Source organism: Staphylococcus sp. GDB9P120P, from assembly GCF_017893435.1.
GTDB classification, from domain to species: Bacteria; Bacillota; Bacilli; order Staphylococcales; family Staphylococcaceae; genus Staphylococcus; species Staphylococcus cohnii.
The window spans coordinates 961108-1018778 of record NZ_JAESNB010000008.1 but is presented as its reverse complement, the minus strand read 5'-3'; the positions used below and the strand labels follow the sequence as shown (position 1 = coordinate 1018778).

At 30.4% G+C, this 57671-nt stretch carries 68 protein-coding genes, 4 pseudogenes and 1 riboswitch (1 of these 73 running past the window's edge); of the genes and pseudogenes, 50 read left to right on the top strand and 22 right to left on the bottom strand.

Features of this window, described 5'->3' with window-relative positions; all coding sequences use genetic code 11:
- Positions 1-204: 204 nt before the first annotated feature.
- A complete protein-coding gene (locus tag KA856_RS10150; RefSeq protein WP_107386508.1) occupies positions 205-498 on the top strand; it encodes an antibiotic biosynthesis monooxygenase family protein in 294 nt (97 codons plus the stop codon).
- Between the two features lie 695 nt (positions 499-1193).
- Complete coding sequence (locus KA856_RS10145) at positions 1194-1472, top strand: YolD-like family protein (protein ID WP_245336600.1); 279 nt, start codon at positions 1194-1196, stop codon at positions 1470-1472.
- A gap of 55 nt (positions 1473-1527) precedes the next feature.
- Here KA856_RS10145 and KA856_RS10140 read toward each other — a convergent pair whose 3' ends face one another.
- Positions 1528-1896, bottom strand: coding sequence for a VOC family protein (locus tag KA856_RS10140; RefSeq protein ID WP_107386506.1), 369 nt, complete (start codon positions 1894-1896; stop codon positions 1528-1530).
- Between the two features lie 278 nt (positions 1897-2174).
- Between KA856_RS10140 and KA856_RS10135 the strand changes: the two genes are divergently transcribed.
- Positions 2175-2612 (top strand): GNAT family N-acetyltransferase, encoded by a 438-nt coding sequence (locus KA856_RS10135; RefSeq protein ID WP_107386505.1) that lies wholly within the window; start codon positions 2175-2177, stop codon positions 2610-2612.
- 85 nt (positions 2613-2697) lie between these two features.
- On the opposite strand, the gene KA856_RS10130 is transcribed toward KA856_RS10135, so the two are convergent.
- Positions 2698-3288 carry a hypothetical protein gene (locus KA856_RS10130; protein ID WP_107386504.1) on the bottom strand — a complete coding sequence of 197 codons (591 nt, stop codon included), beginning with the start codon at positions 3286-3288 and terminating at the stop codon, positions 2698-2700.
- A 329-nt stretch (positions 3289-3617) separates the two neighbouring features.
- On the opposite strand from KA856_RS10130, the gene KA856_RS10125 reads away from it, so the two are divergent.
- The 3 genes from KA856_RS10125 to KA856_RS10115 are packed head-to-tail and all read left to right on the top strand — an operon-like array spanning position 3618 to position 4805.
- A complete protein-coding gene (locus tag KA856_RS10125) occupies positions 3618-3899 on the top strand; it encodes a GNAT family N-acetyltransferase (protein WP_192945697.1) in 282 nt (93 codons plus the stop codon).
- A gap of 24 nt (positions 3900-3923) precedes the next feature.
- On the top strand, positions 3924-4343 hold the full coding sequence (gene fosB / locus KA856_RS10120) for a FosB/FosD family fosfomycin resistance bacillithiol transferase (protein ID WP_107386502.1): 420 nt from the start codon (positions 3924-3926) through the stop codon (positions 4341-4343).
- 12 nt (positions 4344-4355) lie between these two features.
- Complete coding sequence (locus tag KA856_RS10115) at positions 4356-4805, top strand: GNAT family N-acetyltransferase (protein WP_107386501.1); 450 nt, start codon at positions 4356-4358, stop codon at positions 4803-4805.
- A gap of 391 nt (positions 4806-5196) precedes the next feature.
- On the opposite strand, the gene KA856_RS10110 is transcribed toward KA856_RS10115, so the two are convergent.
- A complete protein-coding gene (locus KA856_RS10110; protein WP_107386500.1) occupies positions 5197-5748 on the bottom strand; it encodes an Ltp family lipoprotein in 552 nt (183 codons plus the stop codon).
- Between the two features lie 540 nt (positions 5749-6288).
- Between KA856_RS10110 and KA856_RS10105 the strand changes: the two genes are divergently transcribed.
- The 7 genes from KA856_RS10105 (at position 6289) to KA856_RS10075 (ending at position 13632) form a co-directional block, all read left to right on the top strand.
- On the top strand, positions 6289-6507 hold the full coding sequence (locus tag KA856_RS10105; protein ID WP_107385064.1) for a hypothetical protein: 219 nt from the start codon (positions 6289-6291) through the stop codon (positions 6505-6507).
- Positions 6508-7335: 828 nt separating this feature from the next.
- Complete coding sequence (locus KA856_RS10100; protein WP_107523733.1) at positions 7336-7740, top strand: phosphate-starvation-inducible PsiE family protein; 405 nt, start codon at positions 7336-7338, stop codon at positions 7738-7740.
- 510 nt (positions 7741-8250) lie between these two features.
- Positions 8251-8634 carry a YxeA family protein gene (locus KA856_RS10095; protein ID WP_107505350.1) on the top strand — a complete coding sequence of 128 codons (384 nt, stop codon included), beginning with the start codon at positions 8251-8253 and terminating at the stop codon, positions 8632-8634.
- A 312-nt stretch (positions 8635-8946) separates the two neighbouring features.
- Positions 8947-9426 carry an immunodominant staphylococcal antigen IsaB family protein gene (isaB, locus tag KA856_RS10090; RefSeq protein ID WP_107386585.1) on the top strand — a complete coding sequence of 160 codons (480 nt, stop codon included), beginning with the start codon at positions 8947-8949 and terminating at the stop codon, positions 9424-9426.
- Positions 9427-10370: 944 nt separating this feature from the next.
- Entirely contained in the window at positions 10371-10742 is a 372-nt protein-coding gene (locus KA856_RS10085; protein WP_107386583.1) for a VOC family protein, read from the top strand.
- Positions 10743-10923: 181 nt separating this feature from the next.
- A complete protein-coding gene (locus tag KA856_RS10080) occupies positions 10924-12990 on the top strand; it encodes a heavy metal translocating P-type ATPase (RefSeq protein WP_107523651.1) in 2067 nt (688 codons plus the stop codon).
- A gap of 159 nt (positions 12991-13149) precedes the next feature.
- Entirely contained in the window at positions 13150-13632 is a 483-nt protein-coding gene (locus KA856_RS10075; RefSeq protein ID WP_107385257.1) for a GNAT family N-acetyltransferase, read from the top strand.
- 344 nt (positions 13633-13976) lie between these two features.
- Here the strand turns inward: KA856_RS10075 and KA856_RS10070 are convergent.
- The 3 genes and pseudogenes from KA856_RS10070 to KA856_RS10060 form a co-directional block, all read right to left on the bottom strand.
- A pseudogene (locus KA856_RS10070) lies at positions 13977-15349 on the bottom strand (YfcC family protein).
- A 344-nt stretch (positions 15350-15693) separates the two neighbouring features.
- Positions 15694-15855 (bottom strand): hypothetical protein, encoded by a 162-nt coding sequence (locus KA856_RS10065; RefSeq protein ID WP_181187807.1) that lies wholly within the window; start codon positions 15853-15855, stop codon positions 15694-15696.
- A 197-nt stretch (positions 15856-16052) separates the two neighbouring features.
- Positions 16053-16325: a hypothetical protein gene (locus KA856_RS10060; protein WP_210129476.1), complete on the bottom strand. Its 273-nt coding sequence runs from the start codon at positions 16323-16325 to the stop codon at positions 16053-16055.
- Positions 16326-16507: 182 nt separating this feature from the next.
- On the opposite strand from KA856_RS10060, the gene KA856_RS10055 reads away from it, so the two are divergent.
- Both KA856_RS10055 and KA856_RS10050 read left to right on the top strand, forming a co-directional pair.
- Positions 16508-17314, top strand: a complete 807-nt coding sequence (locus KA856_RS10055; protein ID WP_107386689.1) for an alpha/beta hydrolase — start codon at positions 16508-16510, stop codon at positions 17312-17314.
- 136 nt (positions 17315-17450) lie between these two features.
- Entirely contained in the window at positions 17451-17633 is a 183-nt protein-coding gene (locus KA856_RS10050; protein ID WP_107505408.1) for a hypothetical protein, read from the top strand.
- A 250-nt stretch (positions 17634-17883) separates the two neighbouring features.
- On the opposite strand, the gene KA856_RS10045 is transcribed toward KA856_RS10050, so the two are convergent.
- On the bottom strand, positions 17884-18084 hold the full coding sequence (locus KA856_RS10045; protein WP_107385383.1) for a helix-turn-helix domain-containing protein: 201 nt from the start codon (positions 18082-18084) through the stop codon (positions 17884-17886).
- A 231-nt stretch (positions 18085-18315) separates the two neighbouring features.
- On the opposite strand from KA856_RS10045, the gene KA856_RS10040 reads away from it, so the two are divergent.
- Positions 18316-18702 (top strand): VOC family protein, encoded by a 387-nt coding sequence (locus KA856_RS10040; protein ID WP_107386663.1) that lies wholly within the window; start codon positions 18316-18318, stop codon positions 18700-18702.
- A 366-nt stretch (positions 18703-19068) separates the two neighbouring features.
- On the opposite strand, the gene vraX is transcribed toward KA856_RS10040, so the two are convergent.
- Entirely contained in the window at positions 19069-19233 is a 165-nt protein-coding gene (vraX, locus tag KA856_RS10035) for a C1q-binding complement inhibitor VraX (RefSeq protein WP_164996921.1), read from the bottom strand.
- A 419-nt stretch (positions 19234-19652) separates the two neighbouring features.
- Here vraX and KA856_RS10030 point away from each other — a divergent pair, with 419 nt between their 5' ends.
- Positions 19653-19883 (top strand): hypothetical protein, encoded by a 231-nt coding sequence (locus KA856_RS10030; RefSeq protein ID WP_026034740.1) that lies wholly within the window; start codon positions 19653-19655, stop codon positions 19881-19883.
- Positions 19884-19970: 87 nt separating this feature from the next.
- On the opposite strand, the gene KA856_RS10025 is transcribed toward KA856_RS10030, so the two are convergent.
- From KA856_RS10025 to tsaT, 5 genes are all read right to left on the bottom strand, one after another.
- Positions 19971-20159 (bottom strand): hypothetical protein, encoded by a 189-nt coding sequence (locus tag KA856_RS10025; protein WP_107386662.1) that lies wholly within the window; start codon positions 20157-20159, stop codon positions 19971-19973.
- A 162-nt stretch (positions 20160-20321) separates the two neighbouring features.
- Entirely contained in the window at positions 20322-21284 is a 963-nt protein-coding gene (locus tag KA856_RS10020; protein WP_107517999.1) for an arsenic resistance protein, read from the bottom strand.
- Between the two features lie 149 nt (positions 21285-21433).
- Entirely contained in the window at positions 21434-21568 is a 135-nt protein-coding gene (locus KA856_RS14015; RefSeq protein ID WP_258230502.1) for a hypothetical protein, read from the bottom strand.
- 127 nt (positions 21569-21695) lie between these two features.
- A complete protein-coding gene (locus tag KA856_RS10015) occupies positions 21696-21944 on the bottom strand; it encodes a hypothetical protein (protein WP_107385375.1) in 249 nt (82 codons plus the stop codon).
- A gap of 581 nt (positions 21945-22525) precedes the next feature.
- On the bottom strand, positions 22526-22708 hold the full coding sequence (gene tsaT, locus KA856_RS10010) for a type II toxin-antitoxin system toxin TsaT (protein ID WP_107385374.1): 183 nt from the start codon (positions 22706-22708) through the stop codon (positions 22526-22528).
- Positions 22709-22935: 227 nt separating this feature from the next.
- On the opposite strand from tsaT, the gene KA856_RS10005 reads away from it, so the two are divergent.
- From KA856_RS10005 to KA856_RS09990, 4 genes and pseudogenes are all read left to right on the top strand, one after another.
- Positions 22936-23424, top strand: coding sequence for a hypothetical protein (locus KA856_RS10005; protein ID WP_107386684.1), 489 nt, complete (start codon positions 22936-22938; stop codon positions 23422-23424).
- A 94-nt stretch (positions 23425-23518) separates the two neighbouring features.
- Positions 23519-23725, top strand: a complete 207-nt coding sequence (locus tag KA856_RS10000) for a TM2 domain-containing protein (RefSeq protein ID WP_107385367.1) — start codon at positions 23519-23521, stop codon at positions 23723-23725.
- 466 nt (positions 23726-24191) lie between these two features.
- Positions 24192-24572, top strand: a pseudogene (locus tag KA856_RS09995) (transposase); the annotation flags it as partial.
- Between the two features lie 250 nt (positions 24573-24822).
- Positions 24823-25038 carry a sterile alpha motif-like domain-containing protein gene (locus tag KA856_RS09990; protein WP_107384306.1) on the top strand — a complete coding sequence of 72 codons (216 nt, stop codon included), beginning with the start codon at positions 24823-24825 and terminating at the stop codon, positions 25036-25038.
- Positions 25039-25047: 9 nt separating this feature from the next.
- On the opposite strand, the gene KA856_RS09985 is transcribed toward KA856_RS09990, so the two are convergent.
- From KA856_RS09985 to KA856_RS09965, 5 genes and pseudogenes are all read right to left on the bottom strand, one after another.
- Complete coding sequence (locus tag KA856_RS09985; RefSeq protein WP_107384305.1) at positions 25048-25284, bottom strand: hypothetical protein; 237 nt, start codon at positions 25282-25284, stop codon at positions 25048-25050.
- Between the two features lie 391 nt (positions 25285-25675).
- Positions 25676-26970, bottom strand: a pseudogene (locus tag KA856_RS09980) (CitMHS family transporter).
- A gap of 201 nt (positions 26971-27171) precedes the next feature.
- The gene (locus KA856_RS09975) at positions 27172-27414 is read right to left on the bottom strand and encodes a hypothetical protein (RefSeq protein WP_210138657.1); all 243 of its coding nucleotides are present in this window, start codon (positions 27412-27414) and stop codon (positions 27172-27174) included.
- A 204-nt stretch (positions 27415-27618) separates the two neighbouring features.
- Positions 27619-28155, bottom strand: coding sequence for a GNAT family N-acetyltransferase (locus KA856_RS09970; RefSeq protein WP_107386610.1), 537 nt, complete (start codon positions 28153-28155; stop codon positions 27619-27621).
- 486 nt (positions 28156-28641) lie between these two features.
- Positions 28642-29067, bottom strand: coding sequence for an organic hydroperoxide resistance protein (locus KA856_RS09965; protein WP_040030180.1), 426 nt, complete (start codon positions 29065-29067; stop codon positions 28642-28644).
- A 176-nt stretch (positions 29068-29243) separates the two neighbouring features.
- Between KA856_RS09965 and aroD the strand changes: the two genes are divergently transcribed.
- On the top strand, positions 29244-29963 hold the full coding sequence (aroD, locus tag KA856_RS09960; RefSeq protein ID WP_107384301.1) for a type I 3-dehydroquinate dehydratase: 720 nt from the start codon (positions 29244-29246) through the stop codon (positions 29961-29963).
- A 66-nt stretch (positions 29964-30029) separates the two neighbouring features.
- Positions 30030-30575 carry a nitroreductase family protein gene (locus KA856_RS09955; protein WP_107384300.1) on the top strand — a complete coding sequence of 182 codons (546 nt, stop codon included), beginning with the start codon at positions 30030-30032 and terminating at the stop codon, positions 30573-30575.
- Here KA856_RS09955 and KA856_RS09950 read toward each other — a convergent pair.
- Both KA856_RS09950 and KA856_RS09945 read right to left on the bottom strand, forming a co-directional pair.
- Positions 30572-30996: pseudogene (locus tag KA856_RS09950) on the bottom strand (transposase); the annotation flags it as partial. The gene KA856_RS09955 and the pseudogene KA856_RS09950 sit on opposite strands and share 4 nt — an antisense overlap.
- A gap of 351 nt (positions 30997-31347) precedes the next feature.
- The gene (locus KA856_RS09945; protein WP_107386601.1) at positions 31348-31668 is read right to left on the bottom strand and encodes a thioredoxin family protein; all 321 of its coding nucleotides are present in this window, start codon (positions 31666-31668) and stop codon (positions 31348-31350) included.
- 143 nt (positions 31669-31811) lie between these two features.
- On the opposite strand from KA856_RS09945, the gene KA856_RS09940 reads away from it, so the two are divergent.
- The 7 genes from KA856_RS09940 to KA856_RS09910 all read left to right on the top strand — a co-directional run bounded on the left by KA856_RS09940 (position 31812) and on the right by KA856_RS09910 (position 36467).
- Positions 31812-32165, top strand: coding sequence for an arsenate reductase family protein (locus KA856_RS09940; protein ID WP_107384298.1), 354 nt, complete (start codon positions 31812-31814; stop codon positions 32163-32165).
- Positions 32166-32345: 180 nt separating this feature from the next.
- Complete coding sequence (gene gcvH / locus KA856_RS09935) at positions 32346-32726, top strand: glycine cleavage system protein GcvH (protein ID WP_019469771.1); 381 nt, start codon at positions 32346-32348, stop codon at positions 32724-32726.
- Between the two features lie 264 nt (positions 32727-32990).
- On the top strand, positions 32991-33383 hold the full coding sequence (locus tag KA856_RS09930) for a toprim domain-containing protein (protein WP_019469770.1): 393 nt from the start codon (positions 32991-32993) through the stop codon (positions 33381-33383).
- Positions 33380-33679, top strand: coding sequence for a thioredoxin family protein (locus tag KA856_RS09925; RefSeq protein WP_107517882.1), 300 nt, complete (start codon positions 33380-33382; stop codon positions 33677-33679). Before KA856_RS09930 ends, KA856_RS09925 begins: the two co-directional genes overlap by 4 nt.
- Before the next feature lie 53 nt (positions 33680-33732).
- Positions 33733-33838: riboswitch (SAM riboswitch) on the top strand.
- 81 nt (positions 33839-33919) lie between these two features.
- Positions 33920-34945: a methionine ABC transporter ATP-binding protein gene (locus tag KA856_RS09920; protein WP_107384296.1), complete on the top strand. Its 1026-nt coding sequence runs from the start codon at positions 33920-33922 to the stop codon at positions 34943-34945.
- Positions 34938-35633: a methionine ABC transporter permease gene (locus KA856_RS09915; RefSeq protein WP_107384295.1), complete on the top strand. Its 696-nt coding sequence runs from the start codon at positions 34938-34940 to the stop codon at positions 35631-35633. Before KA856_RS09920 ends, KA856_RS09915 begins: the two co-directional genes overlap by 8 nt.
- 18 nt (positions 35634-35651) lie before the next feature.
- The gene (locus tag KA856_RS09910) at positions 35652-36467 is read left to right on the top strand and encodes a MetQ/NlpA family ABC transporter substrate-binding protein (RefSeq protein ID WP_107384294.1); all 816 of its coding nucleotides are present in this window, start codon (positions 35652-35654) and stop codon (positions 36465-36467) included.
- 737 nt (positions 36468-37204) lie between these two features.
- On the opposite strand, the gene popT is transcribed toward KA856_RS09910, so the two are convergent.
- Positions 37205-38056 carry a polyprenyl-phosphate transporter PopT gene (gene popT, locus KA856_RS09905; protein WP_107504623.1) on the bottom strand — a complete coding sequence of 284 codons (852 nt, stop codon included), beginning with the start codon at positions 38054-38056 and terminating at the stop codon, positions 37205-37207.
- Between the two features lie 365 nt (positions 38057-38421).
- Here popT and sufC point away from each other — a divergent pair, with 365 nt between their 5' ends.
- From sufC to KA856_RS09845, 12 genes are all read left to right on the top strand, one after another.
- Positions 38422-39183, top strand: coding sequence for a Fe-S cluster assembly ATPase SufC (gene sufC, locus KA856_RS09900; RefSeq protein ID WP_019469764.1), 762 nt, complete (start codon positions 38422-38424; stop codon positions 39181-39183).
- A gap of 100 nt (positions 39184-39283) precedes the next feature.
- On the top strand, positions 39284-40591 hold the full coding sequence (gene sufD, locus KA856_RS09895) for a Fe-S cluster assembly protein SufD (RefSeq protein WP_107384292.1): 1308 nt from the start codon (positions 39284-39286) through the stop codon (positions 40589-40591).
- 171 nt (positions 40592-40762) lie between these two features.
- The gene (locus KA856_RS09890) at positions 40763-42001 is read left to right on the top strand and encodes a cysteine desulfurase (RefSeq protein WP_154409402.1); all 1239 of its coding nucleotides are present in this window, start codon (positions 40763-40765) and stop codon (positions 41999-42001) included.
- Positions 41991-42440: a Fe-S cluster assembly sulfur transfer protein SufU gene (sufU, locus tag KA856_RS09885; protein ID WP_107384290.1), complete on the top strand. Its 450-nt coding sequence runs from the start codon at positions 41991-41993 to the stop codon at positions 42438-42440. Before KA856_RS09890 ends, sufU begins: the two co-directional genes overlap by 11 nt.
- Before the next feature lie 138 nt (positions 42441-42578).
- Positions 42579-43976 (top strand): Fe-S cluster assembly protein SufB, encoded by a 1398-nt coding sequence (gene sufB, locus KA856_RS09880; protein ID WP_107386419.1) that lies wholly within the window; start codon positions 42579-42581, stop codon positions 43974-43976.
- 241 nt (positions 43977-44217) lie between these two features.
- A complete protein-coding gene (locus tag KA856_RS09875) occupies positions 44218-45237 on the top strand; it encodes a hemolysin family protein (protein ID WP_107386418.1) in 1020 nt (339 codons plus the stop codon).
- A gap of 53 nt (positions 45238-45290) precedes the next feature.
- Entirely contained in the window at positions 45291-46358 is a 1068-nt protein-coding gene (locus KA856_RS09870) for an NAD(P)H-dependent flavin oxidoreductase (protein WP_107386417.1), read from the top strand.
- A gap of 188 nt (positions 46359-46546) precedes the next feature.
- Positions 46547-47395 (top strand): DUF72 domain-containing protein, encoded by an 849-nt coding sequence (locus KA856_RS09865; protein WP_210138656.1) that lies wholly within the window; start codon positions 46547-46549, stop codon positions 47393-47395.
- A 12-nt stretch (positions 47396-47407) separates the two neighbouring features.
- Positions 47408-48232, top strand: coding sequence for a sulfite exporter TauE/SafE family protein (locus KA856_RS09860; RefSeq protein ID WP_107384286.1), 825 nt, complete (start codon positions 47408-47410; stop codon positions 48230-48232).
- A gap of 20 nt (positions 48233-48252) precedes the next feature.
- A complete protein-coding gene (locus tag KA856_RS09855; protein WP_107386416.1) occupies positions 48253-49572 on the top strand; it encodes a bifunctional metallophosphatase/5'-nucleotidase in 1320 nt (439 codons plus the stop codon).
- Between the two features lie 81 nt (positions 49573-49653).
- Positions 49654-50583, top strand: a complete 930-nt coding sequence (gene lipA / locus KA856_RS09850) for a lipoyl synthase (protein ID WP_107384284.1) — start codon at positions 49654-49656, stop codon at positions 50581-50583.
- 171 nt (positions 50584-50754) lie between these two features.
- Positions 50755-51141: a YutD family protein gene (locus tag KA856_RS09845; protein ID WP_107384283.1), complete on the top strand. Its 387-nt coding sequence runs from the start codon at positions 50755-50757 to the stop codon at positions 51139-51141.
- Between the two features lie 261 nt (positions 51142-51402).
- Here KA856_RS09845 and KA856_RS09840 read toward each other — a convergent pair whose 3' ends face one another.
- On the bottom strand, positions 51403-51669 hold the full coding sequence (locus tag KA856_RS09840; protein WP_107384282.1) for a DUF3055 domain-containing protein: 267 nt from the start codon (positions 51667-51669) through the stop codon (positions 51403-51405).
- A gap of 144 nt (positions 51670-51813) precedes the next feature.
- Here KA856_RS09840 and KA856_RS09835 point away from each other — a divergent pair, with 144 nt between their 5' ends.
- The 8 genes from KA856_RS09835 to dltD form a co-directional block, all read left to right on the top strand.
- The gene (locus KA856_RS09835) at positions 51814-52248 is read left to right on the top strand and encodes a DUF86 domain-containing protein (RefSeq protein WP_107384281.1); all 435 of its coding nucleotides are present in this window, start codon (positions 51814-51816) and stop codon (positions 52246-52248) included.
- Positions 52249-52254: 6 nt separating this feature from the next.
- Positions 52255-53034, top strand: coding sequence for a TIGR01457 family HAD-type hydrolase (locus KA856_RS09830; RefSeq protein ID WP_210138660.1), 780 nt, complete (start codon positions 52255-52257; stop codon positions 53032-53034).
- Between the two features lie 10 nt (positions 53035-53044).
- Positions 53045-54004, top strand: a complete 960-nt coding sequence (locus KA856_RS09825) for a 2-hydroxyacid dehydrogenase (RefSeq protein ID WP_210138655.1) — start codon at positions 53045-53047, stop codon at positions 54002-54004.
- Between the two features lie 444 nt (positions 54005-54448).
- Positions 54449-54595 (top strand): teichoic acid D-Ala incorporation-associated protein DltX, encoded by a 147-nt coding sequence (locus KA856_RS09820; protein WP_107386379.1) that lies wholly within the window; start codon positions 54449-54451, stop codon positions 54593-54595.
- A 14-nt stretch (positions 54596-54609) separates the two neighbouring features.
- Positions 54610-56073 (top strand): D-alanine--poly(phosphoribitol) ligase subunit DltA, encoded by a 1464-nt coding sequence (dltA, locus tag KA856_RS09815; protein ID WP_107386378.1) that lies wholly within the window; start codon positions 54610-54612, stop codon positions 56071-56073.
- A complete protein-coding gene (gene dltB / locus KA856_RS09810; protein WP_210138654.1) occupies positions 56070-57284 on the top strand; it encodes a D-alanyl-lipoteichoic acid biosynthesis protein DltB in 1215 nt (404 codons plus the stop codon). Before dltA ends, dltB begins: the two co-directional genes overlap by 4 nt.
- Before the next feature lie 17 nt (positions 57285-57301).
- Complete coding sequence (gene dltC, locus KA856_RS09805; RefSeq protein ID WP_107386376.1) at positions 57302-57538, top strand: D-alanine--poly(phosphoribitol) ligase subunit 2; 237 nt, start codon at positions 57302-57304, stop codon at positions 57536-57538.
- Positions 57535-57671 carry the beginning of a D-alanyl-lipoteichoic acid biosynthesis protein DltD gene (gene dltD, locus KA856_RS09800; RefSeq protein WP_107386375.1) on the top strand. The gene runs 1009 nt beyond the window's last position, so only the first 137 of its 1146 coding nucleotides appear in the window; it begins with the start codon at positions 57535-57537; the stop codon falls past the right edge of the window. The genes dltC and dltD overlap by 4 nt, the downstream gene beginning before the upstream one ends.

The following is a 57671-nucleotide window of genomic DNA, read 5'->3' as shown; positions in this document are numbered from 1 at the left end:
GATAGGGTGTAGGATAAAATAGTGGAAGGGTAAGCACTTATGTGTTTGCCCTATTTTTTATGTTATCATTTAAATAAATTATTCCGATGCTCAACGTCAATAAAGAAATTGGAATAAAGCAAAATAAATTAGTGATATAAAAGTGATTAATATAAAAAAATTGAATTACTTTTTTTCATAATATATCTAAAGGGGGATTTTGCATTGGTGCTTGAAGGAGCGATGTTACAAGTTAAAAAGAATATGGAAAATGAATTTGAGGAATCTTTTAGAGAAGCCTCTATTATTATTAGTTCGATGAAAGGTTATTTAAATCATTCGTTAAATAAGTGTTTTGAAGAAGAAGGTAAGTATTTGTTATTGGTTGAGTGGGAAACATTAGAAGATCATACAATAGGTTTTCGTGAGTCTGAAGAATATACAAAGTGGAAGACTTTATTGCATTGTTATTATGAACCTTTTCCTGTAGTTGAACATTTTTACAAAATAGAAGTTTAAGTGATTTAATTAGGTTATTTGTACAACAATTGTGATATATAAAATACAACAGATTATTAAATTGTAATGGTGGGACGTATATTTGAAGTATCAGATGAGAGAGTAAAACAAGTATTTGATAGGGTGTTGGATAAGGTAATGGATTGATTATCGAGTGTAAGCACTTATGTGCTTGCTTTATTTTTTATGTTAAAATAAAATTGTTTCGTGGCTCAACGTCAATAAAGCAATTATATTGAAATTTAAAGAATGGGTGATTTTTTGAATATTAATTCAGAATTAGACACAAATTTTTTTATATCTATTTGGTTAAATATTTTATTTTTGTTTGGTCTTATTTTTATTACACAATTAGAAAATTTGGTTGTATTAATACCTTATGTTCTTGTAATGGGTGTGAATTCAATATACTTAGTTATTAAAGCAATGAAAATTAGAAATAATCGCAGTTTATAAAAGTTTGGTATAGTGAAGTGAATATTTTTGTCTTTCTATTAAGCCACCCACACATGTCACTGGGTGGTTATTTTTTATTTCACATACACAAACGAATGTTCTATTATATTTATTAAGGTGATAATATGATGTCAGATAAATATAAAAACGAAACTGACTATCGTAAAATACCACGTGAATATCTTAATCCACGCATACCACAAGGACGTGGCATGGTTAAATAGCAGCCTATCAAGACAATGCCTGAACAGTATGAGAGGTTAGAACAATATGTTGAGGACCAAAACAAAATAGATAAACCTTTATTAAGTGATGACCCATTATATGAATTGAATGAAACTTTAATGTTCAAAATGCTCAATGATCCAGAAGTAATTATTAGTTATTATGAAGGTGGATTTATTAAAAATATAGAAGGTTACATTCGCAAAGTGGATGATTATGAACAAATGTTATATTTAGATGTAGGAACTAGATTAAGTAGAATTAGTTTAATGGATATTGTAGAGATAAAATAAGCCCACCTAAATGAATAGGTGGGATCCAAGGTTCAAAATCAATAAAGTAATTATGCTAAAGCCATTCTAAAAATTCTAATCTATTACCAAAAGGATCCTTTAGATAAAATCGTTCTGCACCTTCTAGATTGTCGTCTTCTGTAACATCTATTTTTTTATCTATTAACTTTGTCTTTAGATCATTTATGTTTTTAACTTCAAATGCTGGGTGTGCTTTTTTGGCAGATGTAAAATCATTTTCTACGCCTATATGCAGTTGATGATTACCTACTTGAAACCATACACCACCTCTTTTAGCTAAATTTTCAGGTTTTTGAACTTCATGGAATCCTAATTTATTAGAATAAAATTCTCTAGCTATATCTTCTTGATTAGGTGGAGCTGCAACTTGTACATGGTCGATACCTTGAAAAGAATAAGTCACTTTAAATCCCACTTTTTGTATTTTAAATATAGCATTTTGTTGTTGTAAATTGGAATATTGTAGAGAAAAAATACAATTCGAAAAAGTGATGAAAAGCAATTAGATTTTGTTTTTTCGTTGAAATGAGGTTCTTATTGAGTCAAATTATATGAAATTTGTTTGAACAAGTTATTCTCCTAAATAGGTGAATATTTTTTCTTCATTTATGTTAGAATATTCTGTGAATTATAAATTTTTATCAAGTATTCTGTCAGCTATAGAAAAACGGAGGGATAACTATGAACATTAGAAAAATTCATACTGATGATTATAAGAATTGTGCTAAAAATTTAGTTTTAGCATATGCTGGGGAACCATGGCATAACAAATGGACTGAAAATGAAGCATTACTTAGAATTAAAGCAACAATGAGTGGGTTTAATTCAAGGGGATACATTATAGAAGAAAAGGGAAAAATAATAGCCATGTGTTTAGGTAGAATAGATTATTATTTTAGTGGTTTAAATCAATTTTGTATTGATGAATTCAATGTAGTACCGAATCAACAAAGATTAGGTATTGGTAAAAAATTAATAAGTTTTGTCTCCGATGTAATGAAACGTGATAATATAAATAATATTTTTCTAGTTACAGGTGGAGAACTAGCAACAAAATTTTATGAAAAAAATGGATTCATAAAAACGAATGACGGAATTATGATGGAACTTGAATTGTGATATAGAAAGAATATAATATTATTGAAGTTAAGTATAAAGTAAAATAAATAGGGCAGTGATGACTGCCCGTAATTTTATTTAATAGTTATTCGTTTGTTTTATGTGGTATAGCATCATCCATAGGTAAACCGGTGTCTGGGTCTAATTGGTCGTCTGAGTAATATTCATCGGATGGTTCTAGTAATCCAACATCGCCGTTTGGTATACCAGTGTAACCATTTTGTTTAGCTACTTTTGCATTTGCTTCCATTTTTTCTTGGTCGGTTGGTTCTTGTTGTACTGGTGCTTGCTGTGTAGGTTGTTCCTCAACAACAGGTTGCTGTTCTTGTGATTGTACAGGTTGCTGTTCTTGTGATTGTACAGGTTGTTGTTCCTGTGATTGAACTTGTTGTTGAGAATCCACTGGTGCTTGTTGTTCTTGTGACTGTACATTTTCTTGAGCAGTAGGTTGTTCTTGTTTATTTTCGTTTTCTGCTACTTGCTTAGTATCTTCGTTAGATTTTTCATCGTCAGATTTATCTTCTTTAGTATCGTCAGACTTCTTATCATTTTTCTTCTTGTCGTCTTTTTCAGATGATTTAGTTTCCTTTTTATCATCCAATCGGCTTTCTTCTTTATTCCCGCATGCTGCTAAAACTAAGAAACTGGCTAATAATAAAAATAAGACTTTTTTCATTTATACATCCCCTTAAAAGTAATTAATAACTTAAGTGTACTATACTTACAAAATAAAAGTTATAACAAAAAGTTAAGGTTAAACCTATTTATTATGAATATACTTATATTACATTTCGATAAAAAGGTTACGTAACATTATCTATTTAAAGTAGAGATTATTTTTGTGTTTATATATGTTAGAATATTCTGTGAATTATAAAAAGGATGTGCATTTATCATTGAATTTAAATTAGTAGAATTTCATTTACGTTATTGGGAACAAATTAATGAGTTGAATAAACTTGAGGGATGGCCAGAGCTTGTTGAAAGTAAAGATAACTACAAGAAATCTTTAGAAAATTTCATAACAATTGTTGCCGTGATAATTGTTATAATGTTATTGGTTTTATTAGAGGTCTAACAGATGACTATACTACTTTGTTTATTTGTGAATTACTTATAATGGAACAAAAAAGAGGTATGGGTATTGGTAATTCTTTGATAAATCATTTATATAAGCAGTATCAAAATACAAGAATAGATTTATTAGCAACCAAGCGTTCAGCAAAATTTTACGAAAAACAAGATTTTAGAATTTTTCATGGCTATAGAAAAAATTTTATTAACTAAATTTCAAGTATAAGGTGGTACTATATGATTCAATCTATAAATCACTTAACCTATTCAGTATCAGATATTAAACAATCTATTGTTTTCTATAAAGATATTTTAAAAGCTAACATTCTAGTAGAGGGTAATAAGACAGCTTATTTTACTTTAGGTGGACTATGGCTGGCATTGAATGAAGAAAAGGATATACCGAGAAACGAAATTCAATATTCCTATACGCATATGGCATTTACAATTGATGAAAGTGAATTTGAAGAATGGTATCAATGGTTAAAAGATAGAAATGTGAACATATTGAAAGGACGTACAAGAGATATAAGAGATAAGAAATCAATATACTTCACTGATCCAGACGGACACAAGTTAGAACTACATACAGGTACATTACAAAACAGGTTAGACTATTATAAAGAAGAAAAGCCACATATGAAATTTTATATATAAGTAGGTTATATTATGAATGTAGAAACAAGATTATTTGATGAACGTGACTTAAATAAAATCGATGAATTATTAGTTTTATATGAAGATTTAGGTTATCCAACAATAGCAGAGGATTTATTCAATCGTTTGAACAAGATATACAATCATGAAGATTATTATTTATTACTTTTAATAAAAGATGACGTGATAATTGGTTTAAGTGGTATGTGCAAAATGTTGTTCTATGAAAAAAATGGTGAATATATGCGTTTACTAGCGTTCGTTATTAATTCTAGTTATAGAGGGAAAGGCTATGGAACACTTTTATTAAAAGAGTCAGAAATGTTAGCAATTCAATTAGGATGCAAAACAATCACTTTAAATAGTGGTAATAGATTAGATAGAGATAATGCACATAGTTTTTATAAAAATAATGGGTTTGTGAACAGATCATCTGGTTTTTCAAAAAGTCTAAATTGTTAAAACTAGACCTGATATGAAAAAAGACTGTAAAGAAAGAATAGCTTTCACGTTTTTGAAGTATATTTGGAATTATCATAAATATTGAAAACCATTTTTATTGGATAGGTTTAGAAAAGTAGAAATGGATAAAAATATATTTGTTTTGTATAACATAAAGGAAGTAAATAATTTTAAATTAAAAATAAGACATATGAAGAAGATGAATTAAGTTGAATTAGTTTAATGTATATTATGAAAACAAAATAACTCAGCTAAATGAATAGGTGAGTTATTTTACGTGACATTTTAGTAATCTTAAAGGTAAAAGGTAATTAAAATGTTAAATTAAGTTATATAGAATTTCTCCATAAAAAAAGTAAAAATATATAGGGCAGTGTTAACTGCCCGAAAATTAATCTTCTAAATGATCTACAGCAAATTGTGCTTGTTCTTCTGTAAATTTATCACCTGCATCAGATATTAGTTGGTCATAAATTGCATCTTTAGACATACTTTGGTCATCTTGATATGATTTTGCTGATTCTAATGCATTTTTCTTGTAGTCTACTTTCAAATGATCAACTGCATATTGAGCATCTTCTTCTGAAAATTGATCTCCAGCATCAGATGTTAGTTGTTCGTAAATTCCATCTTTAGACATGTGCATTGTATCTGCATACGTTTTAGCTGAGTTTAATGCTGCTTTTTGTCCTTTAGATGCATTGTCATCTTTTTCAACTTCAGAATTTCCATTATTCAATCCTTTATCAACTTCATTAACCATAGTTGCAGAACATGCAGCAAAGATAATACCCATAATAATTATAAATGCTAGACAACCACCGCAGCCCCAAAACCATTTTTTCTTCTTCTTTTTCTTTTCGAGTTCTTTATACTCTTCGAACTGTTGTTTTTGCCTTTCTAATAATTCCTCATTTGTTAATTCTTTTGCTTCCTTTGACATAAGTGAATCCTCCTAAAGTTATAATATATATGAACAACAAAAGTCGTTATTCTGAATTATGATATTCAAACACACGTAAGGGAGTAAAATGAATTAAATAACCATTATGTAGTGTTCTAAATAATTCTTAAGTTACCGTAAAAAATTTTGGTGATACAATTTTTAAATTGGTTTTAAAATAAATTATTAACTTAATTGTACTATACCTAAAAAATAAAAGTGATAACAAAAAGTTATGATGATTATTATTTTTTGTGAAAATACTTATAGTTATATGTAAATCAAATACGATTATTGTAGATCAAACGAATAGCTTATATGTTTATACATTTTTGGATGCAACACAGACGAATGTTAGGAACATATATACTCAATGGCAAAGGCTTACGCTAAGCGTTATATCATTTGGAATTATTGGATGAATGTAACGGAAAAATTTAGAATTTTATTCACGGAGAACATTATATAAAGTATCTAATTTGCAATGCTAAGTAATTAGTTGGATAATTAATTTATAATACTTACACAGGGTGAATATAGATGGACGAAATTTTTGTTTTTAAAATAAAAACGAACGATGGAAATATGTTTCGTGAATATGTAGAAAATATTTGGCAAATTAGTGAAGCAGTGGCTTTGAAAAGGTTTGAAAAAGCGATTAAAAAGCATGAATACTTTTACTTAAAAGATAGTGGTAGATATATTAATGTGAGTAAAATTATTTCAATCGACGTAGAACTTTTGAATGACAACGTTTAATTTATATATAGTAGCATAGTTTATTAATTATCGGTGTGAAATATAAGTTGAATTATAAAAATGATTGAGAAATTTTGAAGAAACAGTAAAGTAAACAATTCATGTATTTAAGGAATTGAATATATTATGAGTAAACGAGTTTAAGTTATTTTTTAAATTTAACTTCAACTCCAATAAAAAGCTTTCATCTATGATGGTTGAGAGCTTATTTTTGTTTCAGGTGTTCGAAACGAGTTTTTCTTATATTTATGTCTATTGATTGGAGGGCAAGTGCATATGTGCTTGCTCTGTTTTTATAGTAAAAAGGGAAGCTATAATATTACATGCGAATAACTTAAGTTTCAAAATTTTTTGTGAGTATTTAATTTGAACAAGTGTCAAAGTTTATGATATCTTACGGTCTCGTAAATAGTACGGCAATAGGGACGACAGCAAGTGATTCTTAGTTAACTAACATAAATTATTTGTTTTTTTAAAATGATTTTAGTATATTCACTAAACGCAATATATTCATTGATATTTATAGTATATTGTATCTACATCATCCAAGCATCACATTGGTTGGTGGTTAATTTACAAAAACTTATTATGAATCTTGCATTGAATTTACAAATTTAATTTAAAATGAATATAAGTTAGAAGGTGATCGTACTATGAAATATAAAATAAAAAAGCTAATAAAAAAATATGCTGAAAATGGGAAGATGGAAAAGTTACTTCATAAAGTGAATGACAGTATAATGAAGAAAACTGGCAAAGATTATTCGAAATATATTAATAAATTTATAATAGAACTAAAAAAGTAGTATTGTAGAAAGGATACTTTAATTGAATGAATTTAATGAAAAAGTAGTTGGTTATTTTACAAAGCTGTTATTTTTATTATTAAATCTTTGCATAGCGTTATTAGCAATAATTTTAATAGTATTTTTATTTAAAGAAATTATCGAAATGATTAATAGCTTTTTAATAAATAAAACAGTTAAATATAATTATGTAGTAGAAAAAATGTTGGTAGCATTTATGCATATTGAGTTTATAATATTGATTATTCAATATTTCAAAAGAAATTATCATTTTTCATTACAGTTTTTTATTTATGTCGGAATAACAGCAGTTATAAGGTTTATTATAGTGGAACACTATAATGCAATAGAGACAATGATTTTATCTTTAACAATCGTTGTGTTAATCATAGCATTATATTTATTGAAAAAAACTTCATTAGATTAATCCAATAAAGTTTGGAAGAGATCAAGATTTGATTTCTTCTCAATCACACATATCATCAAAAACGTCTAACTATGTTAGGCGTTTTTTTGATGAAAATATATAGGATAGAGTTAGATGCCCGTAAAAGTATTAATTGATTGGTTTTACTTCATCTAGTATTTCATCCTATCTTTTTTCATTCGTTGTTCTTTCCATTTATGTTGCTCATTTATCCATTGTCCATGCGTTTTTTCTTCCTTAGGTGTTCTATAAACACCATTCCCTTCATAGTCATACTCTTGTGGTTCTTGTACTTTTGTAATCGGTTGTGGCTGTTCACGATTAGGTTGTTCTGTGTTATTTTGATGTGTTTTAGTTGATTTCCTTCATTTAATTATCATTTCCAAAAATAAATTAATAACATTTTATATTCAACTGAATTTTAAGTGAAAAAAGATAACAATATTGTAAGTACACTTAATTCATTTTGGTTGATAAAATAATTTTATATAACGAAAGGAATGATTATAAATGAAGAAGATATTGATTTTAATGCCAGTTGTAATACTAGCTTTAGCAATAATATTAATAGGAATGTATTTAGTATCAAATGGAAAAAAACAAGAAGGAGAAATAGCTGGTTTAATTGATCACATTAACCCCTTAGTTAAAAAGGAAAGCAGTTATGTAAAAACAAAAAAACCTGATGAATTTTTGGAATATGATAGAGTCAGTTACACACAAAAAGCTTATGATGAACAAGGCGAAAGTAGAAATCTTACTTTCACAGCCTCTCAAAGTTTAAAGCTAGATAAATATTTGAAAATAACGCATAAGGGAGCTCATGTAGCTACATATGAAGAAGTTAACAAACAGGATATACCTAAAAAAGCAATTGAAGAAATTGAAAAGTAAAAAATGATAATTTGATAACTCACTTTAAAGGGACTTTCAAACAGTTCCTTTATTTTTATTGATGAACATGAATTAGAATTCTATAGTAAGTTGTATTTTTACTATGGATAAGGCACATTTCAATTTTTCAGAAACGAATTACTTTGACCATGTTTATAGTAATTCTTCCTTTGTCTTCGACAAGTTCATATACAAAATTTAAATCTAATATCGTATCGACTTTAAGTAATAAATAATTGACTTTTTGTAATGCTAGTGTAATATTACAATTGAATCAACCAAGATTCAAAATTTTTACAGGGAGTGTTTAATATGAATAAAGTGTCAAAGATAATGTTATCTTGCGGCCTCGTATTTAGTACAGCAGTAGGTGCAGCAGCAATCGATTCACATCAATCACAAACCCAAGCAGCAGAAACGCCATATTATAACTATACAGGTTATACATCAGCAAATAGTGAATTTATTTTGGATCAAGATTTTATTAATGCAATTAAATACGGTAATTTAACAATTAATGGTTATAAAATTACAAATAGTGACGCAGAAACAGCTGAGATGGTAGATATATATGATCAATCGTTTCGTAAAACTGGCGAAAATAAAGCAGATGCTGTTACTTTTGATTTAGATGGTAAATCTGTTTCAAAAAATGATTTATTAACAGTATATGGTCCTTCAGAGGTAACCGACACACCAGCAGGACATATGTATGAACGTAATTATAACGGTACATCAGTTAAATTTTATGTAAATGATGGCTATGTAACCAAGGTACAAATTAATACTTAAAGTGAAATATAAAGGTAATACTAAACAATCCATCGAATTTAATAAATAATGTAGTTAATGAAAGTGTATTTTTATCACATATATGTCATTCTTAAATTTCTTAGCAGTGTGTACTTTATAAATGTACAAGTCAAAAAGTGATTAATAGAAAATAGGCAATGCTAGTGGTTCTTTTTATAAAACTAAATTTCTAATAAACAAACGCTCACCAATTGGTGGGCGTTTTTGTAATAAAAAAATTTTTAGTGTGACTCTAATAGGTTAAGAATATAATTATATACATAATTTTGGAAGTAAAGGTTTAAGCATGTTCTTTGAGAAAGAATTAATTTTTAATTATAAATTTAATATTAACAATTTTTATGCGTTGTAGTAAGAGGTAAGAACGTTTGTCTAAAATTCATTTGGCATATTAATCTTTCTGAGGTCTTAAAATATAAAAATAAAAAACCAAAAATATGATGATTGAGGGTGGTAAACTTATAGATATTGTTTTTAAAAATTCGTTGCCTATTAAAATCAATGTTTCGAAATTAGAAGCGTTCATAATTTTGTTAATTCCTGTTTCTGATGGTCTGATTAAAATTGTAATAAATGTTATTATCAAGAAAAAAACAGTAGAATATTTTACACTTTTTTTAAATCTCATAAAGCACCTCATTTGATATAGCGTATCGTGATAATGAAACATGTATGATAAATGTATTATTTGCTCATATTATATAATAATGATGTATATATGTCACAGTGTTATCGAATTTTATTATAAAAGCGTTGTAAAATCTAATTCTATATTATGTTACATAGAATTATACCTATTTTGAAGCCACCTTTAAAGGTGATTATTCACAATGAAAAGAAAATTATTTTAGCATAAATCGTTTATATGTATATTGTTTTGGTTATATTTAAGAAAGTCTGAAATTGGAAAGGTGTATTGTAAAATGGAGAAATTAAATCAGGTCATGTTATATGTAGATGATCAGTCAAAAGCTGTTGATTTTTGGAAAAATATTATGGAATTTGTCGTTTTATCAGAAGAAGCATTAGCAGAGGGATATAAAGCAGTAGAAATAGCACCCAATAATGAGGTCGAAACATCGATTTCTATTATGGAAAAAGCATTTATTAAAAAATATAGTCCAGAAGTTAATTTGGGTACACCATCACTTATGTTTAAAGCATCAAATTTCGATGAACTTTATGAAAAGTTAAAAGCTAAAGGCTTAACTGGACATGATATTATTGAAATGTCAGGAACTCGGGTATTTAATTTTCAAGATGGACAAGGTAACTATTTCGCCGTAAGTGAATAGCATTTATTATTTTCTTGAAATAAATAACTGCAGTCAATAGGACTGAAACCAAATCGATGAAATTCGTTTGGTTTTGGTCCTTTTTAATAATCGTAAGCATATTTATTATACCTTGTGGGGGTATATGTTATAATCATTAATGTTAAGAGAATAACGTTACACTCTATAAGGAGGATAAAACATGACAAATTCAAATAATCATGAATCACGCGATCATCATGATCATGGGATGCATGAGGAACATCATACACAGCATCATGAAGGACATGATATGCATGATCACCATGGACATCACCATGGCAATTTTAAGCGTAAATTTTTTATATCACTGTTATTTGCTATACCAATCGTCATTTTATCACCAATGATGGGAATAAAATTACCGTTTCAATTCTCATTTAATGGTTCCGATTGGATTGTATTAGTGCTTGCCACAGTGTTGTTTTTCTATGGTGGTAAACCTTTTTTAACTGGTGCCAAAGATGAACTTTTATCTAAAAAGCCTGGTATGATGATGCTTGTTGCGTTAGGTATTTCTGTAGCATATATTTATAGTTTATATGCATTTTATATGAACCATTTTAGCCATGCATCTGGTCATGTTATGGATTTCTTCTGGGAATTAGCTACATTAATATTGATTATGTTACTAGGACATTGGATTGAAATGAATGCAGTTGGTAATGCAGGTAATGCTTTGAAAAAAATGGCTGAACTTTTACCTAATAAAGCGATAAGAGTGATAGATTCGGAAGAAAAAGAAGAGGTTTCTATATCTGAAATTGCAGCGAATGATATTGTGGAAGTAAAAGCTGGAGAAAGCATACCGGCAGACGGAGTGATAACTCAAGGAAGTACCTCAGTAGATGAATCATTAGTAACAGGAGAATCTAAGCAAGTAATTAAAAATGAACAAGATGAAGTTATCGGTGGTTCAATTAATGGTTCAGGCACGGTACATGTCAAAGTAACTGCTACAGGAGAGAATGGTTATTTATCACAAGTGATGGGATTAGTAAATCAAGCACAAAATGATAAGTCTGATGCGGAATTATTATCAGATAAAGTAGCGGGTTATCTATTTTATTTTGCAGTAAGTGTTGGTTTAATAGCATTTATCGTGTGGATGCTTATCCATAATAATATAGATTTTGCTTTGGAAAGATTAGTGACGGTATTGGTTATAGCTTGTCCTCATGCACTGGGGTTAGCTATACCTCTAGTTACGGCGCGTTCTACTTCTATTGGCGCACATAATGGATTAATCATAAAAAATAGATCTTCTGTTGAATTAGCCCAACATATTGACTATATTATGATGGATAAAACAGGCACTTTAACAGAAGGTGATTTTTCAGTGAATCATTATGAAAGTTATATAGATCAAAGTGATAATGAAGCAATCTTATCTTTATTTGCTTCATTGGAAAGTAATTCCAATCATCCACTCGCTTTAGGTATCGTGACATTTGCTAAAAGTAAAGGTATCAAAATTAAAAATCCTCAAGAAGTTACCAATATACCAGGTGTTGGATTAGAAGGTGTAATTGAAAATCAAAAATATAAAATTACAAATGTAAGCTATTTAGAAAATAACAACTTGAAATATAATATCGAAGAATTTAAAAACCTTGCGAAACAAGGTAACTCAGTTAGCTTTTTAATTAATAACGAAGAAGTAATAGGAGTTATTGCACAAGGGGATAAAATTAAAGAAAGTTCAAGAAAAATGGTTTCAGATTTATTATCAAGAAATATTACGCCAGTGATGTTAACAGGAGATAATAATGAAGTTGCAACTACAGTGGCTAAAGAATTAGGTATTAATGATGTCCATGCACAATTATTACCTGAGGATAAAGAAAAAATTATTCAAGATTATCAAAATAATGGACATAAAGTAATGATGGTTGGTGACGGTATCAATGATGCACCTAGTTTAATTAGAGCGGATATAGGTATGGCTATTGGTGCTGGTACGGACGTTGCTGTTGAATCAGGAGACGTGATTCTTGTTAAAAGTACACCATCAGATATAATTCATTTCCTTTCACTTTCTAAAAATACTATGAGAAAAATGGTTCAAAATTTATGGTGGGGAGCTGGATATAACATTGTTGCTGTACCACTCGCAGCTGGTGTTTTAGCATTTTTAGGGTTAATATTATCTCCTGCTGTCGGAGCAATTTTGATGTCTTTAAGTACGGTTATTGTTGCAATTAATGCAATGACATTAAAATTGAAGTAGAACCACAAAAATTTTGAATGAACGCGTACGAATATAATGACTTGAATAAAGTGGAAAGACACAATCTTTTAAAGGTAAAGTGTTTGTTCCACTTTTTTTTAATTAGTAAACTAGAAATGAATTATGCTAAACTAGTGCTAATTAAAAAGGGGGTATGACATGTCGTTAAAACTGGAGCCTATGACGCAAAAAACTTTTGATGAAATTTATGAAAATAGCATTCATGAATATGCGCATGAACATATAAAAAGTGGTGATTGGGAAGCAGAAGGTGCCATTGAGAGGGCACGTTCAGATTTTGAAAAACTATTGCCTTATGGATTAGCTACTGAAAATCAGGATTTATTTTCTGTTAATTATTTGGATGAAATGATTGGATATTGTTGGTTACATTTTGAGGGGATTAAAAAGAAAACTAAATGTTTTATTTATGATGTACATATTTTTGACAGTTATAGAGGTCAAGGCTTAGGTGAAAAAACGATGCTTTGTATCGAAGATTATTGCCAAAAAAGAAATATACATCGTATTGGTTTACATGTGTTTGGTCACAACGAGAGGGCAGTATCCTTATACAATAAATTAGGGTTTCAAACTACTAATTATAGAATGGAAAAAGTGATAGGGAATGATACACATTAAAATAAAACGCTAATTTTTAAAAATTTATCAAAAGTTTTAAGTAGGGGAATTTAAAAATCGGTAATCTATGCAAATTGATAACGAAATATTTTTAGAATTAAGCAATTATTTTTAGATGTTTTAATGAATGTTGGTTGGCAATATAAATGAGGTTCAACCTCAACTTAGAATGATTCTATAGGTTTATTACCATAAAGGAAATAAGCGTCCAATGACTTATGACTTTTTATAAAAATAGAGAAGACGTCCCTTTCTATTGGACAGATATAGAAAGAGACGTTTTTTTTATATGACTAAAGCTTTATGAAAGCCACTGAATTGTCTGTTTGCCAGCATTTGTATATTTATGACCAGCCAATTAATTGTGCAATTACTAATGAAATAATTGAAATAAGTCCCCACATAATAAATAAAGGGAAGAAAAACTTGATCCACTTAGTATAAGAAACGCCACCAATGGCTAATGCTGCCATGAAATAACCACTTGTAGGATAGAATACATGTGTGAAGCCATCGCCTAATTGAAAAGCTAAAACAGCTGTTTGACGAGTAATTCCTAGCATATCTGCTAATGGTGCCATGATAGGCATAGTGACAAGTGCTTGACCACTTCCTGATGAGATGATGAAGTTAATTAATACCTGAACGAGATACATTCCGATGACTGCGACAGTCGGTGTTGCACCGTCAATAACAGAACCTAAGCCATGCACGATACTGTCCATAATCTTACCGTCTTCAAGAACTACTGCGATAGAACGTGCGAGACCTACAATGATAGCTCCCATCAATCCGTCTTTAAATCCGTCATTAAATGACTCGCAAATTTCACGCGTATTCAATCCAGTAATTAATCCAACAACAATTCCCATAATGATAAATAATCCGGACATTTCAACCATAAACCAACCCTGTGTAGTAACACCATAAACAAGTACAATAAAAAAGGCTAATACAACTGCAATGCCAATTTTTTGACGTTGAGTTGCAACTAGCGGTTCGTGCTTCGTAATGTCTTTATAGGTTTGTCTTTTTTCAGTGTCCTCTTGGTAAACTAAGCTAATATGTGGGTTTTGTTTTACTTTTCGTGCGTATCTCATTATAAATAATATCGTTATAATAAGCACAACTACAAAGATTATTAGTCGTAAGCCAATACCAGAAAAAACAGGAATACCAGATAATTTTTGTGCTAACCCAGTATTGATAGGGTTTAATACACCGACTGTAAAGCCTACAACAGTACCACATAGCGCAATCGCAGTAGCGGTTATAGAATCATAACCTAAAGCAATAATTAATGGAATGATAACGGGTATGTATACAAGTGAAAGTTCAGCAGTACCTATGAGAGTAGCAATAATTGCAAATACTGATGTCAGTACTGGAATGATAAAGATACTATGATTTAAAAACCTACGCGCGAGTTTATCAACTCCAATTTCAATAATGCCCGTACGTCTAATACTATAAACATACCACCAATAATCAGTGTGAAAAATACAATTTCACCTGCTTCAATGAGACCTCTTGGAATAATGGATATAAAGTCAATGATATTCACTGGTGTAGCTTTTATGTAATGAAATGAGTCTGCATCAACCATTTCTCTACCTTCTGGTCCTTTAATTCGATCAAATTCTCCGGAAGGAATGAGGTAAGTTGAAATGGTGGCTAAGACACCAAATATAAATAATATGACATAAATATGTGGCATTTCGACCTTTTTCCTGTCTTTATTTGTTGTTTTCCCTTTATTTTTTGAAAATTTCATTGCTACACCCCTTTTAGCTAACATAAATAATGAAAATATATCATGGTTATATAAAAATTAAAATCTTAATTTTCTGAAAATTTTAATTTAAACATAATTATAACAAAATTTTTATAAAATTATTAAATAAATATGATTTTAGTTAAACAATTTAGTGTGAATTAATATAAAATAAAAAACCTAGTAATTGAACTGTGCAGCTCATTTACTAGATTTTACTAGAAACATTTTATTTATTTGATAACTAAAGACAGTAACAAGGCACTATCTTTAATTATAAGTGTTTATTACATTGCTCGATCAACATTACTACACAATATATTCAAATAGCGATGAACATTATGCGAAGTCGTATCTTTAGGTAGTGCATGAGAAAACGTATTACCTTTTGTCGTTTTAACAGTATAGATTATATCATAGTTACTAATTTTGAAATCAATAATTTTCATAAATATCCCCTTAACAATGGTCATTGTTTTAAAATTATGAAATTGCAAATGAAACTGTGAAATAGGTTGAAGTACAAAGTTGACCATTTATATAATTGTACTATACATAAATCTTTTAAGTAATAAAAAGTATAACATATTTATGAAATAAACTTAAATAATACAAATAAAAAACACATTCAAATTTAAGAATATGTTTAATCATTAAGTAAATTTATTATTTTATCGTACTTTTGTTCACTCAAGGTACCTAAAGGACTTTGATTTATTTCAAATATTAAAAAATCATCATTTGAATTGAATACACTTTTTATATTTTCACAAATCGTATTTTGATCTAAGTCACTTTTTAACAACCACAATCCTTTGTAGATGTACAAAGGTTTACCAACAAGATTTAACTTAGAAGGTAATTTTTCATACCCATAAGAAATAGCATTTAAATTATAGGATAATATATATTTCGCCATTTATATCGCCCTCCGATATAAGCATATCATTAACTAAGATTTAAAGGTTGAAAGAAGGTTGGGTTTAAACACCATTTATTAATTTATGGAATATTATAGGCGGATTAAGTTTGTTTTTATTTTGGAAGGGGATTTTAATAATATAGGTAACTTTATTTTTAATACTATGGGGTGAAATAAAAATGAATTATATAAAGTATATAACATCAAAAGATAACACGAAGCTTTATGCAAAAATAAATAAAATTGAAAAGGCTAAAGCTAATATTATTATTGTCCATGGATTAGCTGAACATCTTGATCGTTATGATGAATTAGCTAATTACTTAAATAAAAATGAATTCAATGTAATTAGGTATGATCAGCGGGGACATGGTCGATCAGAAGGCAAGCAGACATTTTATAGTAATAAAGATGAGATTGTTGAAGATTTGACTGCTGTGGTTGATAAAGTTAAAGCAGACTATAAAGGGAAGATATATTTAATTGGTCATAGTATGGGCGGATATACAGTAACATTATTCGGTACACAATATCCTAATGAAGTAGACGGCATAATAACATCTGGCGCTTTAACGAGATATAATAAGAAAATGTTTGGTGAAGTAGACAATCATGTAGATAAGTATAGTTATTTTGATAACGAACTTAGTGAAGGACTATGTTCAGATCAAAATGTTGTTGAAAAATATGCATTAGATGATTTGAATGCAAAGCAAATTTCAATGGGATTAATAGTTAGTCTAATGGATGGTATAGCGTATTTAAAAGAAAATGCATCTAAATTTATTGAACATACACTTATATTACATGGTAAGGAAGATGGGTTGGTGAGTTACCAAGATTCATTACAATTATTTGATGAAATAGGTTCTGAACATAAATCAATTCATATTTATGATGGTTTACAACACGAAATATTTAATGAATCTTCTTTTAACAAGAATATTTTTAAAGAAATTGTTGATTGGTTAGATAATGAAATATAATTCACATGAATTTTTAAAGTAGATTTACAAATTTATTGTTGATTAAGTCCTCAAATATTTTAAAATGTTTGTTTCAGTAATTTGAAGGATTTATAATAAAAAAATAATTAAGACAAAATAATTGAAGGAGACAAATATGTTTATTAAAACCTTGCACATGGAATACGAAGAGAGTTTCGAAGAATTTGATACACGAGTGAACCAATTTTTACATGAAGTTGACGATAAACAGCATTGGGAACTTGTTTCAGTTACACCTTCAGTTACAAACACTGTGGAAGGCGTAGATTATTTTATTACAATTATTTATAAAAAGTAATGAATAACACGATAAAAAAAGAGCCTGAAAACTTTTTCAGGCTTAAACATAATATAGACAGTAATTAATCAGAAAATGTCTGATAATCATGATTTTAATCAATCACTCACATTCTAATCATTTCTGTTATTGCAAGTCGACTAGATTATTAAAAAAATGATGTTTATCTCGTCCATATATAAATTGTGATACATGATATCAATCTAATCACTAATTATATAAATTCAATATGTGTACTAAATTCATATAATTAGTGACTAAATGTTTTTTGAGGGACGTTGAAATAATCAGCTAAAATTTTAGTGTCATTTTCTGATGGTTCTCTATATCCATGTTCCCAATCCCATATTTGACATATTCTATAACTTTTCTCGTAGTCTTTGTTTAAATTAATTGCTAATTTAGACAAGCTTAAATGCTCTTTTTCACGTAGCTCAGTTAAAATTTCCAAAATCTAAAACCTCCATCATTTAAATGTATAATACGTATATTAATTATTTTAGTACAGATAAACTGTATGTTCAAATAACTAAATATTTATTTAGAATTAATTGAAATGTTATTTCCAACAATTTTAATATTTTGAATAAAATATAAATCATTTGTTGATTGTATAAAGTGTCAGGATATAAGGATAGGGTATTAAAATATTAAAAATATTTATAATAAGGAGGAAAATAAATTGAAAATAATTGCTATGAGTATTTTTGTAGATGATCAAGAAAAGGCAAAACAATTTTATACAGAAAAGCTCGGTTTTGAACTTGTACATGACATGGAGATTGGTGGCGGGTTTAAATGGTTAACTGTAAAAGAAAACAATTCTAACAATCCGGTAGAAATCGTTCTTGAGCCTAATGAGAATCCTATAGCAAAAGCATATCAAGATGATTTGTTTAATGCAGGTATTCCCGTAACGATGTTTGGCGTTTCTAATTTAGAACAAACACACCAATCACTGTCAGATTTAGATGTGAAATTTCATACAGCACCAAAAGAGGTTGAAGGAATTAAATTAGCAATCATTGAAGACACTTGTGGTAATTTAATTCAATTAATTGAGCAATAAGTATATATTTTTCTAAGCACTAGATTTAATTTATCGTCAATTTTTATGATATAAGTTAAATTTGGTGCTTGTTACTTATTATATTAAAGCACTTTATAAAATATAATTTCTGTATTCATCACCGATGAAAATGAATAATCATTTTTTGTAGCCCTCTGAATTAAACGCTGGTTAACAAATTTTTGGATATGTTTATGAAGTATATTTTATTGGAGGGAACTTTACAGAAAGTTATGAGTTTGCAAAATGCATTCTTATATGAATTACAATCCAATAACGATGTAAACTAAGTAGTAAAGTAACGATGATCAATACGATATAACCCCTTTATCCGCCGTATTAATCATCGTTCAAAAACATGAGTATTTATTTTTTCATTTTATCAATATCTTCCGCAACAATTGTTAATAATTCTTCAGTTTCTGCGTCGGTTAACTCATCAGAACCTTTAATTCTAATGACAGAACCCTTATCCGTTTTAACATGGTAAATCGGTTCTTCGTCTTTATAAACTTTTCGTAATACTTTCATCTCATCACCCTTTTTTCTATAAAACAATTCACGATAATATAAAATAATGTCTAAATAGAAACATTACTTTCATAAGACGAATAAGTTCTTATTTTATAACTGAAATGATTAATACTTTAACTATAGGATAACTTTTTATTAAATTCATTTCCATTGGTATGATTTAATTAATTTAATTATTTTGTTGAATCTTATTTAAAATAATACATTTTCAACTGTTAATTATAATTTATGATAATTTTTTGAGAAAATTAGTTTTTTGTGTTTTTATATTATAAAGAAGGGTATAACTAACCAAGCACAAAAAGTCCTCCAAACTTTAGTGTGGAATATATTTTCGAGATTGACGTCGCTTTTCGAAGCGGCGTTTTTGTTTTATACTGCATATAGTATGACTATTTAAAAAAGGGATGTATATTGTGAGATTATTGAGTATATTGTCATTTTTATGTAGCCTGGCGATAACAGTTGTTATTATATATGGCGTTATCATGATGGCTGGTGACTTAATGGGGTTAACAACATTTAATAATCAATTATTAATTGTAGGTCTAGCATTTGTATTATTGAGTGGTTTGTTTGGAAAAAGTAAACCACGATTGTCAATGTTAGTGCTATTTATTGGATTTATAATTGTAATTGTTAATTAATAAATAATAAAAGGAGTGAAAAGGAATCTATGTTTACCAATGATTTCTTTTCACTCCTTTTTATATGAGTCATTTTATCAAAAATAACTAAGCTTTAAATGATTCAATATTGCCTTGAAGTTTTTGATCCATGTCATTAGCTATTTTTAATAATAATTGTTTTATATCTTTTGAAGTTAATTCATTATCAGCAGTAACTTTGATAATTAAGCCTAAATCCGTTTTAATATGGAAAGTCGTAAGGTTATTTTCAGATACGCTTCTTAATATTTGCATCTTAATCACCCCGTTTTCAAATTACAGAATTATCGTTTGACGTATAACTAAACAGTATTAATGAGATAATTCAATTAACATAGTGTAAAATGTTAATTTGATATAAGTTTAATATATTTGAGGTGAAATGAATAATAATTAGCTTCTGATATAGTGATGTGATTATTTAATGTATTTAGGTATCATTTTGATATAGATAAGTTCGCCTAATAATTCACATAATGTTTGTGTAATAATGACTGTAGTTGTAATGGTTACCCAATGGTTTGGTAAACCTAATGCTAAAGGTAGGACAACTAGTGCATTTCTTGTACTAGAACTAAATGCAATGGTCCTTTTGGTTTCTTGTGTTACTTTAAATAATTTACCACATAAGGTACCTATTAAAGGAGCAATGATTAAAAAACAAATATAAATAGGTATAACTGTAATGACAATATTTAAATTATGGATAATTTTATTTATTTGTGATCCTACAATTGAAAATAAAACGAGAGCCATAAAAATTTCGGGAAGCCAAGATGTGAACTTTAATATTTGATTTATGTTTTTGGACTTATTACTAGAATATTGCAATAGAAGTGCTAATAATAAAGGGAAAATTATAAACATCAAAAACGACTTAAAGAATGGTAAAATATCTATTTGTGAAAAAATATCAGTGTTTAGAAATAGTGTGAAATATAAAGGTAATAATAAAATTTGGCATATAAACAGTAGTGGTGTAGCAAATAACATGAGTCGTTCGTTTCCTTTTCCTAATGCATTAAAAACAAGAACGTAGTCAATACAAGGCGTTAGTAGAACAAGATACAACCCGATTAGGATAGGTGCATCTGAAATATCAAACAATTGGATCAAGCCATAAACAAATAAAGGAATAACAATAAAATTTGATATTAATAATGCCAAAATAGACTTTATATTAAGCAAACTGTGTTTGATGTTAAAAAATGGAATTTGTGAAAACATACTAAACATAAGTAGAAACAAACTAGCAGAAATTATAGATTCTAATATGTTGGCAAAAATATTTGATATTAAGCCAACAAGGACACCGCTTAAAAGTGCTATAAAATAAATGTAAATTTGGTACTTTTCAATCATGGATTTTATATATTGCATAATAACCTCTCATTTATCAATTTTTGTTCATGGATTTATTTCATACACAGTCAGTAATACAGAATAACCTGAAATAAAAAAAGTGGAGAGAAATCATGTATGCCATTTTGATTTCAAGTCCCACTTCTTTATATGAACTAGTTTCGATTTTATTTTTTGTCTTTATCTTGAACACTTACTTTATTTTCAATTTTATCATCATTTGTGCTATCAATACTTAGAAGTAATGCACGAATAACTAAAACACCAGATATAAGTAATAACAGATTTTTTAATAGTTTCATATTTTCACCCACTTGTATGAATTTAAATGTTTGTTACAAAATAATTATATTTATATACATCATACACTAAAATCCACTGATTAAATAAAAAATACTATTGTGTTTGTTTCCTTTATATAAGGGTTATTTAAAGGTCGACGACGTAAAGTGTTGAATTTTCTTCATCGACTGTTACTTTTAATTCATCACTATTATTTTCAATTGTGGTATTAACAACATTTCCTTGCTCAATCGTAAAGAAAATTTGGCTTAAAATACCCATCGCATAATCATTAATTGGACTTACAAGAGAAATAGAAGTTGTATCTTCTTGTATCATAAATTGCTTTTGACTTTGATTTATTAATTGCCATTTAGGTAAATAGGTTAATTTCATAATTGTCACTCCTTAATATTGCTACATTTTTAATATTTTTCTAAAGAAGAATATTAAATTTTGAATTAATTGATTGTGAAAGGGAATAAGTTCACCAAATACATAAGAATAAGAGGTGATAGCATGATTGTTTTATTATCTATTATATTAGCATTAATTTTTGCTTTTCTAGCAACAATGCCATTTTTATTTATAAATACGAGGTTGCATGAAAATGTTAATCACTCTAAGGAAGAGATACGCCATGAAAAAATAAGAGCGATTAAACGTTTTGTGTATTTTTTTATATTAATTATTATTTTGTTAATGGTTTTTCATTTCATTACAAATTGAATTGATACGTATAAAATACAAACATAAGTGCGAGCATATTTGATTCGTTTTTTAAATTAAATGACTTATGTTATAGAAGTAGGAGGAAATGTTGCTTTTTAAGTGATTCATGGGTGAAAGCTTGTAATAAAGCGCCACTTATAAATTGATTTTAAGTGGCACCTCAGAAGCTTATGGTATCGTTTAGTTTAAACTAAGATTGTTTGATCGTATACGCATTGAATTGATATTGAACGCCTAAATATAATCTAACTGAAAATAATGGTAAAGAGTATACCCACAACACCAAAAATAATTAACATAACGGTCAGTCCGAGTAAAGATTCTTTGGTTTGTTGTGTGTCTTTCAACTTATAAAATATTAAAGAAATAATTCCACAAATTAAAAATATGAGTGAAAGCCAAAATACAATCATGAAATGTAAACTCAAATTCTTGTCCCTCCTTTGTAATGTCATCTAGCTATAATATTTGATGATTTTATTCAATAACTTAAAAATTAATTGTTTTTAGTTTTGTAAGCTCGTTTGTATTATATTTTATCATTTATTCATAAGATGCCATAGTGTAAGATATTTTCACGAATTTGGTTATAAAAATTAAATTGTGGAAATAGAATATCAGCATGATTATGTTTAACGTAGAAAAGAGGAATTGCATGAGCAATTTTAAAGTAAAATTGGATAGGGCAAGACAAGCAGTAAATGAAATACAAGATTGTAACAGTAAAGATTTTCAAGAAGCAGAACAGTTAATTGTAGAATTGAAGCAAGCAATTAGAAATGACTTAATGCCACAAACTGAGCAAGAAGACAAAAGATTAAAAGACATTGCAAGCAAATTAAATACACATATTAAAACGGGTTTTGAAAATTTTCATACACCTCAGGATATAAGTCATTATTTAGAGTCAGCTTTTCAACGTGGTAAAAAAGATAAAACGTACGGGAGAGCATTAATATTAATTGAAGAAAATGAAATGATAGAACAAGTGAAAGTACATTTTGATGATAGAGCACAAAACGCCAAGTTAATTAATAACATTTTAGAAAAATTAATTGAACTGAGTGTAGAAATAATGCCAACCGAATATACAGAAATATTGAAAATTGAAAAAGCATATTTCGAAAAAACATTTGCCAATTAAAAAGAATTAGCGTATAAACATTAAAATTTTAGATTTTATTAATTATAACGGTGTATAATAGCAGTGAATCAAATAAGTAAGGAGATAGAAAATTATGAATGAAGTAAATAAAATAATTTATATTGTTTTAGCGGTGTTTTTAGGAAGTTTTGGAATTCATAAGTTTTATGCTAGAAAAACTGGTATGGGTCTTTTGTTCCTCGTATTTTGTTGGACAGGTATTCCACAAATTTTAGCTATTATAGGTGCGATTATTACAGTATTTAAACCTGCAGATCAAAATGGCAATGTTTTAGTTTAAAACTATGATATAAAATAAAACGAGGCTGGGACATAAATCCCATTCTCAAAATAAGAGGGCAAATCCTTAACAATGGATTTGTCCTCTTTATATTTAAAATCTTCCGATTTTGATCGTGCATGCTTGCCTGGGGATATGGCTCGAGCCTGTAGTCTCTCGCTCATATCATTTCCCCGGGCGTCAGCACAATGCAAAATCGTTTGAAATATTTATCAAGATACAAAAGCAAAGGCTCATTAGAAACAATTCATTACCTCTAATATATTGATGAAGTTCTTATTTTATAAAATTAATAACATGAATTAGCCAGAAATCATAAGTAATAAAGAATTGGACCTTTTGATATGAGAATAATATGCGATTTTGACCGTGCATGCTTGCCTGGGGTATGGTTCGAGCCTGTAGTCTCTCACTCATACTATTCCCCCGGCGTCCGCACGTTACAAAATCAGTACAATAAAATTTATGTATGAAAAACAATTCAAAAACGAATAAGAAGATAATGAAGCATTTTAATTGGGAGTATTTTAAATCTCAAATTAATCAACAGCTTTCATAACCAGAGATTAAAAAATCTACAGTCAAAGAAAAATTGATGTAGAACCAGTTTTTGGATTCATGAAGGCTATTTTAGGTTTCACTCGAATGTCAGTTCGAGAGATAGACAAAGTCAAAAGAGAATTAGGATTTGTCCTAATGGCATTGAATGTAAGGAAAATAGTGTAGCTCAACGAGCTACACTATTTGATAAAAATAAGAAAACGACAATTTCTACATTATTTCAATAGAAACTATCGTTTTCTGTTTAGTCAGAGACATTTATGTCCTGAACTCGTTTTTATATTGAAAAATATAATGACATCAACCAAATTAAAATAAAAAAGTATTTAATTTTTATTGCTTTAGCAATAGAATTCATAAACTTTACAATATTTACAATTTTGATTAAATACTATGAAAACAACAATTAAACTGTTCATTTTTAAATTTAAAAATGAACAGTGATAGACAAATAAATATTATTTGTTATGATTATGAAAAGGCTTTAAATAGTAAGACATGTAACGATTAAAATTTAAATAATCGAGGTAATGCTTATGACATTCTATGATTTTATAAATGACTTTGTTAATGACGACACGCCACTTGGTCAACTTGCCTATTTTATAAATAAAGATAAGAATTTCCCTAAACATGCAACAGGATATCATGAATTATATGCATACTTTAAAACGAATTATAATTATAATGAAATAATGACGTCTGCAAAAAGAGCATTAAGTTTATATCTGAATAACTTAAGTGTCAATTAGCATAAAGATTCATTGTTCATAATACCAGTTTCTTATTTTTAGAGCATATTTAATGTCTTCCGTTCTAAAGTTAATTTCATTATTTCTAATTGAAAAAGGTTCAATGATATCTTGAGCCATCCAGGTATTAATAAGTTCTGTAGGTAGGCCATCTAATTCCATGTCACTTTTACTTAGAACAAAACATTCCCAATCGAGAGAAATTTTTGAAGGATTAATATATACACACTCATTAATCTGATTCATAAAAACACTCCTTAACATTGTAAATCCGACGTTAAGTTTTACCCAAGTACAAATAAAATAAAACGACAATTTTATTTTATTTGTCTACTAATTGATGAAAAAATAATAAATGATTGAAATTTGTTATTTTAAAGTATTTCAAAGTGTATAATTACAATCGTTTGTCTATTAATGAATAATAATATGTATTTGTTGATAATCATTAATATATAAATATAAGTACAGTACTAAAAGCATTTCATCAACTAATTAATTGGCGATATAAATTATAAACTCGTATACAAATAAAGAACTCATCCAATTTGATGTGGATGAGTTCTTTTTGTATTCAAAAGCTAACATTTTTGTTTACTGTGCATATTTTTCTTGAAGTAAGTTGAGATATGCATTTTTACCACGGTATAATTCCTAAAATACAAGCTACAAAAATCATAAATAGACTAGATCCAACAGCCCATTTTATTACTATGCGTTGGTTTTGGCCGTATTCTATATCTAGCATACCTACAAGTAAGTAACCAGCAGCATATAATGGACTTAACACATGTAAAGGCTGACCTAAAACTGAAGCTCTCGCCATATCAACTTTGGAAATACCAAATTGTTGCGCAGATTCAGCTAAAATAGGTAATACACCATAATAGAAAGGATCATTTGCCATAAAGTATGTAAATGGTCCACTCAAAATTGCTGTGATTAACGCAAAATGAGTGCCCATAGCATCTGGTATGATTTGTACCAAAGTATTAGCCATTTCGTTAACCATTTTTGTTCCATTCATTACACCTGTAAATATACCTGAAGCAAAAACAAGACTGATTACAGAAAGTACATCTCCAGCATGTTTTTTTACAACAGAATTTTGAATACTTAAATTAGGATAGTTTAGTAATATTGCAAAGCCAAACCATAGCATAAACAAGACTGGTATTGGCATTAAGCCGATAACCAGACAGACGATTAATGAAATTGTTAGTATTGCGTTTGGAATAAGCATTTTTGGTCTTTTTAATAAAGATTCTTCTTTTGTATCGGTAGGTTTTATATCATTTAAATCAATATTTGTATTTGATGTAATATACTTTTTTGAACGCTTTCCAAGTATGTAAGCAACTCCAAAAGCAAATAATATACCAGCAATCATTGCAGGTATGATAGGCACAAAGACCTCTTCAGTAGTTACTTGCAAAGATGAAATCGCACGTGCAGTGGGGCCACCCCAAGGCAACATGTTCATTACACCGATAGATAGAAGCGCCAATGTAGATAAAGTATATAGACTCATGCCAATCTTTTTATAAAGTGGCATCATTGCAGTTACGGTGATGATGAAAGTAGTGGTACCATCACCATCTAGTGCTACCATGGATGCTAAAATTACAGTGCCTATTGCTATTTTTACTGGATCCCCTTTAACGACTTTTATAATTTGATTAATGACTGGTTCAAATAAGCCAGCATCTATCATAACGCCAAAATAAAGTATGGCAAAAGTCAGCATAATTCCAGTTGGTGCAACAGTTTCTATGCCATCTAACATAAACTTACCTAAACCTGCATAGAAGCCACCAATCAAAGCAAAATGGTAGGTATAACAATTAACGCAGTTAAAGCTGACATTTTACGTGTCATAATTAATACCATAAAGATGATTATCATAATAAAACCGAGAATTGCTAAGTTCATATATTCAATTTTCCCCCTTTGTTTTTATCATTATATACTTTTCAGAAATTTTTTGAAAATAAAATATTACTCTTTTTTAAAAAGTATATGCTAAAAAAACACTTCATAACTAAAATAAATAGTTATGAAGTGTTTTGCGATTATTAAATATTATAAAATAAATATGTATTCATAAAATTAAATGAAAAAATTTATTACATATTATTTCCAAAAAGGGTAACTTAGTAGTGCTAAAGAAAATAATGATACCAACATAGCAAAAATATTAGCAATACGATCCCCGCGTAAACATGCATATAAATTAATAAGTAGTACACCCAATATGAATAACAGACCAGCTAATATTTGCATGTCTCCTTCTAAAATTTTATTAACTGCCAATAATGGTGTTGCTAATGTAATTAATGACAAGAACAGTGATAATAATGTCGTTGCATATTTCAAATTGTTCAGTCCTCTCTAAGAAATACTTTTATTAATCTAATGTTATAAATGATAGCTTAATAAAATAATATTTGCTTAACAATTTAATTGCAAGTCATTTTTATATATGGCGTAACGTTTATCAAAAAGATGATTAACGAAAAGCGTCAAATTATAGTAGTAAGGAGGCGTCTGTATTGTGAATGAGTAGTATAAAAGACTTGTTTATTCGAATAAAGTCATATCCTCACCATTGAAATAGTAAATCAACCAATGTTCATCAACATAATCTACATCATATTTTCTGGCAAATTTTTCTATTGCAAGTAATTCAAAATTTAAATTACTAAAAAAGACTTTGCCACTAATATTATTTGATATAAGTGAAGTCATTAGAATTTCAATTTGTTTATCATGGCAGATTTGGAATACATATTTCATTAATTGTTTGGCAATTTGTTCTTTGAGTTCATGGTTATTACCCATAACACACATATTTTCGATTACTGCTTTGTGTGACAGGCTGTAATTTTGATTAAATATAAGTGTTACAGCACCTATCAAAACACTATCTCGAAAGGCTCCAATGACAATTGATTGATTTGAATTAGTAGAAAGTAAATCGTTTAAATTGAGTTCGGCTAAGCATCGATCATTTTGTAATTTCCAAGCAAATACGTCAAGATCTTCATGAATGCCACGTTTTAATAATGTTCTATAGTTGGGTAAATCATCGATTGATAGATAACGTATATTTGTCATTGTATGCCTCCTAAACTTTATAAACCATTTATATAATAGATTAATAAATTTTACAGCCGTATTAAATTTGATTTTAAGGGAAAAAGGATAATTGAGCAACACTATATTTAATTTTATTCAAAAACATGGAATCATTTTTAATTTAAAAAACAAAAAATATGAAGTTTTTAAGTGTTTAATTGCATTTAATTTAATTTTTAAGTAACGCGAATGGATATGATAATTATGGTATAATATGGTGGATGATATATTATGAGCGGAGGCACGATAAGTGGAATCTTTAATGACTATTATAGTTTCGCTAATTTTGCTTATCTTGATTTCTTTTGCCATATTAATGATTTACATCTGGATTAATTATAAAGATGAAGACAATTAATAAAAAAGAGAAAACGATCAAAAGACATCATGACATAAGCATAAGCAGTATTAAAACAACAAAAAACCCCCAAATTCGATTAGGAATTTGGGGGTTTAGCATTATCGTTATTCTACTACTTGTACATTTAAATCTACGTCAATATTACCGCGTGTTGCTTTTGAATATGGACAAAATTCATGTGCATCTTGTAGATATTTTTCTGCATCTTCTTGTGATAAAACGTTTTTAACTTTTGCATCTATTGAAACGCTTAATTTAGGGCTTTCAGCCTCTGGGTCATCTTCTAAACGTACAGTTAAAGTGACTTCAGGTTCAGCGCCTCTCACTTTATTTTGTTTAAGAATTAAATCAAATGCACCATTAAAACATGACGCATAACCTGCTGCAAATAATTGTTCAGGGTTAGTACCTTTTTCAGCATCAGCTTGTGCTGGAGGAATGACTGCTACATCAATTGCTTTATCATCTGTTTGAACGTGACCGTTACGACCACCTGTATTCGTTGCTTTTGTTTCATAATTTACTGCCATTATATTACCTCCTAAATTACTTATATAACGACTATACCCTGTAAATTAAATTTAAATCATATAAAAAGGTGAATAGATTTTTATTATTTACTTAAACGATGCTCTTTTAAGATTGTGTTCGTTCTCAATATTGTTATACAATAATTTTAATGTTGAGTGAAAAGGAAGTTTTTTAAATGTCTGAAGTAAAAATTGCAGTAACGATAGAACCAGAAAGTGAAATTTCACAAACTTTTTTAAACGATTTAATAAAATATCAAACATCTATCGATATAATTGAATTAAGAGTTGATCAGTGGGCAACACCAAGAGTTGATGACATAGCTAATGTCATTGATAAATTATATAAGCTAAATTTAAACAAGAAAATTTTAGTTACTTATCGCACACAATCACAAGGCGGTAAAGGTGATTTGCCGATTGATGCGTACATTAAATTACTTGAAAGTATAATTGAAATAGACCATGTGGATATGATTGATGTTGAATTTGAAATTAACCATCAATCTCATTATATAGCGAACTTGATTGATCAAGCCCATAAAAATGATATTGAAGTTATATTGTCTTATCATGATTTTCAAAAAACGCCACCATTGGTTCAGTTAAAACATTTGTATTTTAAAATGCATCAAATGAATCCAGATTACTTAAAAGTTGCGGTCATGCCTTATAGTAAAGAAGATGTCTTAAATTTATTATCAGCATTATCAGCAACAGTTGATACAGTGCCGCAACAAGTGATTGGCATTGCTATGTCAAAATTAGGCATCATTTCAAGAACTGCACAAGGTATTTTTGGTGGTGCAGTATCATATGGTTGTTTGGATAATCCTAAAGCACCTGGACAGATACAAGTTGAAACTTTGCGCGCGCAATTAAAGCTATATCAGTAGTTTGAAAATCTAATCGTACTATCTTATAATTGAAAATAGTTATCAATAGTGAAAGGGCGATATTAGATGGAACTACAAGATGCAATAGCGCAACGAAGAAGTATAAAGGTCTTTAGAAGAGATATGAACATAGATGACGATGCTTTATATGAAGCGATACAGCGTGCTACAGATGCACCCAATCACGGCTTGAGAGCACCTTGGAGAGTGGTTCATATCGCAAAAGATAGATTGGGAGATATGAGTAAACAATTAACTGAAATTGCTTTTCCTAATCTGAGAAAAAAGCAGGAAGATCACTATAAAGTTGCTACCAATTTAGGTGGTATGCTTGCATTAATTGTTAAAGAAGATCCAAGACAAAAAGAAAGTTTAGAGAATAATATGGCATTTGGTGCATTTGCACAAAATCTTATGCTATTACTTTTTGAATCAGGTATAGGTACCTGTTGGAAGTCACCGGCTTATATTTTCAATCCTGAAATACGCAAAATATTTGGTGTGAAAGATGATGAGCGTTTAGTTGGATTACTATATTTGACTGATTTGGAAGATTTAGAAAAAATGCCACATCGAGAACGTCAACAAAATCAAGTCATTGATAAGTTTTAAATAGAACAATTCGGGACATAAATGTCTCTGACCAAACAGAAAACGATAATTTCTATTGAAATAATGTAGAAATTGTCGTTTTCTTTATTTTTATCAAGTAGTGTAGTTCGTCGAGCTACTATTTTCCTTAAATTTAATGCCGTTAGGTCAAATCCTAATTCTCTTTTGACTTTGTCTCCCCCTCGAATTGACATTCGAGTGAAACCTAAAATAGCCTTCATGAACTCAAAAACTGCTTCTACATCAATTTTTCTTTGACTTTAGATTTTTTAGCCTCTGGTTATGAAAGCTGTTGATTAATTTGAGATTTAAAATATTCCCAATTAAAATGCTTCATTATCTTCTTATTCGTTTTTGAATTGTTTTTTATACATAAATTTTTAAGTGGACATTTTAAACAATCATCACATTCGTATAATTTGAGTCATGTTATAATCTTTATACATAAAGCACCTCGTTAATTTGGTTTAGTAGTGTTTATTAAATTATACGAAAGGGCCTTATTTTTTGAATAAAAAATGCAAATTGTACTGATTTTGTATCGTGCTGACGCCCGGGGGAATATTATGAGTGAGAGACTACAGGCTCGAACCATATCCCAGGCAAGCATGCACGGTCAAAATCGGAAGATTTTAAATATAAAGAGGGCAAATCCATTGTTAAGGATTTGCCCTCTTATTTTGAGAATGGGATTTATGTCCCACACCTTTTTAATGCTTATTTCAAAATTTTGATTGTTTAAAAGTTAAAGTTAATAGAATTAAACCAATAATTACTCGAACGTTTCAGCTAGGAATGATTCAACTTGTTCAGGAGATTTAGCATTTGCTGAATGTAAATGTGCTAATTTCTCTCCATTTTTAAAAACTAATAAACTTGGAATACCCATAACGTCATTTTCAGCTACAGCGTCTTCCAATTCATCGCGGTTAACAGTGTACCAGTTATAATTGTTATATTTTTCTACAATTGGGTCAATCCACATGTCCATTGCTTTACAATCTGGACACCATCCTGCTTCAAACTTAACGATGACTGGTTCGTCACTTTGTACTGTATTTTTAAATTGATCATTAGTATTAATTGATTCCATAATTAGACTCCTTTATAAAAGATATTATTGTAAACATTATAACCGACAATTTGCAGTTATTAAAAAAATCAGCTTAATAATTAGAGCGTTTTTGTTATAAGTTTGTTATATTAGTGTTAACTAAGCATAGGAGGTCCTGAAAAATGATAAAATTTTACCAATATCCTAATTGTACAACTTGTAAAAAAGCTGCAAAATTTTTACAAGCATACGGGGTAAGTTTTGAACCTATCGATATTGTGCAACATACACCAACTAAAAATGAGTTTAAAGAAATCATTAATACTACAGGTATTGATATCAATAAACTATTTAACACGCATGGTGCAAAATATCGTGAATTAGGCCTTAAAGATAAATTAAAAGACCTTTCCGATGAAGAAAAACTAGATTTATTATCCTCGGATGGCATGTTAGTGAAACGACCACTCGCTGTATTAGGTGATAAAGTAACAGTAGGTTTTAAAGAGGAACAATACAAGGAAACTTGGTTGTAAACACATTTTCTTTTACAATTCATTTTTAACAACTTTTGAGAATAATAGTTATATGCTTTGAAAAAGTTTTGTGCGATGAATTGTGAAACATGAGAAGTATTGTAAAATCAATTAAATAGTTGATTGTAAGCCTTTCATATGGCATCATGAATATGTAAAAACATTTAGGAGGGGATTCTCGTGGCAGTACCAAGTGAATTAAAATATTCTAAAGAACATGAATGGGTAAAAATTGATGGAAATACAGTGACGATTGGTATCACTGAGTATGCGCAAAGTGAATTAGGTGATATCGTATTCGTTGAATTACCTGAAACTGATGACGATATTGACGAAGGTGAATCTTTTGGTAGTGTTGAATCAGTAAAAACAGTTTCAGAACTTTATGCGCCTGTTTCAGGTAAAGTTGTAGAAACAAATGATGAACTAGAAGATAGTCCAGAATTCGTTAATGAATCACCATATGAAAAAGCATGGATGGTTAAAGTTGAGTTAAGTGATGAAAGTCAATTAGACGAGTTAATGTCAGCTGACCAATATTCTGAAATGATTGGTGAATAATATGAAATCAAACTCCACGATACGATATATCATGGAGTTTTTATTTTATCCTATAATGAAAGGCTAAATTTTAATTCAAAATTCAAGTTGTTTTTGAAGTATAAATTACTTTAAAAAGTATCGTTAATAATATCATTGATGATAAATTGAATATTCAATTATTAAGATTATAATAAGAATCTATAATAAATGTTTATGTTGATAATGTCTGGTGTAGAACTAAATATAAAATTGAATTTACTATCACATTTAGAGGTGAATGTCATGGCGATATTAAACCAAGTTATCATTGTCGAAGGGAAAACAGACAAGAAACGGGTGAAGCAGGTGATTGACCAACCTATTGAAATCATTTGTACTAACGGTACTATGGGGATTGATAAGTTAGATGAAATGATTGAATCATTATACGACAAGCAAGTTTATGTACTTGCAGATGCAGATGATGAGGGTGAAAAGATACGTAAATGGTTTAAAAAATATTTAAGTGAAAGTAAACACATTCACATAGACAAACAATATGGTGAAGTAGCGAGATGCCCTAAAGCCTATTTGTCAAAAGTATTAGCAAAACATGGATTTTTAGTGAAAGATGAAGAAAAAGTAGCAAAAGCAAAGTTAGATTATATTGCTGAAAGGGTCAGTTTATTAACATGAATGTAAAGAGTGAAACACGTGTTAATGTTTTAGAACACGTAGATAAAGAAAAATATCTAATTTTTGGTTATACACCAACCTGTGGTACATGTAAAGTATCGGAACGAATGTTAGATATTGCGAATGAAATTTTAAAATTACCAATTACTAAAATAGATTTAAATTTCCATGCTGATTTTAGCCAACAACATGAGATACAATCAGTACCGATACTTATGCTTATGTCCAAAGGCGAAGAACAAAAAAGAATTTATGCATTTCAATCAGTGCCTTATTTGTTAGAAAATTTAAAATAATTATTGACGAATCTTTAGTACAATGGTAGGATTATGGATAATTAAATAATGAACTCTTATCACGAGAGGTGGAGGGATGTGCCCTATGAAGCCCGGCAACCGTCTTTAATAGAAATGGTGCCAATTCACATAAAGTAGATAAACTTTAGAAGATGAGAGAAGCGGGTATGCTTTCTCTATTCTTCGGTGAAAAGAGAGAGCATTTTTTAATTGAATGAGCAATACAAGGAGGAAACGGCAATGATTGAATTAAATCAAATCGTTAAGAGATATAAAACGAAAAAACACGATGTGTTAGCAGTAGATCATGTTGATTTAAGCATTCAATCAGGCTCGATTTTTGGTGTGGTTGGTTTTTCAGGCGCAGGTAAAAGTACTTTGATAAGACTTTTAAATCATCTTGAACAACCAACTTCAGGAGACGTCATCATTGATGGAGATACCATAGGGAAATTATCGAAATCAGAATTGAGAAAAAAACGTCAAAAAGTGAGCATGATTTTTCAACATTTTAATCTATTGTGGTCACGTAATGTTTTGAATAATATTACTTTTCCATTAGAAATTGCTGGTGTATCACGCAGTGAAGCAAAAAAACGAGCGATGGAATTAGTGGAATTGGTAGGACTAAAAGGTAGAGAAAATGCCTATCCATCAGAATTATCAGGTGGACAAAAACAGCGTGTGGGTATTGCACGTGCGTTAGCAAATGAGCCTAATGTCTTGCTTTGTGATGAAGCGACAAGTGCATTAGACCCTCAAACAACAGATGAAATTTTAGAATTATTATTAAAAATTAAAGAAGAAAGAAATTTAACGATCGTTATTATTACACATGAAATGCAAGTCATCAGACGCATTTGTGATGAAGTGGCAGTAATGGAAAATGGTCGTGTTATTGAACAAGGAAATGTGTCAACTGTTTTTGAAAATCCTCAACACGAAGTAACAAAACGCTTTGTCAAAGAAGATTTAAATGATGAATTTGACGAATCCATTTCTGAATTGATCGATTTAGATGAAAGTGCGTATGTCGTACGTTTGAATTTTACAGGAAACAATACAACTGAACCGTTAGTGTCATACATAACAAAGACACATAATATTGATGTCAATATTCTTGAAGCAAATATTAAACATACTAAAGATGGTGCACTGGGCTTTTTAGTATTGCATTTATTAGATGTAAATTCTGAAAAATTCGAAAAGTTCAAAAATGATTTAGGTGCACAACATGTTTCTGTGGAGGTGTTAAAGCATGGGTAGTTCATTCAGCGAGATTCTACAGGAAATGCTAACGATGCCTAATGTAAGTTGGGACGAGGTTTGGTTAGCTACATATGAAACAATTTATATGACAGTGATATCTACAATATTTGCTTTTGTTTTTGGTTTAATACTTGGTGTGCTTTTATTTTTATCTGCTAAAAGTCAATCGCCTGTGGCTAGAGTGTTTTACAGCGTTGTATCATTTGTAGTGAATTTATTCAGAGCAATACCATTTATTATTTTAATTTTACTACTCATACCATTTACGAGTTTAGTACTTGGAACGATTAGTGGTCCAACAGGTGCTTTGCCAGCACTTATCATCAGTGCAGCACCATTCTACGCAAGATTAGTGGAAATCGCTTTTAAAGAAATTGACAAGGGTGTTATTGAAGCTGCTTGGTCAATGGGAGCTACAACATGGACAGTAGTTAAAAAAGTGTTGTTACCTGAAGCAATGCCAGCGTTAATATCTGGAATAACTGTAACAGCAATTGCTTTAGTAGGATCTACTGCAGTAGCTGGTGTAATTGGAGCTGGCGGTTTAGGTAACTTAGCATACTTAACTGGCTTCACACGAAACCAAAACGATGTCATATTCGTTTCTACAATTTTAATCTTAATTATTGTTTTTATCATCCAATTCATTGGAGACCAAGTTACAAATAAAATAGATAAACGTTAAGTTAAAGGGGACAATTATATGAAAAAAATATTTAGTTTAGCTTCAATAATAGCTTTAGCATTAATATTAGCTGCTTGTGGTAATGGCGGTGGAGGTAAAGATAAGACAATTACAGTTGGTGCCTCTCCAGCCCCACATGCTGAAATCTTAGAAAAAGCAAAACCAATTTTAAAAGATAAAGGCTATGACTTAAAAATTAAAACGATTAACGATTATACGACACCAAATAAATTATTAGATAAAGGTGAGTTAGATGCTAACTTCTTCCAACATACACCATATCTAAATACTGAAAAGAAAGACAAAAATTATAAAATTGAATCAGCAGGGAACGTACATTTAGAGCCTATGGCTGTTTATTCAAAGAAATATAAAAGTTTAAAAGACTTACCAAAAGGAGCTACTGTTTATGTTTCAAATAACCCTGCAGAAGAAGGTCGTTTCTTAAAATTCTTCTCTGATGCAGGATTAATCAAAATTAAAAAAGGTGTTAAAACTGAAGACGCTAAATTTGATGATATCGTAGAAAATAAAAAAGATATCAAATTTAACAATAAACAATCAGCAGAATATCTACCTAAGATTTATCAAAAAGAAGATGCTGACGCAGTAATCATTAATTCTAACTTTGCAATTGATCAAAAATTAAGTCCTAAAAACGATTCAATTGTTTTAGAAAAAGCAAAAGACAATCCATACGCTAACTTGATTGGTGTCAAAGAAGGTCATAAAGACGATGAAAAAATCAAAGCATTAATGGATGCATTACAGTCTAAAGAAATTAAAGATTACATCAATAAAAAATATGACGGTGCAGTAGTACCAGCTAAATAATAGCGAAAATATTAACAAACCCTTTAACTTTAATAGTTGAAGGGTTGTTTTTGTTTGATTAATTTTAGAAAAAGGGCATAAAAAAGTAGCGGTGTGTGGAATAAGACATATAAAAATACGAATGCTTTAGGATATATTAACTCGGTTGCAGATGCACAAATTTGTTCATAATATCCTCATCAACAAGTGTATTATGCAATTGTGTAGTGAGGTGTTGCTCGATGAGCTTAATAATCTAAAGGATTGATCATTGCTTTTTGAGATGAAGTTATATTTATTTACTTTGCTTACAAGATGATTTTAAATAGAAAAATTACATATTTGAATTTCACAGTTTTATGGCGTAAAATTAAATTATGTTTGAGTGAATTGCTTTAAAGCACGAAAATGTTGATGGTGTTTTTTAATACCACAATATCATTCAAACTGTGATAGGGAGAACTTAAAATTGGGCGCACCTTATTTCAGAATATAGGCTGCGTCATTATATATAGGCATTCATCATATATCATTTCGCTATTGATGTATAAGCATGAATGTAAAATAGCCCGGATGTGGTATGGATTTGTTACTAAACTACTTAGTTAGTTATAGCAACGAATCATTACCATTCCGGGCTTTATGTTTTTGATAAGGGCAGAAATCAAATATTATATAGTGATTGCGTTGTCAAAATGCTTATGTAAGCTTCCGATAAATACACAATCCTATTTTAATATGGTTTATACATAGAAAAATTAAAAATCATCGCTTGTAATATGTCCTAGTTTGTAGCTAATAAAGTAGCCTAAAATTACTGTAATAATAGAAATAATCCAAGTGAAAACATCATTTGGCAGACCAGGAAATACTGCATACAGCGATCCTACAACAAAACCAATGATAAGTGCATAGGTTAAGTAAGTGTAATGGTTTAAAAGGTATTGAATCAATTTACTAGAAAATAAGAATCCGCAAATAATCCCAATACCTACGACCATTAAGATTGGTACAGCTTTAAAATTTAAAGACATAAATTCTGAAATTGAAAACATTACAGTACCATATACACCAAATACTAATAACATAAAGGATCCTGAAATGCCTGGTAGTAACATTGCACTAGAAGCACAAACACCTGCAATAAAATATTTAATAATAAGACCAGTTGATAATTCAAGTGTTTCTCCTGCATGTTTATCACCATTATTTAACAAGGTGATCACTACAATGATTATAATACCAAGTAAAACGAGTAAATAATGAGAAGTTTGAAATGTTTGTTTAACTCTTGCTGTATTTAATAAATAGGGTATGATGCCTGCTATTAGTCCAACAAATAGAAACATGGTTGGTACGGTGTGTTCACTTAAAAGATAATTAATTACTTTGCTCAATAAGCCAATAGCAATTATCATCCCTAATCCAATAGGAATCAGGAATTTTAAGCTTTCCCAAAACTTCTTTGAAAATATTCCGCTAATAGACCGTATAAAATCATCATAAATACCTAGAAGCAAAGCGATAGTACCTCCGCTTACACCAGGTACTAAATCGGAAGTACCCATTGCAAATCCTTTCCATAGATTTGACCACTTAATTTTTGACATACCAAAATCCTTTCTATCTAAAATATATTGAAAATGATATCACAATTTTTCTTAGAACTATATTAAAACAAAAGTTAAAATGAGTGAATGATTATAGAATATACTTTGCTTATAATAGATAGTTATAGGAATAATTGAGTTGAGAACATCATATCTTATATTATCAGTTAAAGAAATGATTAACGTACTATCAAAAATCATTGTATTTTGATAACAATTTTAATTTAGCACTTGAAAAGGTTTATATTCCAACACAACTGCGTTATAATTAGAAGGTGTAACAAGGGCTCAGTCTTTTGACTGTAGATTAAAATTATTATAAACTAGATAGGAAAAACATATCATATAATACGGAGGGAATATGTATGCCATCAACATTAGAAATTAAAGACCTACATGTGTCTATTGAAGATAAAGAGATTCTTAAAGGTGTTAATTTAACAATTAATACAGGAGAAATACATGCAGTAATGGGGCCTAATGGTACAGGTAAATCAACATTATCATCTGCAATCATGGGACACCCAAGCTATGAAGTAACACAAGGTGAAGTACTATTAGACGGCGTTAACATTTTAGAACTAGATGTTGATGATCGTGCCAAAGCTGGATTATTCTTAGCTATGCAATATCCATCAGAAATCACTGGTGTAACGAATGCAGACTTTATGCGTTCTGCGATAAACGCGAAACGTGAAGAAGGCGAAGAAATTAATTTAATGCAGTTCATTAAAAAGTTAGACAAAGAAATGGACTTTTTAGATATTGATCAAGATATGGCACAACGTTATTTAAATGAAGGATTTTCAGGTGGGGAGAAAAAACGTAATGAAATTCTTCAGTTAATGATGCTAGAACCTAAATTTGCTATTTTAGATGAAATTGACTCAGGACTTGATATTGACGCATTAAAAGTAGTTTCAAAAGGTATCAATCAAATGCGTGGAGAAACGTTTGGTTCATTAATCATTACGCACTATCAACGACTATTGAATTATATTACACCTGATCATGTACACGTTATGTATGGTGGTAAAATTGTTACTTCAGGAGGACCTGAATTAGCGAAACGTCTTGAAGAAGAAGGTTATGAATGGGTTAAAGAAGAGTTTAATGCTGCAGAATAAGTCTTAATTCATATGAAAAATAATATTATAGATGAAGATTTAGGTTTTGATTTATACCGATGAGTTAAATCATACAATCATCAAATGGGAGGAAAAAAGTATGACGACTGAAACTTTGAACATTTCTGAAGCACAACTTGTTGAATATTCACAAGCCCATAATGAACCTTCTTGGTTAACTGAATTACGTAAAGAAGCGTTGCAATTAACTGAAACTTTAGAAATGCCAAAACCAGATAAAACAAAAATCACGAGATGGGACTTTGATTCATTTAAACAACATGAAACAAAGGGTAACGTTTATGAATCATTAGAAGAATTACCAAGTGAAGTTAGAGAGATTATTGATGTTGAAAACACTGAGAATTTGGTTATCCAACATAATAATACATTAGCATTCACAAAAGTTTCTGATTCAGCTCAAAATGATGGTGTTGTCGTTGAAGGCTTAGCAGAAGCTTTGATTAACCATCCTGATTTAGTAAAAAAATATTTCATGAATGAAACTGTTACAGTTGATGAACATAGATTGACAGCACTACATACTGCATTGCTAAATGGTGGCGTATTTGTATATGTTCCCAAAAATGTAGTGGTTGAGCATCCAATCCAATATGTAGTATTACACGATGATGAAAATGCAAGTTTCTACAACCATGTCATTATTGCAACTGAAGAAAGTGCTGAAGTAACTTATGTTGAAAACTATTTATCAATCGCAAGTGGAGAAGGTAACCAACTTAACATTGTTTCAGAAGTAAGTGCTGGTGCTAATTCAAAAATCACATACGGTTCAGTAGATTATTTAGATAAAGGTTTCACTGGCCATATTATTCGCCGCGGTGTTACTGAATCAGATGCTACTATAAATTGGGCGTTAGGTTTAATGAACGAAGGTAGTCAAATCATTGATAATACAACTAATTTAATTGGTGACCGTTCTGAAAGTGAACTCAAATCAGTGGTTGTAGGTACTGGTAGTCAGAAAATTAATTTAACTTCTAAAATTGTGCAATATGGTAAAGAAACAAATGGCTACATCTTAAAACACGGTGTAATGCTAGAAGGCGCGCAAACAGTATTTAATGGTATTGGCTATATTAAACATGGTGGTACGAAATCTATTGCGAACCAAGAATCTCGTGTTCTTATGTTATCTGAAAAAGCGCGCGGTGACGCGAACCCTATCTTACTTATCGATGAAGATGATGTAGAGGCTGGACATGCTGCATCCGTTGGCCGTGTTGACCCTGAACAATTATATTATTTAATGAGCCGTGGTATTTCTCGTCATGAAGCTGAACGTCTCGTTATTCATGGTTTCTTAGATCCAGTTGTACGTGAATTGCCAATTGAAGATGTTCAACGTAAATTACGTGAAGTAATCGAATTAAAAGTTAATAAATAATAAATAATAAATACAATTGAATCCGCAGCAAAATAATATTAAGAGAATGTGATTGAACATTATTATAAAATGCTCAGATTAAATGAATTAATATACGTTAGTTTGTTGTATTTCTTAAATTGCTACGGTTTCTTTATTGATTTTTTAAATTAAGAAAGGTCTGTGGATAATTTGACCCAATCACTAAATGTTAACGAAATATTAAAAGACTTTCCAATTCTTAACCAAAAAGTTAACAATAATCGCCTTGCTTATTTAGATACAACTGCTACTAGTCAAACACCAACACAAGTCATTGATGTTATAGCTGATTATTATAAACGTTATAACTCTAATGTACATCGTGGTGTACACACACTTGGATCATTAGCAACTGATGGTTATGAAAGCGCACGTGAAACAGTCAGACGTTTCATTAATGCAAAATATTTTGAAGAAATTATCTTCACACGTGGAACGACAGCTTCCATTAATGTTGTAGCACATAGTTATGGAGATGCGAATATTTCTGAAGGTGATGAGATTGTAGTCACTGAAATGGAACATCATGCTAATATAGTGCCTTGGCAACAATTAGCGAAACGCAAGAATGCATCTTTAAAGTTCATTCCAATGACAGATGAAGGTGAACTTACAATTGAAAATATAAAAGCGACAATTAATGATAATACAAAAATTGTAGCTATCACGCACGTTTCAAATGTACTAGGTACAATTAATGACATTAAGGCTATCACAGACATTGCGCATGAACATGGTGCTATCGTGAGTGTGGACGGTGCACAAGCAGCGCCACACATGGATTTAGACATGCAATCATTAGATGTTGATTTTTATAGTTTTAGTGGTCATAAAATGTTAGGACCTACTGGTATCGGTGTACTTTATGGTAAACGCGCCTTACTTGACGAAATGGAACCGGTCGAATTTGGTGGAGACATGATTGATTTCGTTGAAAAATATGATGCTTCTTGGGCAGATTTACCTACGAAATTTGAAGCTGGTACGCCATTAATTGCGCAAGCGATTGGTTTAGCTGAAGCAATTCGCTATATTGAAAATCTAGGTTTTGATGCGATACAAGCACATGAACATGAATTGACGACGTATGCTTACGATAAGATGTCTGAAATTGAAGGTATTGAAATATATGGTCCACCAAAAGACAGACGTGCTGGTGTTATAACTTTCAATATGACTGATGTTCATGCACATGATGTAGCGACTGCAGTTGATACAGAAGGCGTTGCTGTTAGAGCAGGGCATCACTGTGCACAACCGTTGATGAAATGGTTGAATCAATCGTCAACTGCACGTGCAAGTTTCTATATTTATAATACTAAAGAAGATATTGATCAGCTAGTAGAATCCTTGAATCAAACGAAGGAGTTTTTCTCATATGAATTTTAATAATTTAAACCAGTTGTATCGTTCAGTCATTATGGATCATTATAAAAACCCTAGAAATAAAGGGAGTCTAGATACTGGTGCAATGACAGTAGATATGAATAATCCAACTTGTGGGGATCGCATCCATCTTACGTTTGATATTGAAGATGGTTTTATCAAAGATGCTAAATTTGATGGAGAAGGTTGTTCAATTTCAATGTCAAGTGCTTCTATGATGACAGAGGCAGTAAAAGGTCACTCTTTAGCTGAAGCAATGCAAATGAGTCAAGAATTCACAAAAATGATGCTTGGTGAAGATTATGAAATCAGTGAAGCAATGGGAGATATAGAAGCACTACAAGGTGTTTCTCAATTCCCAGCTAGAATTAAATGTGCTACTTTGGCTTGGAAAGCTTTAGAAAAAGGCACAGTTGAAAAAGAAGGAAATACAGAAGACTAATCCATGTTGATACGTTGACATTGTGTAAATTTCCATTCACACTAGACATAACATCAAGATTAGGATGTAATTACGATGTAACTACAAATGAAGTTGTCTTGACGCGAGTCGTTTTAATATATAAAAGGAGTGATTTAAATGGCTAAAAAAGCACCTGATGTGGGCAATTACCAATATGGTTTCCATGATGAAGATGTTTCCATTTTTAGATCAGAACGCGGTTTAACAGAAAATATCGTCCGTGAAATTTCAAATATGAAAGAAGAACCAGAATGGATGCTTAATTATAGATTGAAAGCATTAAAACAATTCTACAAAATGCCAATGCCTCAATGGGGTGGCGATTTATCAGAATTGAATTTTGATGATATCACTTATTATGTTAAGCCATCTGAACAAACTGAACGTTCATGGGATGAAGTGCCAGAAGAAATCAAACGTACATTTGATAAATTAGGTATTCCTGAAGCAGAACAAAAATACCTTGCTGGTGTTTCAGCACAATATGAATCAGAAGTTGTTTATCACAATATGGAAAAAGAACTTGAAGATAAAGGTATTGTCTTTAAAGATACAGACACTGCATTAAAAGAAAACGAAGAATTATTTAGACAATATTTCTCAACAGTTGTACCAGCTGGAGATAACAAATTCTCAGCACTTAATTCAGCTGTTTGGTCTGGTGGATCGTTCATTTATATACCAAAAAATATTAAACTAGATACGCCTTTACAAGCGTATTTCCGTATTAACTCTGAAAACATGGGACAATTTGAACGTACACTAATCATTGCAGATGAAGGTGCTTCAGTTAACTATGTAGAAGGTTGTACTGCACCGGTTTATACAACAAGTTCACTACACTCAGCTGTAGTTGAAATTATCGTCCACAAAGATGCCCATGTGCGTTATACTACAATTCAAAACTGGGCTAATAACGTTTATAACTTAGTTACAAAACGTACATTAGTGCATGAGAATGGTAATATGGAATGGGTTGACGGTAACTTAGGTTCTAAATTAACGATGAAATATCCCAACTGTGTGCTTATGGGTGAAGGCGCTAAAGGTAGTACGCTATCAATTGCATTCGCTGGTAAAGGGCAAGTTCAAGATGCTGGTGCAAAAATGATTCATAAAGCACCTAACACTTCATCTACAATAGTATCTAAATCTATTTCTAAAGATGGCGGTAAAGTTATTTATCGTGGTATCGTACACTTTGGCCGCAAAGCTAAAGGTGCACGTTCTAACATTGAATGTGATACGTTAATTTTAGATAACGAATCTACTTCAGATACAATTCCATATAATGAAGTATTTAATGATAATATTTCATTAGAACATGAAGCAAAAGTATCAAAAGTTTCTGAAGAGCAATTATTCTATTTAATGAGTCGTGGTATTTCAGAAGAAGAAGCTACAGAAATGATTGTTATGGGCTTCATTGAACCATTTACTAAAGAGCTTCCAATGGAATATGCTGTTGAAATGAATCGTCTTATCAAATTTGAAATGGAAGGTTCAATCGGCTAAAGTATTTATGATAAATAGTTTAGTTTTACAGTAAGTGATTAAATTTTAAAAACACGAGTGATGCGATTTTGATTCCCTTATATATATGGGCATTCAAATATGTATCACTTCGTGTTTTTTTATTATAGTTGTTTTGAAAACGCTGTTTTAATAATTGGAAATGCGTTTATGTATTGTAAAACAAGGGAATTGATACATATCGTTTAAAATTTTATAGAATATAAAAAGGAGTTATGCTGATATGATTATAGCTATAATCATACTTTTATTTGCTTCATTCTTCTTTTCTGGTAGTGAAACAGCTTTAACTGCTGCAAATAGGATGAAAATACAAACTGAAGCTGAAAATGGAGATAAAAAGTCTGCTAAATTATCAAAGCTACTTACAAAACCCAGTGAATTTATTACTACAATTTTAATTGGAAATAATATTGCTAATATTATTTTGCCTACATTAGTGACAGTATTAGCAGTGGATATTGGAATGAACGTTGGTGTAGCTACTGCAATTACAACGGTTGCTATTATCATCATTTCTGAAGTAATTCCAAAATCTGTTGCTGCAACTTATCCAGATCGTATGTCTAGATTGGTTTATACACCGATTTCATTTTTCGTCACAATATTTAAACCAATTACGAAATTGTTAAACTGGTTAACAGATATGATCAATAATTTACTTTCTAAAGGGCAAGAAGATCAACAACGATTATCAAAAGAAGAGATTAGACAGATGGTTACGATTGCAGGTAGTGAGGGTGCATTCAATGAAATGGAACGAAATCGAATTCAAGGTGTTATGGATTTTGAACAATTAAAAATAACAAATATCGATACAACACCAAGGATTAATGTGACTGCATTTCCGGCTGATATATCTTACGAAGATGCGTACGATACGGTAGTGACGAATCCGTATACACGTTATCCAGTTTATGATGGTGATATCGACCATATTATAGGCATCTTCCATTCAAAATATTTGCTAGCATGGAGTAAAGAAAAGTCAAACAATATTTTACAATATACTTCAGAACCTTTATTTGTGAATGAGCATAATAGAGCAGAATGGGCGCTGAGAAAAATGACTGTGTCACGTAAACATTTAGCGATTGTATTAGATGAATTTGGTGGGACAGATGCCATTGTTTCTCATGAGGATTTGATTGAAGAAATGCTAGGTATGGAAATTGAAGATGAGATGGACGAACAAGAGCAAGAGAAATTAGACGCGCAAATGCAAGCTTATAATAAAAAATAAAAACTATAGTCACAATATTTAAGTTATTGTTTTTAATTAAAGGAGTGTTTTGCATGCACTTTTCATCAAAAGTGACCAAAATGTTGAATATCAAACTTCCTATTATTCAGGCAGGTATGGCAGGTAGTACAACGCCTGAATTAGTAGCATCTGTGAGTAATAGTGGAGGACTTGGTACAATTGGGGCAGGGTATTTTAATTCAGAGAAGTTAGATTCAGAAATAACATATGTTCAAGAATTAACTGATTTGCCTTTTGCAGTTAACTTATTTGTTCCAAGTGAACAATTATATATTCCAGAAAGTGTAGAACACATGAATGCATGGTTAAAACCCTATAGAAAAGCTTTGAGTTTAGAGGAACCTGTTATTGATGTTAGTGAGGAACAGCAATTTAATGAATCCATAGATATGGTAATCGAAAAAGGGGTTCCTGTAGTTTCATTTACTTTTGGAATACCAAATCAAAATATTATCAAAAAATTGAAAGCACGTCAGATTACTGTGATAGGAACAGCAACATCAGTTGAAGAAGCGAAAGCTAATGAAAGTGCTGGTATGGATGCAGTCATCGCTCAAGGTAGTGAAGCAGGTGGACATAGAGGTTCTTTCACTGTAACTTCAGGTGATCACACACCATTGATTGGTACCATGTCACTGGTACCACAAGTCGTAGATAATGTATCTATTCCAGTGATAGCAGCAGGTGGCATTATGGATGGACGTGGCGTTGTTGCAAGTATGGTGTTAGGTGCCGAAGCTGTACAAATGGGAACAGCATTTTTAACTTCAGAAGAAAGTGGTGCTTCAGCTTTATATAAAAATGCAATACAACAAAGTAAAGAAACAGATACTGTCATCACAAAAGCTTTTACAGGTAAACCAGCTAGAGGTATCGATAATGAATTTATACACAAGATGGAAGGATATGATGATGACATTCCAGATTATCCTATACAAAACCAATTGACAAAAAGTATTCGTAAAACTGCTGCTGACTTAGGTAATGAGCAATGGACACATCTATGGAGTGGACAAAGTCCTAGGTTATCACAACCTAGTTCAGCTTCTGAATTGATAGCTGGTATCATACAAGAAACTAAACGCATACTTAACGAGTAATGAACTTAAGTTGTTTTAAGAAAAGTTGCTATTTTTAAAATGATAGCAACTTTTTTGTTTTATGTTTCGTGTATCTACTACAGTCATCGTTGTTTTATCCTAACCTTAACCGTTGAAACAATTGAAGAATATAATTTAATCTAGTGAATCTCATAAATCATCTATGGTATCATGTAACTGGTGATACTATGATAAATATTGGATTAACAGGTTGGGGAGACCATGATACTTTGTACGAAGATTTACAGCGTAAATCAGATAAGTTAATTACATATGCAAGTCACTTTCCCATCGTAGAATTAGATGCATCTTATTATGCGATACAACCTGAAAGAAATATTAGAAAATGGATAAGAGAGACGCCTGAGAGATTCCAATTTATAGTTAAAATTCATCAGGCATTAACACTTCATGCAGATTATCATGATTTTGCAGAATCAAGACAAATACTTTTTGATCAGTTTAAAGCGATGTTAACGCCATTAAAATCTGAACAAAAGTTAGCGATGGTATTAGTACAATTTCCGCCTTGGTTTGATTGCACAGTACAGAACATCAGATATATTCGATATGTACGAGAACAGTTGAAAGCATTTCCTGTTTGTATAGAATTTAGACATCAATCCTGGTTTAATGATCAATTTAAAGAAGAAACATTAGCTTTTTTAACTGAATATGACATGATACACGCAGTATGTGATGAACCACAAGTTGGACAAGGTTCCATACCCTTAGTCAATCGTATTACAAACGAGACAGCATTTGTGCGTTATCATGGCAGAAATGAACATGGATGGACGAAAAAAGATATGACGGATGAAGCATGGAGAGATGTAAGGTACTTGTACGATTATAATAAACAAGAACTTCAAGATTTAGCACAAAAAGTAAAGCTATTAGAACAAAAAGCTAAAAATATTTATGTAGTTTTTAATAATAACTCAGGTGGTCATGCTGCACAAAATGCTAAGATATATCAAACATTACTAGGCATTGATTATGAAGGCTTAGCACCACAACAATTAAAATTATTTTAGGAGCGATCGTATATGTTAACAATAATTATTTTGATTTTAATTGGTGGTTTATCAGCTGTTTTAGGTTCTCTTGTAGGCATTGGTGGCGGCATTATTATCGTTCCGACTTTAGTTTATTTAGGTGTAGAAAACGATTTACTAAATGGAATCACACCTCAAATTGCCATAGGGACATCTTCACTGATATTAATCGTGACAGGATTATCATCAACATTAGGTTATTTGAAAACAAAACAAGTTGATGTGAAAAACGGTTCTATCTTTTTATTTGGATTGTTACCAGGTTCTTTGGTTGGGTCTATTTTAAGTCGTTTTTTAACTTTAGACTCTTTTAATTTATATTTTGGTATCTTTTTGATATTTGTAGCAATTTTGCTCATGATAAGAAATAATATTAAACCGATGAAAATGTTTAATAAGCCAAAGTATGCACGTACATATGTAGATGGTTATGGAAAGACACATCATTATAGTGTTCCGCCAGTTGTAGCATTTGTATCAACGTTATTTATAGGTGTTTTGACAGGATTATTTGGTATTGGTGGTGGCGCATTAATGACACCTTTAATGTTAATTGTTTTCAGATTTCCACCACATGTTGCTGTCGGTACAAGCATGATGATGATATTCTTTTCTAGCGTAATGAGTTCTGTTGGGCATATTGCCCAAGGACATGTGGCTTGGGTTTATTCTATTGTATTAATCATCTCTAGCTATTTGGGTGCTAAAATAGGCGTGAAAGTAAATCAATCCATACAATCAAATACTGTCGTTATGTTATTGAGAACAGTTATGCTTATAATGGGACTATATTTAATCATTAAGTCATTTTTATAAACTAAGAGGAGGGAACCAAGGTGAAATTAACTATTTACCATACAAATGATATCCATAGTCATTTGCATGAGTATGCCCGCATTTCCGAATATTTAGCTCAAGAGAGACCAAAATTAAATCACCCCTCGCTCTATTTAGATATTGGAGACCATGTAGATCTATCTGCACCTGTTACAGAAGCTACTATGGGAATAAAAAATGTTGAACTATTAAATAAAGCACGTTGTGATATAGCAACTATTGGTAATAACGAAGGTATGACCATTTCACATGATGCATTAAATACACTTTATGACAATGCAAAATTTGATGTAACCTGTGCAAATGTTTTTGACGAACAGGGTGACTTACCGCGAAATATCACATCATCAATCATTAAGGAAATTGAAGGTGTGAGAATCTTATTTGTTGCAGCAACTGCGCCATTCACGCCATTTTATAGAGCATTGGATTGGGTTGTTACCAATCCATTAGAAGCCATTAAAGACGAAATCAGCGTGAACGAAGGTGATTATGATTTATTGATTATTATGAGCCATGTAGGCGTATTCTTTGATGAGAAATTATGCCAAGAAATTCCTGAAATAGATTTAATACTAGGGAGTCATACACATCATTATTTTGAAAATGGAGAAATGAACAATGGTGTATTAATGGCAGCTGCAGGTAAATATGGTCATTTTTTAGGTGAAGTGACATTAGAAATAGACCGTAATAGAGTTGTAGATAAGCAAGCGGTGATTTATCCAGTAGACACTTTACCTGAGGTTGAAACACATTTCGAAAGTGAAGGTAAAGCACTGTTAAGCGATCCAATTATTAATCGACCAGTTGAATTACCAAGAAGGACAGATGTTATAACAAAGACATCTTATATGTTAGCTGAAAGTGTATTTGAATTTACAAATGCTGACTGTACAATCATTAACGCAGGTTTGATTGTAAAAGGTATCTCAGCGAATCAAATGACAGAGTTTGACATTCATCAAATGTTACCTCATCCTATCAATGCCGTTCGTATCCGTTTAAATGGTCTGGAATTAAAAAATATAATTATTAAAAGCCAAAAACAAGAATATCTACATGAACATGCACAAGGTTTAGGTTTTAGAGGAGATATTTTTGGTGGCTATATACTATATAATTTAGGATTGATCGAATCAGAATCAAGATATTTCATCAATGGAGAAGAAATTGAAGACGATAAAATTTATGTGTTAGGTACCGTTGATATGTATACATTTGGTCGTTATTTTCCTACACTAAAAGAACAATCTATAGATTACTTAATGCCAGAATTTTTAAGAGATATTTATAAAGAAAAAATGCTCGAATACTAAAATATTACATTTTACGTTTTAATTTAATCCGATTTTCGTTATAATGATTACAGATTTGAAATCAGGAGGAATTGTGCGGTTATGGCTACTAAAAATGAAGAAATTTTACGTAAACCAGATTGGTTGAAAATAAAACTGAATACTAACGAAAACTACACTGGTCTTAAGAAAATGATGCGAGAAAAGAACTTACATACAGTGTGTGAAGAAGCAAAATGTCCAAACATACATGAGTGTTGGGGCGAACGTCGTACTGCTACGTTTATGATTTTAGGCGCAGTTTGTACGCGTGCATGCCGTTTCTGTGCGGTTAAAACCGGATTGCCTAATGAGTTAGATTTAGATGAGCCAGAGCGTGTGGCAGAATCTGTTGAATTAATGAATTTAAAACATGTTGTTATAACAGCGGTTGCACGTGATGATTTAAGAGATGCTGGTTCAAATGTTTATGCTGAAACAGTCCGTAAAGTACGTGAGCGTAACCCTTACACTTCAATAGAAATATTACCATCTGATATGGGTGGTGACTTTGAAGCTTTAGAAACGTTAATGGCTTCAAAACCAGATATTTTAAACCATAATATTGAAACAGTTCGTCGTTTAACACCAAGAGTTCGTGCTAGAGCGACTTATGACCGTACTTTAGAATTTTTAAGACGTTCTAAAGAATTACAACCTGATATACCAACAAAATCTAGTTTAATGGTAGGACTAGGTGAAACTCATGAAGAAATTTATGAAACAATGGATGATTTACGTGCGAATGACGTAGATATCTTGACTATTGGTCAATATTTGCAACCTTCACGTAAACACTTAAAAGTTGAAAAATACTATACACCTTTAGAATTTGGTAAATTAAGAAAAGTTGCAATGGATAAAGGTTTCAAACATTGCCAAGCTGGACCGCTTGTGAGAAGTTCTTATCATGCAGATGAGCAAGTAAATGAAGCTGCAAAAGAAAGACATCGTCTAGGTGAAGAAAAACTTAGTACAGATTCTAATAGTTAAAACATAGATATTGCATTTAAAGACTTAGTTCAATTAGGGATATTAACGACGCGCGTTAACTCACTTTGGGCTAAGTCTTTTATTAGAAATAATAAAAATTGATTACTAACCTATTAAAGACAGACAATGTACGGTTAAATTGAGTAATGAAAATTAGATTAGGTGAGTATAATGATAAAAGTTAATAGTTTTTATTTTGAAATTATAGAAGATTATAGAGAATGTTTTGATGAAACATTATTTGCAAATCGTTACGCAGATATTTTAGATAAGTATGACTATATTGTGGGAGATTTTGGGTATGATCAATTAAGATTAAAAGGATTCTATAAAGATTCGAATAAAAAAGCTGAATTAAGTAAGCGTTTTTCCACAATTCAAGATTATTTATTAGAATACTGCAACTTTGGGTGTCCGTATTTTATTCTTAGAAAAGTTCCAGAAAATGAAATTAAATCCCAAATTGAAGCAGAAGATGAAAATGCAGAGATATCATTTGAAGAAAATAAATTACAAGATGTTAAAATTCAACCAACGATTCAAGATACAGAACAGTAAGTTGATGTAGATTTAGCGTCAGTTTAATATTAAAAACAAGTTAGGCTGCTATTCAACCGAGGAGTTACGGGTAATGAATAGTAGCTTTTTTATGTAGATTTATCATGACGCTAAATAAAATAAAAAAGGCTGATTATCGTAAATGACTCAGCCTTTTTCAATGACATTGTGTCTTATCATGTGCATCGATTTAATTAATAATATGACATAGAAATAATATTTAACGAACTGTATTTTGAACTTGTGCGTTTGCCACAGCAATTATTGTATGACTTGATTGAGATATTCAGTGATTTCATTACCTTCATTTTCAGTTACACCTAAAATATAAGCAATGTATCCTTCTTCTTCTAAATCATCTGTACCAATAATGCCAAATTTATTTGTTTGCATGTTTAAAACAATTGTTTTTCCAAAATGACGATTGGTTTGTATAAGCATTAAATCATAACGACTAAATTCTCCGACGAAACCTACAAATTGTACCTGTGATGATTCATCATCGTCATAAAGATACATATCTATCATAAAAACACCCTTTCATCATTGAGATATTAAAGTTTTTATTATTCGAATCATTCAATGAACTTAAAAAGTCTTAATTTACAGTATAACCATAAATGAATTCGACTGCAAAGGTATGGTATGATGAGAATGATAGGGGTGACTTAGATGTATTTTGTTAATAAAGAAAAGTTAGATAAAAAATTAAACTATTTACAACAATTAGTTAATGATTATCCAGATTATAGAGATAATCACTATGCATTTGAAAGAATTTCACAAATGTTGATTGAATCATCGGTAGATATTGGTAATATGATCATTGATGGCTTTATTTTGAGAGATCCAGGAAATTATAAAGATGTCATTGATATTTTAGAATTAGAAAATGTAATTTCTAAAGATACTCAAAATAATGTTAACCAAACTGTTGATGTCAGAAAGCAATTCGTTCATTTTTATGATGAACTTGATACGATTCAATTGAAACCACTTTTTGATAAAACACTTGATTATTATCAACAATTTATCGATGAAGTAATACAATTTTTGAATAATGAAAATGTACCTATAACAGCATTTGGTCAAAAAGGAGAGAAGTAATTTTTGATGAAACAGTACAAAGCATATCTCATTGATTTGGATGGTACGATGTACAAAGGGAATGAAAAAATTGATGGTGCAGCACAGTTTATTGAATACTTAAACAAGCATCAAATACCTCATTTATTTGTCACGAATAACTCTACTAAAGAACCATCAGAAGTAGCAGAAAAATTAAAAGTGATGGGAATTGATGCTACAGCAGATGAAGTAGTTACATCAGCACTGGCAACTGCAGAGTATATTGCTGATGAACAACCAGGTGCTTCAATCTATATGTTAGGTGGCGCTGGTTTAGAAAAAGCGTTAACGCAACATCAATTAAAAATAAAAGGTGATGAGTTTGTAGATTATGTAGTTATTGGTTTGGATGAAGCTGTAACTTATGAAAAACTAGCAACTGCTACACTAGGTGTTCGAAACGGAGCAAAATTCATTTCAACAAATAAAGATGTATCCATTCCAAAAGAACGTGGGTTCTTACCTGGTAATGGCGCAATTACAAGTGTTGTGTCAGTATCTACAGGCGTTGAACCAACATTCATTGGTAAACCGGAACCTATTATTATGAATAAAGCCTTAGAAATTTTGGGGTTAGATTGTTCTGAAGTTGCAATGATAGGTGATTTATATGATACAGATATACTTTCTGGAATCAATGTTAATGTTGATACAATACATGTTCAAACAGGTGTATCAACTTTAGATGATGTAAACCAAAAAGAAATACCGCCAACATATAGTTTTAAAGATTTAAACGAGGTAATCAAAGAACTCGAAGTTTAGGAGTGATTGAATGCAAAAAATCGTAGTAAGTAGAAAAATTCCACAGAAATTTATCAAACAATTAGAGGACATCGGTGAAGTAGAAGTTTGGGATGCATCGTTGACCCCTATGCCAAGAGAGAAATTTTTAACTGCTTTAAAAGACGCGACAGCTTGTTTTGTGACATTAAGTGAAACAATGGATGAAGAAGTCATTGAAGCTGCACCAAATCTGAAAGTCATAGCAAACATGGCAGTAGGTTATGATAATATAGATGTTGATTTGATGCAAAGTAAGGGTATTGTTGTGACGAATACACCAAGCGTGTTAACTGAAACAACGGCAGAATTAGGCTTTACTTTGATGCTTGCAGTGGCAAGACGTGTAGTCGAAGCGGAAACATATGTTCAAAATGGTGAATGGCAGAGTTGGGGACCGTATTTATTTGCTGGTAAAGATTTATATCATGCTAACGTCGGCATTTATGGTATGGGCGATATTGGAAAAGCATTCGCGAGACGTCTAAAAGGTTTTAATACGAATATTATGTATCATAACAGAACAAGACATAAAGATGATGAAGAAGCGCTTGGCGCATTATACGTTTCATTTGAAACATTATTAAAAGAGAGCGACTTTGTGATTTGTACGGTACCATTAACTCCAGAAACACGTGATAAGTTTGACGATAAGGCATTTAAAATGATGAAAAATGATGCGATTTTTATCAATATCGGTAGGGGCGCTGTCGTTGACGAGGAAGCATTAGTGAAGGCTTTACAAAATGGTGAAATTAAAGCATGTGGATTGGATGTTTTAAGAGAAGAACCCATTGATATGAAACATTCGTTACTTTCAATGAACAATGCAACGATACTCCCACATATTGGAAGTGCATCGGTGATAACAAGAAACCGAATGATACAACTTTGTGTAGATAATATAAAGTTAGTATTAAGTGAAAAAGAACCTAAGACTCCCGTGGTATAAATTACTTATACCATGTCAAGCTACTCATTACTTGATTAACCCAAGTGAAGAGTAGCTTAATTTTTAGAAATATTTACAATGAATATCAGTCATTTAAATTTGCATTATTACTAAAAGATGATTGCCACATATGATAACTGTGGTTGTTGCATTATTAGATCATTATATCTTGGTTTAAAATGTTTTATTGAATACACATTAAATTTTGTAAAAGAATTTAATGTGTATTTTTTTGATTTTTAAAATAATGCTCTATTTATTTATATTCTATCTAACAATTTTGTTATATAGATGCACAAATATTTAATTGTAATGGCGTAGGAAAAATTGTATAATTAATTGGTGAAAAAGTTGAATAATTTATATACAATAAAGTGTAAAACATAAAAAATAATTTAATGAAGATAATTAATGTTGAATTTACATAAATGCTAGAGGTGAAATATGCAAAAAAACGATAAAGAATGTACTGCTTTACAAAAATTCAAACCATGGTTATTGATAGTAATGTACTTAGCTATATTAATTGCATTATATTTAATTTATGGTACAGGAGATACACACAATAACTTTATTTACAATGAATTTTAATTAAGGAGACTATCATGAAAGACATCATTCGAACTTTAATAGAGCATGGAGAAAACTGCCCAAATCAAGTTGCAGTTAAACATAATGACGAAATTCTGACATATGAAGCGCTCAATCGCTTTGCTAATCAACTTGCAATCCTATTGAAAGATGCTAAAACACCACTAATTTTATATGGGCACATGTCCCCGTTTATGATTGTGGGAATGATAGGTAGTATGAAAGCAGGTTGTGGCTATGTTCCCCTAGATACTTCTATCCCTCAAGATCGTATTCTATCTATTATAAATAAAATAGAGCCTCGATTTATATTTAATACTACTGATGAACAACTAGAAATTGAGGATATTTCCTTTATTTCAAAAGATTTATTAACAGGCGTAAAACAAAATGAGGACACAGTAAGTAAAATTAAAGATTCAGATATTGCTTATACTATTTTCACATCAGGTTCTACTGGAGAGCCCAAAGGTGTACAAATCAGTTATGAGAGCCTCAATCTTTTTACAAATTGGATGTTAGAACTTAATCAAGTTGGTTCAAATCAACAATGGTTAAATCAAGCGCCTTTTTCATTTGATTTGTCTGTCATGTCTATATATCCATGTTTAATGACTGCTGGAACTTTGAACTTAGTTGATAAGACAATGATTAATAAACCAAAATTATTAAATGAAATGTTAGAAGAATCAAAAATAAATGTATGGGTATCTACACCCTCATTTATGGAAATGTGTCTCATGCTGCCTCGCTTGACAGAAGCATATTACAGTAATTTAAAGGAATTTTTCTTTTGCGGCGAGATATTGGCAAATAAAACTGCAAAACTATTGCTGCAACGTTTCCCATCTGCTTATATTTACAACACTTATGGGCCTACAGAAGCTACGGTAGCAGTTACAAGTATATTAGTTACAGAAGAAGTGATAAATCAGTACAATCCTTTACCAGTAGGATTACCGCAACCGGGAACGAAGTTATCTTTGACTCATGAAGGCGAACTAATTATTTCAGGGAAATGTGTAAGTGAAGGATATGTCAAAGACGAACTACGTTCTAAAAAAGTATTTAACAAGTTAGACGGCCAGAAATCTTATTACACTGGTGACAAAGCACAATTTATTAATAATCAATGGTTTATTAATGGGAGAATAGATTATCAAATTAAATTAAACGGTTATCGTATGGAATTAGAAGAAATTGAATTTCAATTGCGAAAATTAGAAAAGATTAGAGATGCGATTGTCGTACCAACTTATAAAAATAACAAAGTCACTCATTTAAATGCCGCAGTAATATTGAATCATTGTGATGAGGTAAAAGAAGTTCAAACTTTGACACATGATATCAAAACTGAGTTGAAACCTGTACTGCCTGAATATATGATTCCCAAAAAGATAATATATATGAAGAAATTACCGCTTACGATGAATGGGAAATTGGATCGTAAGAAGATTGCTGAGGCTATATTGAAATGATTCCATATGGCGATTTTACATTCTTTTTTATAGCATTAGTAATATTATTACCAGTTATCATATTAGGATTTATGGGCAAACAGAGCAAAATCTATAATGGTCTTAGTACAGCCGTTATGATTATATTAATATTCTCATCGACTAAGCATAACCTATTTGGGCAAACGTATTTAAGCTTAGAATTGATAAATTTTATACTTTATCTGATTTGGCAAGTGATGATTATTATATATTATTGGCATTCTCGAGCTAAAAATAATACTACAACAAAATTTATATCAGTTATTTTTCTTTCTATTTTGCCACTGATTATTGTGAAAGTTATGCAAAGTTCGTGGTTTGGTACTGCGCAGTTAAAACTACATGAGAGTAAATTTATTGAATTTATAGGGTTTTTAGGCATTTCATATGTAACTTTTAAAAGTGTTCAACTATTAATGGAAATTAGAGATGGCTCAATCAAAGAGGTAAGACTTTGGAAAGTAGTACAGTTTATATCATTTTTTCCAACCATTTCTTCAGGACCGATTGACCGTTACAAACGTTTTGTAAAAGATGACAATAAAATTCTGAGTGGAAGTGACTATAGTCATTTATTAGTCAAAGCAATACATTACATCATGCTCGGATATTTATATAAATACATTATTGCTTATTTAATACAAACATTTGCAATTAATCCATTAATGCTGGATTTTTCTGGTGTTATCACAAAATGGCTATATATGTATGCTTACAGTTTATATTTATTTTTTGATTTTGCCGGTTATTCACTTTTTGCTATAGCATTTAGTTATATTTATGGTATTCAAACCCCGCAAAACTTTAACCAACCATTTAAAGCTAAAAATATTAAAGATTTTTGGAATAGATGGCATATGTCACTCTCATTCTGGTTTAGAGATTGTATTTATATGCGTTCATTATTCTTTATGTCAAAGAAAAAATTACTGAAAAGTCAATTTGCAATGTCGAATATAGCATTTTTCTTAAACTTTTTAATAATGGGCATCTGGCATGGTATTGAAATTTATTATATTTTGTATGGTTTGTACCATGCAGCATTATTTATTGGATATGGTTATTATGAAAAATGGAGAAAAAACCATCGTCCATGTTGGCAGAACCAGTTTACAACTGCTTTAAGTATTGTTGTAACGTTTCACTTTGTAACATTCGGTTTTCTGATTTTTTCTGGAAAACTTTTTTAAAATGAGGAGGAATTATAATGGAATTTAAAGAACAAGTGTTAGATCTATTAGCTGAAGTAACTGAAAGTAATATCGTGAAAGAAAACCCTGACGTTGAATTATTTGAAGAAGGTATTATAGATTCATTTCAAACGGTTGGTTTATTATTAGAAATTCAAAATAAATTAGATATAGAAGTTTCAATTATGGATTTTGACAGAGATGAATGGGCAACGCCTAATAAGATTGTAACGGCATTAGAAGAATTAAAATGAAATTAAAACACTTTATTCCAATTATTATCAGTCTATGTTTATTTGGGATTTTCTTAATATTACCTTCTAGCTGGTTTAGTGGATTAATTACTCCGAAAACTATAGAAAATCAACGCACTTCACTATCAGATCA

Excerpts from the sequence above, each read along its gene's own strand:
- KA856_RS10145 (WP_245336600.1), top strand. The coding sequence starts at position 1,194 with ATGCCTGAACAGTATGAGAGGTTAGAACAATATGTTGAGGACCAAAAC.
- KA856_RS09925 (WP_107517882.1), top strand. The coding sequence starts at position 33,380 with ATGAATGTAAAGAGTGAAACACGTGTTAATGTTTTAGAACACGTAGAT.
- KA856_RS10025 (WP_107386662.1), bottom strand. The coding sequence starts at position 20,159 with ATGCAAATATTAAGAAGCGTATCTGAAAATAACCTTACGACTTTCCAT.
- KA856_RS10130 (WP_107386504.1), bottom strand. The coding sequence starts at position 3,288 with ATGAAAAAAGTCTTATTTTTATTATTAGCCAGTTTCTTAGTTTTAGCA.
- sufB (WP_107386419.1), top strand. The coding sequence starts at position 42,579 with ATGGCTAAAAAAGCACCTGATGTGGGCAATTACCAATATGGTTTCCAT.
- KA856_RS09920 (WP_107384296.1), top strand. The coding sequence starts at position 33,920 with ATGATTGAATTAAATCAAATCGTTAAGAGATATAAAACGAAAAAACAC.
- KA856_RS09825 (WP_210138655.1), top strand. The coding sequence starts at position 53,045 with ATGCAAAAAATCGTAGTAAGTAGAAAAATTCCACAGAAATTTATCAAA.
- sufD (WP_107384292.1), top strand. The coding sequence starts at position 39,284 with ATGACGACTGAAACTTTGAACATTTCTGAAGCACAACTTGTTGAATAT.
- sufC (WP_019469764.1), top strand. The coding sequence starts at position 38,422 with ATGCCATCAACATTAGAAATTAAAGACCTACATGTGTCTATTGAAGAT.
- KA856_RS10020 (WP_107517999.1), bottom strand. The coding sequence starts at position 21,284 with ATGCAATATATAAAATCCATGATTGAAAAGTACCAAATTTACATTTAT.
- KA856_RS09940 (WP_107384298.1), top strand. The coding sequence starts at position 31,812 with ATGATAAAATTTTACCAATATCCTAATTGTACAACTTGTAAAAAAGCT.
- KA856_RS10065 (WP_181187807.1), bottom strand. The coding sequence starts at position 15,855 with ATGAAAATTATTGATTTCAAAATTAGTAACTATGATATAATCTATACT.
- KA856_RS09840 (WP_107384282.1), bottom strand. The coding sequence starts at position 51,669 with ATGATAGATATGTATCTTTATGACGATGATGAATCATCACAGGTACAA.
- KA856_RS10005 (WP_107386684.1), top strand. The coding sequence starts at position 22,936 with ATGAGCAATTTTAAAGTAAAATTGGATAGGGCAAGACAAGCAGTAAAT.
- KA856_RS10055 (WP_107386689.1), top strand. The coding sequence starts at position 16,508 with ATGAATTATATAAAGTATATAACATCAAAAGATAACACGAAGCTTTAT.
- KA856_RS09990 (WP_107384306.1), top strand. The coding sequence starts at position 24,823 with ATGACATTCTATGATTTTATAAATGACTTTGTTAATGACGACACGCCA.
- aroD (WP_107384301.1), top strand. The coding sequence starts at position 29,244 with ATGTCTGAAGTAAAAATTGCAGTAACGATAGAACCAGAAAGTGAAATT.
- KA856_RS09985 (WP_107384305.1), bottom strand. The coding sequence starts at position 25,284 with ATGAATCAGATTAATGAGTGTGTATATATTAATCCTTCAAAAATTTCT.
- popT (WP_107504623.1), bottom strand. The coding sequence starts at position 38,056 with ATGTCAAAAATTAAGTGGTCAAATCTATGGAAAGGATTTGCAATGGGT.
- KA856_RS10135 (WP_107386505.1), top strand. The coding sequence starts at position 2,175 with ATGAACATTAGAAAAATTCATACTGATGATTATAAGAATTGTGCTAAA.
- KA856_RS10050 (WP_107505408.1), top strand. The coding sequence starts at position 17,451 with ATGTTTATTAAAACCTTGCACATGGAATACGAAGAGAGTTTCGAAGAA.
- KA856_RS10110 (WP_107386500.1), bottom strand. The coding sequence starts at position 5,748 with ATGTCAAAGGAAGCAAAAGAATTAACAAATGAGGAATTATTAGAAAGG.
- lipA (WP_107384284.1), top strand. The coding sequence starts at position 49,654 with ATGGCTACTAAAAATGAAGAAATTTTACGTAAACCAGATTGGTTGAAA.
- KA856_RS09910 (WP_107384294.1), top strand. The coding sequence starts at position 35,652 with ATGAAAAAAATATTTAGTTTAGCTTCAATAATAGCTTTAGCATTAATA.
- KA856_RS10095 (WP_107505350.1), top strand. The coding sequence starts at position 8,251 with ATGAAGAAGATATTGATTTTAATGCCAGTTGTAATACTAGCTTTAGCA.
- KA856_RS10105 (WP_107385064.1), top strand. The coding sequence starts at position 6,289 with ATGGACGAAATTTTTGTTTTTAAAATAAAAACGAACGATGGAAATATG.
- KA856_RS09820 (WP_107386379.1), top strand. The coding sequence starts at position 54,449 with ATGCAAAAAAACGATAAAGAATGTACTGCTTTACAAAAATTCAAACCA.
- KA856_RS09865 (WP_210138656.1), top strand. The coding sequence starts at position 46,547 with ATGATAAATATTGGATTAACAGGTTGGGGAGACCATGATACTTTGTAC.
- KA856_RS14015 (WP_258230502.1), bottom strand. The coding sequence starts at position 21,568 with ATGAAACTATTAAAAAATCTGTTATTACTTATATCTGGTGTTTTAGTT.
- dltA (WP_107386378.1), top strand. The coding sequence starts at position 54,610 with ATGAAAGACATCATTCGAACTTTAATAGAGCATGGAGAAAACTGCCCA.
- KA856_RS09955 (WP_107384300.1), top strand. The coding sequence starts at position 30,030 with ATGGAACTACAAGATGCAATAGCGCAACGAAGAAGTATAAAGGTCTTT.
- KA856_RS09970 (WP_107386610.1), bottom strand. The coding sequence starts at position 28,155 with ATGACAAATATACGTTATCTATCAATCGATGATTTACCCAACTATAGA.
- KA856_RS09835 (WP_107384281.1), top strand. The coding sequence starts at position 51,814 with ATGTATTTTGTTAATAAAGAAAAGTTAGATAAAAAATTAAACTATTTA.
- dltB (WP_210138654.1), top strand. The coding sequence starts at position 56,070 with ATGATTCCATATGGCGATTTTACATTCTTTTTTATAGCATTAGTAATA.
- KA856_RS10080 (WP_107523651.1), top strand. The coding sequence starts at position 10,924 with ATGACAAATTCAAATAATCATGAATCACGCGATCATCATGATCATGGG.
- KA856_RS09875 (WP_107386418.1), top strand. The coding sequence starts at position 44,218 with ATGATTATAGCTATAATCATACTTTTATTTGCTTCATTCTTCTTTTCT.
- dltC (WP_107386376.1), top strand. The coding sequence starts at position 57,302 with ATGGAATTTAAAGAACAAGTGTTAGATCTATTAGCTGAAGTAACTGAA.
- sufU (WP_107384290.1), top strand. The coding sequence starts at position 41,991 with ATGAATTTTAATAATTTAAACCAGTTGTATCGTTCAGTCATTATGGAT.
- KA856_RS09965 (WP_040030180.1), bottom strand. The coding sequence starts at position 29,067 with ATGGCAGTAAATTATGAAACAAAAGCAACGAATACAGGTGGTCGTAAC.
- KA856_RS09930 (WP_019469770.1), top strand. The coding sequence starts at position 32,991 with ATGGCGATATTAAACCAAGTTATCATTGTCGAAGGGAAAACAGACAAG.
- vraX (WP_164996921.1), bottom strand. The coding sequence starts at position 19,233 with ATGAAAGTATTACGAAAAGTTTATAAAGACGAAGAACCGATTTACCAT.
- KA856_RS10085 (WP_107386583.1), top strand. The coding sequence starts at position 10,371 with ATGGAGAAATTAAATCAGGTCATGTTATATGTAGATGATCAGTCAAAA.
- isaB (WP_107386585.1), top strand. The coding sequence starts at position 8,947 with ATGAATAAAGTGTCAAAGATAATGTTATCTTGCGGCCTCGTATTTAGT.
- KA856_RS09945 (WP_107386601.1), bottom strand. The coding sequence starts at position 31,668 with ATGGAATCAATTAATACTAATGATCAATTTAAAAATACAGTACAAAGT.
- KA856_RS09870 (WP_107386417.1), top strand. The coding sequence starts at position 45,291 with ATGCACTTTTCATCAAAAGTGACCAAAATGTTGAATATCAAACTTCCT.
- KA856_RS10075 (WP_107385257.1), top strand. The coding sequence starts at position 13,150 with ATGTCGTTAAAACTGGAGCCTATGACGCAAAAAACTTTTGATGAAATT.
- KA856_RS10000 (WP_107385367.1), top strand. The coding sequence starts at position 23,519 with ATGAATGAAGTAAATAAAATAATTTATATTGTTTTAGCGGTGTTTTTA.
- KA856_RS09860 (WP_107384286.1), top strand. The coding sequence starts at position 47,408 with ATGTTAACAATAATTATTTTGATTTTAATTGGTGGTTTATCAGCTGTT.
- KA856_RS09915 (WP_107384295.1), top strand. The coding sequence starts at position 34,938 with ATGGGTAGTTCATTCAGCGAGATTCTACAGGAAATGCTAACGATGCCT.
- KA856_RS10015 (WP_107385375.1), bottom strand. The coding sequence starts at position 21,944 with ATGAAATTAACCTATTTACCTAAATGGCAATTAATAAATCAAAGTCAA.
- KA856_RS10060 (WP_210129476.1), bottom strand. The coding sequence starts at position 16,325 with ATGGCGAAATATATATTATCCTATAATTTAAATGCTATTTCTTATGGG.
- KA856_RS10115 (WP_107386501.1), top strand. The coding sequence starts at position 4,356 with ATGAATGTAGAAACAAGATTATTTGATGAACGTGACTTAAATAAAATC.
- KA856_RS09830 (WP_210138660.1), top strand. The coding sequence starts at position 52,255 with ATGAAACAGTACAAAGCATATCTCATTGATTTGGATGGTACGATGTAC.
- KA856_RS09845 (WP_107384283.1), top strand. The coding sequence starts at position 50,755 with ATGATAAAAGTTAATAGTTTTTATTTTGAAATTATAGAAGATTATAGA.
- fosB (WP_107386502.1), top strand. The coding sequence starts at position 3,924 with ATGATTCAATCTATAAATCACTTAACCTATTCAGTATCAGATATTAAA.